The organism is Propylenella binzhouense (assembly GCF_009866965.1).
In the GTDB taxonomy this organism is placed as follows: domain Bacteria; phylum Pseudomonadota; class Alphaproteobacteria; order Rhizobiales; family Afifellaceae; genus Propylenella; species Propylenella binzhouense.
Window position 1 is genome coordinate 1 of record NZ_SPKJ01000018.1, and the last position, 53967, is coordinate 53967.

At 70.2% G+C, this 53967-nt stretch carries 47 protein-coding genes; 18 read left to right on the forward strand and 29 right to left on the reverse strand.

Annotated elements, in window-relative coordinates; translation table 11 throughout:
- From addB to dnaK, 9 genes are all read right to left on the reverse strand, one after another.
- Positions 1-1580: double-strand break repair protein AddB (gene addB, locus E4O86_RS07725; protein WP_161139954.1), on the reverse strand; the 1580-nt coding region annotated here is incomplete at its 3' end.
- A gap of 4 nt (positions 1581-1584) precedes the next feature.
- Entirely contained in the window at positions 1585-2304 is a 720-nt protein-coding gene (locus E4O86_RS07730) for a nucleotidyltransferase family protein (RefSeq protein WP_161139955.1), read from the reverse strand.
- A gap of 19 nt (positions 2305-2323) precedes the next feature.
- Complete coding sequence (gene tsaE, locus E4O86_RS07735) at positions 2324-3817, reverse strand: tRNA (adenosine(37)-N6)-threonylcarbamoyltransferase complex ATPase subunit type 1 TsaE (protein ID WP_161139956.1); 1494 nt, start codon at positions 3815-3817, stop codon at positions 2324-2326.
- Between the two features lie 4 nt (positions 3818-3821).
- Positions 3822-6311 carry a sensor histidine kinase gene (locus tag E4O86_RS07740; protein WP_161139957.1) on the reverse strand — a complete coding sequence of 830 codons (2490 nt, stop codon included), beginning with the start codon at positions 6309-6311 and terminating at the stop codon, positions 3822-3824.
- A gap of 202 nt (positions 6312-6513) precedes the next feature.
- Positions 6514-7917 (reverse strand): adenosylhomocysteinase, encoded by a 1404-nt coding sequence (gene ahcY / locus E4O86_RS07745; protein ID WP_161139995.1) that lies wholly within the window; start codon positions 7915-7917, stop codon positions 6514-6516.
- Between the two features lie 119 nt (positions 7918-8036).
- Positions 8037-8597, reverse strand: a complete 561-nt coding sequence (locus tag E4O86_RS07750; protein WP_161139958.1) for an NADPH-dependent FMN reductase — start codon at positions 8595-8597, stop codon at positions 8037-8039.
- A 1-nt stretch (position 8598) separates the two neighbouring features.
- Complete coding sequence (locus E4O86_RS07755) at positions 8599-9420, reverse strand: class I SAM-dependent methyltransferase (protein WP_161139959.1); 822 nt, start codon at positions 9418-9420, stop codon at positions 8599-8601.
- Between the two features lie 16 nt (positions 9421-9436).
- Positions 9437-10561, reverse strand: a complete 1125-nt coding sequence (gene dnaJ, locus E4O86_RS07760) for a molecular chaperone DnaJ (protein ID WP_161139960.1) — start codon at positions 10559-10561, stop codon at positions 9437-9439.
- Between the two features lie 71 nt (positions 10562-10632).
- Positions 10633-12555 (reverse strand): molecular chaperone DnaK, encoded by a 1923-nt coding sequence (gene dnaK, locus E4O86_RS07765; RefSeq protein WP_161139961.1) that lies wholly within the window; start codon positions 12553-12555, stop codon positions 10633-10635.
- Positions 12556-12819: 264 nt separating this feature from the next.
- On the opposite strand from dnaK, the gene E4O86_RS07770 reads away from it, so the two are divergent.
- The 5 genes from E4O86_RS07770 (at position 12820) to E4O86_RS07790 (ending at position 17446) form a co-directional block, all read left to right on the forward strand.
- Positions 12820-13434: an alpha-ketoglutarate-dependent dioxygenase AlkB family protein gene (locus E4O86_RS07770; RefSeq protein ID WP_161139962.1), complete on the forward strand. Its 615-nt coding sequence runs from the start codon at positions 12820-12822 to the stop codon at positions 13432-13434.
- A 311-nt stretch (positions 13435-13745) separates the two neighbouring features.
- On the forward strand, positions 13746-14474 hold the full coding sequence (gene minC / locus E4O86_RS07775; RefSeq protein ID WP_161139963.1) for a septum site-determining protein MinC: 729 nt from the start codon (positions 13746-13748) through the stop codon (positions 14472-14474).
- Positions 14475-14490: 16 nt separating this feature from the next.
- Entirely contained in the window at positions 14491-15306 is an 816-nt protein-coding gene (gene minD, locus E4O86_RS07780; RefSeq protein WP_161139964.1) for a septum site-determining protein MinD, read from the forward strand.
- On the forward strand, positions 15303-15584 hold the full coding sequence (minE, locus tag E4O86_RS07785; RefSeq protein ID WP_161139965.1) for a cell division topological specificity factor MinE: 282 nt from the start codon (positions 15303-15305) through the stop codon (positions 15582-15584). The genes minD and minE overlap by 4 nt, the downstream gene beginning before the upstream one ends.
- 197 nt (positions 15585-15781) lie before the next feature.
- Positions 15782-17446, forward strand: coding sequence for an ATP-binding protein (locus E4O86_RS07790; RefSeq protein WP_161139966.1), 1665 nt, complete (start codon positions 15782-15784; stop codon positions 17444-17446).
- Positions 17447-17481: 35 nt separating this feature from the next.
- Here the strand turns inward: E4O86_RS07790 and E4O86_RS07795 are convergent, their stop codons facing one another.
- Together E4O86_RS07795 and E4O86_RS07800 are read right to left on the reverse strand one after the other, a co-directional pair.
- Positions 17482-17958: a DUF2269 family protein gene (locus tag E4O86_RS07795; protein WP_161139967.1), complete on the reverse strand. Its 477-nt coding sequence runs from the start codon at positions 17956-17958 to the stop codon at positions 17482-17484.
- Complete coding sequence (locus E4O86_RS07800) at positions 17958-19238, reverse strand: SDR family oxidoreductase (RefSeq protein ID WP_161139968.1); 1281 nt, start codon at positions 19236-19238, stop codon at positions 17958-17960. Before E4O86_RS07800 ends, E4O86_RS07795 begins: the two co-directional genes overlap by 1 nt.
- Before the next feature lie 205 nt (positions 19239-19443).
- Here E4O86_RS07800 and E4O86_RS07805 point away from each other — a divergent pair, with 205 nt between their 5' ends.
- The gene (locus E4O86_RS07805) at positions 19444-21105 is read left to right on the forward strand and encodes a lysine--tRNA ligase (RefSeq protein WP_161139969.1); all 1662 of its coding nucleotides are present in this window, start codon (positions 19444-19446) and stop codon (positions 21103-21105) included.
- A gap of 365 nt (positions 21106-21470) precedes the next feature.
- Here the strand turns inward: E4O86_RS07805 and mutM are convergent, their stop codons facing one another.
- Complete coding sequence (gene mutM, locus E4O86_RS07810) at positions 21471-22361, reverse strand: bifunctional DNA-formamidopyrimidine glycosylase/DNA-(apurinic or apyrimidinic site) lyase (protein WP_161139970.1); 891 nt, start codon at positions 22359-22361, stop codon at positions 21471-21473.
- Positions 22362-22451: 90 nt separating this feature from the next.
- Here mutM and ubiE point away from each other — a divergent pair, with 90 nt between their 5' ends.
- The 5 genes from ubiE (at position 22452) to cysK (ending at position 27725) form a co-directional block, all read left to right on the forward strand.
- Positions 22452-23201, forward strand: a complete 750-nt coding sequence (gene ubiE, locus E4O86_RS07815; RefSeq protein ID WP_161139971.1) for a bifunctional demethylmenaquinone methyltransferase/2-methoxy-6-polyprenyl-1,4-benzoquinol methylase UbiE — start codon at positions 22452-22454, stop codon at positions 23199-23201.
- A gap of 9 nt (positions 23202-23210) precedes the next feature.
- Positions 23211-24788 (forward strand): 2-polyprenylphenol 6-hydroxylase, encoded by a 1578-nt coding sequence (gene ubiB, locus E4O86_RS07820; protein WP_161139972.1) that lies wholly within the window; start codon positions 23211-23213, stop codon positions 24786-24788.
- On the forward strand, positions 24778-26052 hold the full coding sequence (coaBC, locus tag E4O86_RS07825) for a bifunctional phosphopantothenoylcysteine decarboxylase/phosphopantothenate--cysteine ligase CoaBC (RefSeq protein ID WP_161139973.1): 1275 nt from the start codon (positions 24778-24780) through the stop codon (positions 26050-26052). The genes ubiB and coaBC overlap by 11 nt, the downstream gene beginning before the upstream one ends.
- Positions 26049-26504: a dUTP diphosphatase gene (gene dut / locus E4O86_RS07830; RefSeq protein ID WP_161139974.1), complete on the forward strand. Its 456-nt coding sequence runs from the start codon at positions 26049-26051 to the stop codon at positions 26502-26504. Before coaBC ends, dut begins: the two co-directional genes overlap by 4 nt.
- 225 nt (positions 26505-26729) lie before the next feature.
- A complete protein-coding gene (gene cysK / locus E4O86_RS07835) occupies positions 26730-27725 on the forward strand; it encodes a cysteine synthase A (RefSeq protein ID WP_161139975.1) in 996 nt (331 codons plus the stop codon).
- A 91-nt stretch (positions 27726-27816) separates the two neighbouring features.
- Here the strand turns inward: cysK and E4O86_RS07840 are convergent, their stop codons facing one another.
- The 10 genes from E4O86_RS07840 to E4O86_RS07885 all read right to left on the reverse strand — a co-directional run bounded on the left by E4O86_RS07840 (position 27817) and on the right by E4O86_RS07885 (position 39531).
- Positions 27817-28950, reverse strand: a complete 1134-nt coding sequence (locus E4O86_RS07840; RefSeq protein ID WP_161139976.1) for a type III PLP-dependent enzyme — start codon at positions 28948-28950, stop codon at positions 27817-27819.
- Between the two features lie 527 nt (positions 28951-29477).
- Positions 29478-29795, reverse strand: coding sequence for a HigA family addiction module antitoxin (locus tag E4O86_RS07845; protein ID WP_161139977.1), 318 nt, complete (start codon positions 29793-29795; stop codon positions 29478-29480).
- A gap of 17 nt (positions 29796-29812) precedes the next feature.
- Complete coding sequence (locus E4O86_RS07850; protein WP_161139978.1) at positions 29813-30091, reverse strand: type II toxin-antitoxin system RelE/ParE family toxin; 279 nt, start codon at positions 30089-30091, stop codon at positions 29813-29815.
- Between the two features lie 106 nt (positions 30092-30197).
- Positions 30198-32288, reverse strand: a complete 2091-nt coding sequence (glgX, locus tag E4O86_RS07855; protein WP_161139979.1) for a glycogen debranching protein GlgX — start codon at positions 32286-32288, stop codon at positions 30198-30200.
- Positions 32289-32327: 39 nt separating this feature from the next.
- Positions 32328-34739 carry a phosphoenolpyruvate synthase gene (ppsA, locus tag E4O86_RS07860; RefSeq protein WP_161139980.1) on the reverse strand — a complete coding sequence of 804 codons (2412 nt, stop codon included), beginning with the start codon at positions 34737-34739 and terminating at the stop codon, positions 32328-32330.
- 135 nt (positions 34740-34874) lie between these two features.
- Positions 34875-35744 (reverse strand): ABC transporter permease, encoded by an 870-nt coding sequence (locus E4O86_RS07865; protein WP_343039122.1) that lies wholly within the window; start codon positions 35742-35744, stop codon positions 34875-34877.
- The gene (locus tag E4O86_RS07870) at positions 35741-36553 is read right to left on the reverse strand and encodes an ABC transporter ATP-binding protein (protein WP_343039123.1); all 813 of its coding nucleotides are present in this window, start codon (positions 36551-36553) and stop codon (positions 35741-35743) included. Before E4O86_RS07870 ends, E4O86_RS07865 begins: the two co-directional genes overlap by 4 nt.
- 2 nt (positions 36554-36555) lie before the next feature.
- Entirely contained in the window at positions 36556-37578 is a 1023-nt protein-coding gene (locus E4O86_RS07875; RefSeq protein ID WP_161139981.1) for an ABC transporter substrate-binding protein, read from the reverse strand.
- A gap of 118 nt (positions 37579-37696) precedes the next feature.
- Entirely contained in the window at positions 37697-38581 is an 885-nt protein-coding gene (locus tag E4O86_RS07880) for an NAD(P)-dependent oxidoreductase (protein WP_161139982.1), read from the reverse strand.
- Positions 38582-38664: 83 nt separating this feature from the next.
- Complete coding sequence (locus tag E4O86_RS07885) at positions 38665-39531, reverse strand: formate/nitrite transporter family protein (protein ID WP_161139983.1); 867 nt, start codon at positions 39529-39531, stop codon at positions 38665-38667.
- Between the two features lie 237 nt (positions 39532-39768).
- On the opposite strand from E4O86_RS07885, the gene E4O86_RS07890 reads away from it, so the two are divergent.
- The 7 genes from E4O86_RS07890 (at position 39769) to ptsN (ending at position 45426) form a co-directional block, all read left to right on the forward strand.
- Entirely contained in the window at positions 39769-40383 is a 615-nt protein-coding gene (locus tag E4O86_RS07890; RefSeq protein ID WP_161139984.1) for a ribonuclease H-like domain-containing protein, read from the forward strand.
- Between the two features lie 71 nt (positions 40384-40454).
- Positions 40455-41189: an LPS export ABC transporter periplasmic protein LptC gene (lptC, locus tag E4O86_RS07895; protein WP_161139985.1), complete on the forward strand. Its 735-nt coding sequence runs from the start codon at positions 40455-40457 to the stop codon at positions 41187-41189.
- Positions 41186-41767, forward strand: a complete 582-nt coding sequence (locus tag E4O86_RS07900) for an LptA/OstA family protein (RefSeq protein WP_161139986.1) — start codon at positions 41186-41188, stop codon at positions 41765-41767. Before lptC ends, E4O86_RS07900 begins: the two co-directional genes overlap by 4 nt.
- Positions 41764-42666: an LPS export ABC transporter ATP-binding protein gene (lptB, locus tag E4O86_RS07905; protein WP_246206280.1), complete on the forward strand. Its 903-nt coding sequence runs from the start codon at positions 41764-41766 to the stop codon at positions 42664-42666. Before E4O86_RS07900 ends, lptB begins: the two co-directional genes overlap by 4 nt.
- 79 nt (positions 42667-42745) lie before the next feature.
- Complete coding sequence (rpoN, locus tag E4O86_RS07910; protein WP_161139999.1) at positions 42746-44191, forward strand: RNA polymerase factor sigma-54; 1446 nt, start codon at positions 42746-42748, stop codon at positions 44189-44191.
- A gap of 101 nt (positions 44192-44292) precedes the next feature.
- Positions 44293-44910, forward strand: a complete 618-nt coding sequence (hpf, locus tag E4O86_RS07915) for a ribosome hibernation-promoting factor, HPF/YfiA family (protein ID WP_246206281.1) — start codon at positions 44293-44295, stop codon at positions 44908-44910.
- Between the two features lie 48 nt (positions 44911-44958).
- Complete coding sequence (gene ptsN, locus E4O86_RS07920; protein ID WP_161139987.1) at positions 44959-45426, forward strand: PTS IIA-like nitrogen regulatory protein PtsN; 468 nt, start codon at positions 44959-44961, stop codon at positions 45424-45426.
- 129 nt (positions 45427-45555) lie between these two features.
- Here ptsN and E4O86_RS07925 read toward each other — a convergent pair whose 3' ends face one another.
- The 7 genes from E4O86_RS07925 to mutS all read right to left on the reverse strand — a co-directional run.
- A complete protein-coding gene (locus E4O86_RS07925; RefSeq protein ID WP_161139988.1) occupies positions 45556-45810 on the reverse strand; it encodes a BQ00720 family protein in 255 nt (84 codons plus the stop codon).
- 20 nt (positions 45811-45830) lie between these two features.
- Complete coding sequence (locus E4O86_RS07930) at positions 45831-46262, reverse strand: Hsp20 family protein (protein WP_161139989.1); 432 nt, start codon at positions 46260-46262, stop codon at positions 45831-45833.
- Between the two features lie 156 nt (positions 46263-46418).
- The gene (locus E4O86_RS07935) at positions 46419-46913 is read right to left on the reverse strand and encodes a universal stress protein (RefSeq protein ID WP_161139990.1); all 495 of its coding nucleotides are present in this window, start codon (positions 46911-46913) and stop codon (positions 46419-46421) included.
- A 23-nt stretch (positions 46914-46936) separates the two neighbouring features.
- Positions 46937-47995, reverse strand: coding sequence for a tryptophan--tRNA ligase (gene trpS / locus E4O86_RS07940; RefSeq protein WP_161139991.1), 1059 nt, complete (start codon positions 47993-47995; stop codon positions 46937-46939).
- Positions 47996-48057: 62 nt separating this feature from the next.
- Complete coding sequence (gene murJ, locus E4O86_RS07945; protein WP_161139992.1) at positions 48058-49614, reverse strand: murein biosynthesis integral membrane protein MurJ; 1557 nt, start codon at positions 49612-49614, stop codon at positions 48058-48060.
- The gene (locus E4O86_RS07950; protein WP_161139993.1) at positions 49611-52391 is read right to left on the reverse strand and encodes a [protein-PII] uridylyltransferase; all 2781 of its coding nucleotides are present in this window, start codon (positions 52389-52391) and stop codon (positions 49611-49613) included. The genes murJ and E4O86_RS07950 overlap by 4 nt, the downstream gene beginning before the upstream one ends.
- A 57-nt stretch (positions 52392-52448) precedes the next feature.
- A partial coding sequence (mutS, locus tag E4O86_RS07955) for a DNA mismatch repair protein MutS (protein WP_161139994.1) occupies positions 52449-53967 on the reverse strand: 1519 nt, incomplete at its 5' end.

Sequence of the window (53967 nt, forward strand, 5' to 3'; positions counted from 1 at the left end):
AGGCGGTCGGCGAGGTCGTGCGCCGCCGCCCAGTCCTCCGGCGCAAGGGTCCGCGCGGCGCGCGGCACGCGCGCGCCCTCCTCGCGCTCCTCCGGCGACAGCTTTCGCACCGCGTCGGCGATGCGCAGGGCATGGCGGAGCGCGCCGGAGCCCGGCGCCAGCCTCGGCCCCCTCAGCACCGCCCGCTCCAGGGCGCGCGCGGCCCGATGCGCCGCCGCGGCCGGGAGCCCGAAGCGCGCATTCGGGTGCTTGAGGAGCGCGAGCAGCGTGCCGGCCGGCATTCCGCCGAGTCCCGCTTCCGCCACCAGCCGGGCGAAGATCCCGGCCGGGGTCGTCCCGAGCGGCACGCCGCCCGAATCGTCGACCTGGATGTCCCAGCGCCGGAGCTCGACCGCGACGCGGCGCGCGAGCTTCCGGTCGGGCGTGACGAGCGCCGCGACCCGCTCGCCTTCCGCGATGCTCCTGCGGAGGATGACGGCAATGGCGAGCGCCTCCTCGCGCTCGTTGGCGGCCTCCACGAGCGCCACGCCTTCCAGCGCGGCGGCCTTGTCGGAAGCCGGGAGCGCCCCCGGCCCCGCCCAGCGCCCCGTCGTCGCCGCCGGTCGGAGCGCCTCCGACACGACCCGCTCGCGCAGACGGAGCGCCTGCGGCGGGGCCGCGAGGGAGCGGACATCCGCCCGTTCGACGCCGAGGGTCGAAAGCAGCCGCTTCAGGCCCGCCTGCGGATGGCCCGCCGCCGCGGGATCCTCCTTCGGCTCTGCGACGGCGCGCCAGCCGTCCTCGTCGAGACCGGCATCGAGGCCCGGCAGGACCACGGCGCCGTTCGGCAGCCGCGCGATGGCGGAGAGCAGCACGGCGGTCGCCGGCACGGAGCCCGTGGAGCCGGCCGCGACGACCGGTCCGGCCGATCCGGCGCGCTCCAGCCGCCCGGCCTCCGCCCGGACCAGCCGGTCCCGCCGGGTGCCGGGATCGACGAGCCCGCGCGCGGCGAGATGTTCGGGCCAGGCCGCCGTCACGATCTCGAGAAATGCGAGCGTGATCTGCCAGTAGCGGGTGAGCTCCGGCCCGAGCTCGCGCGGGAGCGCATCCCAGCCCGGCCCCTCGCTCCCGACCTGATCGATCAGCCGGCCGAGAACGGCCGCGAGCCGGGCCGCATCGGCGGCCGACGCCGGCACCAGCAGAGGCTCCTCGCCGAGGCCCGCCGCCGCACGGACGAGCGCGCCGGACCAGCCGCGTACGAGGCGCGCGAGCGCAAGCTGGCGCGCCACCGGCGGAATGGCGGGCGGCAGCCCGTCGAGCGCCTCCGCCGCGCCCGGATCGAAGAAGGCCTCGTCCTCGTCGACATCGCCGAGGGTCCGGATCCTCGGCAGCAGCACCGCCGGGCCGAGCCGGGCGAGAAAGACCTCCCGGATCGCGCGCGCCGCGCGCCGGGTGGGCAGGAACAGGGTGACGTCCGTGAGCGCGAGCGGGTCGGCCCCGAGCCGGAAGCCTTCGACCAGCCGGCCGTCCAGAAGCGCGTCGACGAGCGTTTCGAGAAACGGGACCCCGGGCGGGATCGTGGCGACGTTCGGCGCTCTCATCCGCTCAGGCGGCGCTCTCCGCAATGGCGAGTTCGGCGGCCTTCACCGCCCGCGGCGTCTCGACGTTGATCCAGAGCCCGTCGAGCCGGACGCCGAAGAGCCGCTCCTGCTCGATCGCCCGGTCGAAGAGCAGGTTGAGCGAGAACGGCCCCGCCGGCGCATCGCGGAAGAGGCGCGGATGGAGGATCGCCGCGCCGGCATAGACGAAGGGGGCGACGGTCCGCTCGTCGCGGCGGGCGAGAAGGCCCTCCTTGTTCAGGAAGAAATCGCCCCGCCCCTCGTAGCCGGCCGAGTTGACGGTCGAGGCGACGAGAAGGAGCGCGTCCATCCTGGCGTCGTCCCAGGCGTCGAGCAGCCATTCCATGTTGGCGCGCACGCCTTCGACCCAGAACGAATCGGAGTTGCGCAGCACAAAGGCGCCTTCGCCGAGAAGGGGCAGCGCCTTCAGGATGCCGCCGCCGGTATCGAGCAGCTTCTCCCGCTCGTCGGAGACGATGACGGCCGGCGCGGACCGCCTGGCGAGATGCGCTTCGACCAGGTCGGCAAGGTAGTGGACGTTCACCACGGCGGTCTCGATGCCGGCCTCGGCGAGACCGTCGAGGCAATGGTCGATCAGTGCCCGGCCGCGCACCTCTATCAGCGGCTTGGGCGTCGTGGCGGTGAGCGGCCGCATCCTCTTGCCGAAGCCCGCCGCGAGCACCATCGCCGTCTTCGGCCGCGCCATCCTCAACTCCGTCTCCGTGTCAGACGAGCCGCTCATACCATCGCCGGAGCCCGGACAGAACCGGATGTGCGAGGTTCCGGCGCAGAAGGGCTGCGACACGACGACTGTGCCGCTCATAGCCCGCCTTCCCCTCCGCCCGCGCGAGCCGGGCGAAGGCGCCGAGCACCTTGGTCGTGCGCTGCGCGCCGAGGACGGCATAGGCAGCGCGGAAGGCGTCCTCGTCGAAACCCGGATCGGCGCGGCGGCGGCCCGCCACGTAGCGCGCGACGAGCGCCTGCTCCCGGACGGCATCGATGTCGACGCGCGCATCCTGCGCGAGCGAGGCGACATCATAGGCCGGATGCCCGATCAGGGCGTCCTGGAAATCGATGAGGCCGATCCGGTCCAGCCCCTCGCCCGCGCACCAGAGGATGTTCGGGGAATGGAAGTCCCGGAGCACGAGGGTCTCCCCGGGAGGCAGGCGGCCGAGCACGGCGGCCCAGGCCGACAGGAAGGCGTCGCGCTCCGCCGCGTCCCAGCCTGCCTCGGCCGGCACGAACCAGTCCGCGAAGAGCGAGATTTCGACGAGGAGCGCGTCGCGGTCGTAGGCCGGCACGCGGTACCGTCCGCCGCCCGAAAGCCGGATCTCGGGCTCCCAGGTCCGCGCGTGGAGCGCAAGCAGGCAGTCGATCGCCGCCTCGTAGCGGGCGATCGCCGGCCGGCCGGCGGCATCCAGGATGCCGGACGCGCCGAGATCCTCGAGCAGGAGGAAGCCTTCCGCCACGTCCGACGCGAAGATCTCGGGCGCATGGAAGCCGGCCTGCCGCAGCGCGTGGTCGACCGCGAGGAAGGGCTCGACGTCGAGGGCGCGGTGGGCGATCGCGTCGTAGGACCGGCCGCCGGCGAGCGGCGGCCCCTCGGGACGGGCCGGCGCGTTCATCAGGATCGCCGTCCGTCCGCCGGCCGCCACGCGCTCGTAGGCGCGGCCCGAGGCGTCGCCCTTGATCGGAACGCGCGCCGCGCCCCGCCAGCCGGACCTTTCGAGGAAACGGCGTGCCGCAAGGCTCCGCTCGAGACGCGCCGCAAGCGCCGGATCGGCCGAAAGCACGGCCCGCCGGCCGCCCCCCTCGAAGGCGAGGACGACCGAGAGCCGGGCGCCGGACGCGAGATCGGGCGCGCGCTCCGGCCATTCCACGAGGAGCGCGCCCTGCTCGAGCGCCTCGGCGAGCCCGATCTCCTCCGCCTCGCCGGGATCGGCGAGCCGGTAGAGATCGGCATGCGTCACCGCCAGCCTTTCGAGGGCGTAGTCGAGCCTGATCGGGAAGGTCGGGCTCGGCACGTCGAGGCCGGCGTCGCCCGCAAGGGCGCGGATGAGCGCGCGCGCGAAGCTCGTCTTGCCGGCGCCAAGATCGCCTGCGAGCGCCACCAGGTCGCCCGGCGCCAGGATCGCCGCGACGTCCTCGGCGAGCCGGGCCGTCGCCGCCTCGTCGGGAAGCGGGCCGTCGAACACGATGCGCGCGGGGGGAGCGGCCACCGGCCTATTCGGCGGCGTCGGCCGCGACCTCGGTCACCTCCGGCAGGCGGACGACGACCGTCGTCCCCTTCCCTTCCTCCGACTTGACGTCGATCGAGCCGTGGTGAAGCTCGACCAGGCTCTTCACGACCGAGAGGCCGAGGCCGGCGCCGTGGCGGTGACCCGAGGTGCCGTGCGCCTCGAACGGGCGGAAGATGGTGGCGAGCAGGTCGGAGGGGATGCCGACGCCCTCGTCGCGGACCGTGTAGACGACCCAGCGCCCGCGTCGCTCCGCCTTCACCTCGACGCGGCCGCCGGCATTGGAGAAGCGGATCGCGTTCGAGACGAGGTTGAAGAGGATCTGGCGGACGCGCTGCTCGTCGGCGAGGAACTTGCCGATCCGCTCGGGTATCTCGATGTCGAGCGTGATCTTCTGCTCGGCGATGCGGTCGCGCAGGCCCTCCACGGCGGCTTCGGCGACGCCGCGTATGTCCACCTCGCCGAGATCGAGCGCCATGATGCCCGCATCGACGGTGGCGAGGTCGAGGATGTCGTTGATGATCGCGAGCAGCGCCGAGGAGGAGGACGAGATGTGGTCCATGTACTCGCGCTGGCGCTCGTTCAGGCTGCCGACCGCCTCGTTCGAGATCATCTCGGCGAAGCCGATGATGGAGGTGAGCGGCGAGCGCAGCTCGTAGGAGACGTGGTGGATGAACTCGGTCTTCAGCCGGTCCGCCGCCTCGAGCGCCTCGTTGCGCTCCTTGAGCGCGCGCTGCACCCGCGCCGTGTCGGTCACGTCGACGAAGGTGAGCATGGTCATGCCTTCCGGCAGTGCGACCGTGGCGAAGTCGATGACGCTGTCGTCGGGGCGCTGCATGCGGCCTGAGACCGGCTCGCCGTGCTCGAGATCGGTGACCGCGATGCGGATCGCCTCCCAGGTCGGCTCGTCGGAATAGATCGCCGAACAGTCGCGGATGATCTCGCCGATATGCGGTTCGGCGTCGAGCTGCGCGGGCGACAGGCGCCAGATCTCCGCGAAGACCGGGTTGAAGAGCCGGAGGCGGCCGTCAGTCCCGAACACCGCGACGCCTTCCGTGAGATGGTCGAGCGTCTCGCCCTGGAGCTGCGAGAGCGCATTGACGCGGCTTTCGAGCGAGAGCTGCTGCGTCACGTTCTCGAAGATGTAGGTGATGCCGCCCTCGGCGTTCGGGGTCGCGACCATGCGCAGCGTCCGGCCGTCCGGAAGGTGCCACCAGTCCTCGCGCGGCTCGATCGCCTGGTACGCGGCGAGGTGCTTCGTCCGCCACTCGCGGTAGTTCGCCTGCTCCGGCAGCTTACGCTCGGCGCGCAGATGGTCGAGGATTGCGCTCTCCTCGGGCTTGCTGTCGAGCCATTTGGCCGCGAAGCCCCAGAGCGCCCTGTAGGCCTCGTTGTAGAAGAGGAGCCGGCCCTGCGAATCGAAGCTGGCGATGCCGGCGGCCAGATGGTCGAGCGTGCGGGCGTTCGATTCGGTGACGCGCCTTAATTCGTCCTTGGCGACGTCGACCTCCGAGAGGTCGAGCGCGCAGCCGATCGAGCCGTCGTCGATCAGGATGTCGTAGACCTGCAGGCGCCGCCGCTCGCCGGCGACGATCGCGGTCACGCTGTCATTGTAGCTGCGGGCGGCGCGATGCGCCTCGCGCACGCCGTCGCGGGCGCGCGTCGGCAGCAGCTCGATGCCGGAGCCGACCACGGCCTCCGCGCCCGCCGCCTCGACCGCGCTTACATAGGCGGGATTGACCCAGACGAGACGCCCGACGCGGTTGCGCCGCCAGAGCGGGAAGGGGAGCGCATCCGCGAGCGTCCTGAGCGCGGTCACCTCCTTGATGATGATCGCGGCCTGCTCCTTCAGCTCGGCGAAGGTGCGCCGCTCGCCGGTCAGCTCCCGGAAGCGCAGGATCGAACGCTTTCCGCTCGTGCGCCCGGACACTTCGAGGACGGCGCCCGTATTCGACCGGGCGGCCATCTGGAAGCCTTCGCCGTAGCGGCGGAGCTTCTGGACGGCCTCCTCGAGCTGGCGCGCGCTTTCGGGCTCCAGCCAGCGCGAGATCGCGAGGAACTCGGCACGGTCGAACGGCGCGCCCACCCGCTCGGGCAGCGAGCCGAGCACCTCCGGCGACGCCGTGCTGGAATCCCAGACGACGGTCTTCTGGTCGTCGGCCGCCAAGAGGACTTCCGCGCGGTCGAGCCGCGCGCTCAACTGACGGATGCGCTCCTCGGCCCCGGCGAGCCGCTCCTGTCCGCGCGACCGCGAGAGGAGGGAGAAGGCCATGCCGGCGGCCGCGACCGAGCCGATTGTGACCGCAAGCCAGAGTACGTCCGCGAAGGCCGTGGTCTCGGGAGGAGTGGCTGCGAGCGCGAGAACCGGCTCAGAGGTTCCGAGAACCGCGGCGGCGGCGCCGAGACCGGCACCGGTTCCCGGTCGCCACAGCCGGCGTCTAGCGCCTGGTTTGCCGTCGGTCGTCCGCGCTGCCATTCGCCCCACCGGATCCGGAGCGAACGGCCCCGGACGAATCATGCTCCGACCTTACCCACTCGCCCATGCGTCGGGAAGGTAGCGGGACCATAGTTCCGGTATCGGAAACGAATGGTTAACCATGACGCCCGGGCGGCGCCCACGGGCGCGGATCCGCACAAGGCGGCCCGCGCTCCGTGCGCATGGAGCGCGGGCGCGCCGGTCAGTAGCGGTAATGGTCCGGCTTGAACGGGCCCTCGGGCGACACGCCGAGATAGGCCGCCTGATCGCCGCTCAGCCTGGTGAGGCTGATGCCGAGCTTCTCGAGATGGAGCGAGGCGACCTTCTCGTCGAGGTGCTTCGGCAGCACGTAGACCTTGTTCTCGTACTGGTCGCCCTTGGTCCAGAGCTCGATCTGCGCCAGCACCTGGTTGGTGAAGGAGGCGCTCATCACGAAGCTCGGATGGCCGGTCGCGTTGCCGAGATTCACCAGGCGGCCCTCGGAGAGCAGGATCATGCGCGTGCCGTCGGGCTTCTCGATCAGATCCACCTGCGGCTTCACGTTCCGCCACTTGAAGTTCTTCAGCCCGGCGACCTGGATCTCGTTGTCGAAGTGGCCGATGTTGCACACGATCGCCATGTCCTTCATGGCGCGCATGTGGTCGATCGTGATGACGTCCTTGTTGCCGGTCGCGGTGACGAAGATGTCGGAGGTCGGCGCGACCTCCTCGAGCGTCTTCACCTCGAAGCCGTCCATCGCCGCCTGCAGCGCGCAGATCGGGTCGATCTCGGTCACCACGACGCGGGCGCCGGCGCCGCGCAGCGACTGCGCCGAACCCTTGCCGACATCGCCGTAGCCGCACACGACCGCGACCTTGCCGGCCATCATGACGTCGGTGGCGCGGCGGATGCCGTCGACCAGGCTCTCGCGGCAGCCGTACTTGTTGTCGAACTTCGACTTGGTGACCGAGTCGTTCACATTGATCGCCGGGAAGGGAAGCATGCCCCTCTTCTGGAGATCGTAGAGACGCATCACGCCGGTCGTCGTCTCCTCCGAGACGCCGCGGATCGCGGCGCGGGTCCTGGAGAACCAGCCCGGGTTCCGCGCGAGGCGCCGGCGGATCGTGGCATAGAGGCACGCCTCCTCCTCGTTGCCCGGATTGTCGAGCAGCGAGGGGTCCGTCTCGGCCCGCGCGCCGAGCAGCACGAGCATGGTCGCGTCGCCGCCGTCGTCGAGGATCATGTTGGCGGTCTCGCCGTTCGGGAAGTCGAAGATCCGGTCGGCGAACTCCCAGTATTCCTCCAGCGTCTCGCCCTTGTGGGCGAATACGGGGACGCCCGCGGCGGCGATCGCCGCGGCGGCATGGTCCTGCGTGGAGAAGATGTTGCAGGAGGCCCAGCGGACCTCGGCGCCGAGCGCGACGAGCGTCTCGATCAGCACCGCGGTCTGGATGGTCATGTGCAGCGACCCGGCGATCCGCGCGCCCTTGAGCGGCTTGTCCGCGCCGAACTCCTCGCGGATTGCCATCAGGCCCGGCATCTCGGTCTCGGCGATCTCGATCTCGGTGCGGCCCCATTGGGCGAGCCCGATGTCCTTCACCGCGTAGTCGCCGCGGTCCTTCGTCATATCGTTCACAGCGCACTCCCTGGCGTTTGGGCCGCAGGTAGCACGACGGCCGCCGGGCGGCAACCAACACATAAAGGAATGTTTATGTCTGACTACGTCGAGGCGGCCGGGCCGCCCGCTCAGATACGCTTCTGGGCGGCCGCCCGCGCGAGGAGCGCGCGCAGCATCGACCGGAGCCGGTCGGCCATCTTGGGATCGACGAAGGCGCCGTCGGCATCGAAGGCGGCGCCGGCGCGCGGGACGAGCATCTGCTCGGGGACCACCAGCGCGCCGAGCTCGAGCTCGAGCGACTGGCGGAGGGAGATCAGCCCGCGCAATCCGCCGAAGCCGCCCGGCGACGCGGCCGCCAGCCCGAACACCGCCGCGCGGAAGGGCTCCATGCCGACCCGGCTCACCCAGTCGATGGTGTTCTTCACGAGCGCCGAGACGCCGGCATTGTATTCGGGGCTGACGATCAGGATCGCGTCATGGGCCAGGAAATGCCGTGCGAGCCGCCGCGCCGGCTCGGGCACGCCCTTCTCCGCCTCGAGATCCCCGTCATAGATGGGAAGCGGATAATCGGCGAGGGAGAGCCGGGTCACCGTCGCCCCGCTGAGCGCGAGCTCCTTCACCGCGAGGCTGGCGAGCCGGACGTTGTAGGACCCGCTCCTCAGCGAACCGGGGATGACGAGGACGTCCATCTCACCGGAGCCGGCGGTAGGTCCAGACGCGTGCCGGCGGAAAGTTCATCGCCACCCAGGGCGACCGGTAGACCGCATAGCGCTTCGAGGCTTCGGGAATCGGAGCCCCGAGCCCGTAGGAGAACTGGACGAGGCGGCCACCGTCGCAGACGCGCTGGAGCACGTCCTCGACGAAGCGCTCGCGGACCTTGGGCGGCCGCATCAGGAGCGGGAGCGAGGAAAGCGCGGCGCCGAACGGACCGGTGCCGGCGAGCGTGCGCTCGAGATCGTAGGCATCGCCCTGGATGACGTTGATGCCGGGGAAGCGCTCCCGCAGGAGCCTGCAGAAATCGGGGTCGTGCTCGACCACCACGAGCCGCTCGGCCGGGATCCCGGACTGCACCAGCGCAGCCGTCACCACGCCGGTACCGGCACCGAGCTCGAGCGTGAAGCCGTCCGGATCGGGCCGGGCGAGTTCCACCATCAGCTCGGCGAGCGCGCGGCTCGACGGCGTGACGGCGCCCGCGCGGATCGGATTGGCCGCCACCGACCGGATGAAGCGGAGCTCGTCGCCGAGCTTCTCGCTCACCCTGGCGACCGAGCTGATCACCGGGTGCTCGCCTTCGCGCTCCCGCTTGTTGACCACGAGCCGCACCGAGCGGAGCTCCTCGCCGAGCTTCTCGCCGACCCGCGCCACCGACGCGAGCACCGGCCGGTCCCCGTCGCGGCGGCCGGAGGGCAGCCGCACCGATCGCAGCTCCTCGCCAAGCTTCTCGCCGACGCGGGCGACCGAAGCGAGGACGGGGTGGTCGTACTGGCGGCGCTTGCGGGCGGGAGCGATCATGCGGCTCGACTGTCCTTCATTTCTCGGCGAGAGTTTCCAGGAAGTCCTTCACCCGTGCGAAGAAGCCCGTCGACTCCGGATTGTTCTCGCCGGACGACACGCGCTCGAACTCCTCCAGGAGCTCGCGCTGGCGCCGACTCAGATTCTGCGGTGTCTCGACCACGATCTGGACGTACATGTCGCCGAATTGCCGCGTCCGCAAGACCGGCATGCCTTTGCCCTTCAGGCGGTACTGCTTGCCGGTGGGCGTGCCCTCCGCGATCTTCACCCGGGTCCGCCCGCCGTCGACGGTCGGCACCTCGAACTGGCCGCCGAGCGCGGCCGTCGTCATCGAGACCGGCACGCGGCAGAAGATGTCCGCCCCGTCGCGCTGGAAGAAGGCGTGCGGCTTGATCGAGAGGAAGATGTAGAGGTCGCCCGGCGGGCCGCCGCGCAGCCCCGCCTCGCCTTCGCCGGCAAGGCGGATGCGCGTGCCGTCCTCGATGCCGGCGGGGATGTTCACCGAGAGCGTGCGCATCTGCATGACGCGCCCCGAGCCAGCGCAATCGAGGCAGGGATCGCGCACCACCTCGCCGCGCCCCTGGCAGGCGGGGCAGGTCCGCTCGATGTGGAAGAAGCCGCCCTGGCTCGCGCGGATGCGGCCGGCGCCCTGGCAGGTCGGGCAGGTCTGCGGCGTGGAGCCCGGCCGCGCCCCGCTGCCCGAGCAGACCTCGCAGGTCACGCTCGTGGGCACCTCGATCTCGACGGCCTTGCCGAGATAGGCCTCCTCGAGCGTGATCTCGAGATTGTAGCGCAGGTCCGAGCCGCGCTCGCGCCCCGAGGCGCGGCGCCCGCCGCCCATGAACTCGCCGAATATGTCGTCGAAGATGTCCGCGAAGGACGAGAAGCCCGCGCCCTGCGCGCCGAAGCCCCCGCCCTCGAAGGCCTGATGGCCGAAGCGGTCATAGGCCGCCCGCTTCTGCGGATCCTTCAGGACCTCGTAGGCCTCGTTCGCCTCCTTGAACCGATGTTCCGCGGTCGGATCCCCGGGATTGCGGTCGGGGTGGAGCTCCATCGCGAGCCGCCTGAACGCGCTCTTGAGGGCCTTCTCGTCGGCATCGCGGCCGACGCCCAGCACTTCGTAATAGTCGCGCTTCGCCATGTGTGTCGGTTCGGGAGATGGAGGAAGCCGCCCGGAGAGCCTCCGGGCGGCCGTTCACGTGTCGGAGCCGGTCACGCGGACCGCTTCTGGTCCTCGTCCGGGATCTCCTCGAAGTCGGCGTCGACCACGTCGTCGTCCTTCGCGCCGGAGGTCCGCTCTCCCGAGGCGGGCTCCTCGGAGCCCTGCTCCTGGCTCGCCTTGTACATGGCCTCGCCGAGCTTCATGGAAGCCTGGGCGAGCGCCTGGGTCTTGGCCTGGATGGCGTCGGCGTCCTCGCCCTCCGTCGCGCTCTTCAGATCGGCGATGGCGGCCTCGATCGCCGACTTCTCCGCCGCGCCGACCTTGTCGCCATATTCGGCGAGCGCCTTCTCGGTGGAGTGGACGAGCGCCTCGGCCTGGTTCTTCGCCTCCACCAGCGCGCGCCGCTTCTTGTCGTCCTCGGCATGCGCCTCGGCGTCCTGCACCATCTTCTCGATCTCGGCGTCGGAGAGGCCGCCCGAGGCCTGGATGCGGATCTGCTGCTCCTTGCCGGTGCCCTTGTCCTTCGCCTGAACGTTCACGATGCCGTTCGCGTCGATGTCGAAGGTGACCTCGATCTGCGGCACGCCGCGCGGCGCCGGCGGGATGCCGACGAGATCGAACTGGCCGAGGAGCTTGTTGTCCGCGGCCATCTCGCGCTCGCCCTGGAACACCCGGATCGTGACCGCGCCCTGATTGTCCTCGGCCGTCGAGAAGACCTGGCTCTTCTTGGTCGGGATCGTCGTGTTGCGGTCGATGAGGCGGGTGAACACGCCGCCGAGCGTCTCGATGCCGAGCGAGAGCGGGGTCACGTCGAGGAGCAGGACGTCCTTGACGTCGCCCTGCAGCACGCCCGCCTGGATCGCGGCGCCCATCGCCACGACCTCGTCCGGGTTGACGCCCTTGTGCGGCTCCTTCCCGAAGAGCTGCTTGACCACCTCCTGCACCTTCGGCATGCGCGTCATGCCGCCGACGAGGACCACCTCGTCGATATCGCCGGCGGTGACGCCCGCATCCTTGAGCGCGTTCTTGACCGGCTGCACCGTGCGCTGGACGAGGTCATCGACCAGGCTCTCGAACTTCGAGCGCGAGAGCTTCAGCGTCAGGTGCTTCGGCCCGGAGGCGTCGGCGGTGATGTAAGGCAGGTTGATCTCGGTCTGCTGCGAGGAGGAGAGCTCGATCTTCGCCTTCTCGGCGGCCTCCTTGAGGCGCTGCAGCGCGAGCGCATCCTTCCGGAGGTCGATGCCCTGCTCCTTCTTGAACTCGTCGGCGAGATAGTCGACGAGCCGCATGTCGAAATCCTCGCCGCCGAGGAAGGTGTCGCCGTTCGTCGACTTCACCTCGAACACGCCGTCGCCGATCTCGAGCACGGAGATGTCGAACGTGCCGCCGCCGAGGTCATAGACGGCGATCGTGCCGGCCTTCTTCTTGTCGAGGCCATAGGCGAGCGCGGCCGCGGTCGGCTCGTTGATGATGCGGAGCACCTCGAGCCCGGCGATCTTGCCGGCGTCCTTGGTGGCCTGCCGCTGCGCGTCGTTGAAGTAGGCCGGAACGGTGATGACCGCCTTCTCGACCTTCTCGCCGAGATAGCTCTCGGCGGTCTCCTTCATCTTCTGCAGGATGAAGGCGGAGATCTGGGAGGGCGAGTACTTCTTGTCGTCGATCTCGACCCAGGCGTCGCCATTGTCGGCGTTGACGATCCGGTAGGGAACGAGCGCCTGGTCCTTCTTCACGGTCGGGTCGTCGAAGCGGCGGCCGATCAGGCGCTTGACGGCGAAGATCGTGCGCTTCGGATTGGTGACCGCCTGGCGCTTGGCCGGCTGGCCGACGAGACGCTCGCCGTTGTCGGTGAAGGCGACCATCGACGGAGTGGTGCGCGCGCCTTCTGAATTCTCGATGACCTTCGCGTTCTTGCCGTCCATCACGGCGACGCAGGAATTGGTCGTGCCGAGATCGATGCCGATCACTTTTGCCATTTCGCTTCTCTCCTTTTCCGGCAGGCCGGCCAGACCCGAGCGGCGTCCTAGGACGAAAGGCGAACGCCTTCCCCGGCCCCCAACGAAGTGAAAAATGTGCTGCTTGGGAACCCCTGAACGAGCCTTCCCGCGCGTTGCGGCTCATATAAGAAGGGCCGATTTCGCTCGCAAGGATGTGATCGGACCGGATAATCCGCCGACCGCGCCGCCGGTCGGGCCGCCGGTCCGGGCGCCGCTCCGGGCGGGCCGGAAAGGAGTGCGGCGATGCTCTCGACACTCGCAAGCGGCGTGGCCTTCCACCCCGGATATCTCGGCCCGCGGGAGGCGGCGGCGCTGCTTTCGACGCTGCGGACGGCGGTCGCGGCCGCGCCGCTCTTCACCCCGCGCATGCCCCGCACCGGCAAGCCGTTCAGCGTGCGCATGACGAATTGCGGCCCGCTCGGCTGGGTCTCGGACGAGCGCGGCTACCGCTATCAGCCGAATCACCCCGAGACGGGCGCGCTTTGGCCGCCGATCCCGGAGATCGCGCTTCAGGCCTGGCTCGAGCTCGCCGGCTATCCGCACCCGCCGGAGGCCTGCCTCGTCAATTACTACGCGCCCGGGACGCGCATGAGCCTTCACCAGGATCGCGACGAGGCGGACTTCGCGGCGCCGGTCGTCTCGCTCTCGCTCGGCGACACCGCCGTCTTCCGGATCGGGGGCACCAGCCGGTCGGACCCGACCCGCTCGATCCGCCTCGCCTCGGGCGACGCGCTCGTCCTCGGCGGCTCGTCGCGGCTCGCCTTCCACGGCATCGACCGGATCCTCGCCGGATCGTCGCGGCTCCTCGCCGAGGGCGGCCGCTTCAACCTCACCCTGCGCCGGGTGACCCGCCCCTAGCCGCGGGCACCGCCCGGCACCGCAGCAGCCGCGGGCGAGGCGCGGGCCACGCGGAACGCGATTCGCGGCGCCGATTCGCGACGGCCCGGGCCGGGCCGCGGAGCGCGCTCTGCGGGCCGAGATGTCCCGGTTCGGGACCCCGGCCGCGGCTCGGGCGGCCGAACCTTAACGCGGGCCCGCCCCGGCGGCTCGGAGCAGGCCCCGCCGATCCGGCGAACACCCTGATCCGGCTGCGTTCTTCCGCCGTGCGGCGCATTAACCCGGTGTTAACGTTAAGCTTGGTTAATGGAACCGTAACAGAGATCATTGCCGTGACCGTCGCAGCTCCATCCCGCCAATCGCTCCGCTTCAGAGGCCGCTCCTTCCTCGCGCTCGTGCTCGCGCCGGAGCCGCCGCTCGCCGCCTGGATCGAAGAGATCGACGCGCTCGGAAAGCGCTCGCCGGGCTTCTTCCGGGGCCGCCCGGTCGTGCTCGACGTGTCCGCCCTCCCCCTCGACAAGGCCGGCCTCGCGCAGCTCGTGGCCGACCTCTTCGAGCGCGAGATCCGCATCATGGGAATCGAGGGCGCCAAGCCCTCCATGATCGGGCTCGGCATGCCGCCGCTCATCAGCGGCGGACGTCACGCGGACGACGTCGAGGTGCCGGACGCGGCGCCGAAGGGCACGCCCGCGGCCGCGGCGACCCCGATCGTGGCGCCGCGCCAGGCGCCGGTGCCGTCGCTCATGCTCGACGCGCCGGTCCGCTCGGGCCAGTCCGTGATCTTTCCGCAGGGCGACGTGACGATCGTCGGCTCCGTCGCCTCCGGCGCGGAGATCGTCGCCGGCGGCTCCATCCATGTCTACGGACCGCTCCGCGGGCGCGCCATCGCCGGGTCCACCGGCAATGCCGAAGCGCGCATCTTCTGCCACAAGCTCGAGGCGGAGCTCGTTGCCATCGACGGCCTCTACAAGACCGCCGAAGACATGGAATCCGACTATCGCGGCCGCTCGGTCCAGATCTGGCTCGACGGCGACACCATCATGATGACGGCGCTCAGCTGAGAGGAGGATGTTGAATATGGCCAAGGTCTTGGTCGTGACTTCCGGAAAGGGCGGCGTCGGCAAGACGACGTCGACCGCGGCCCTCGGGGCCGCCTTGGCGGCCATGGGCCAGAACGTGGTCGTGGTCGATTTCGACGTCGGCCTGCGCAACCTGGACCTAGTCATGGGCGCCGAGCGCCGGGTCGTCTACGACCTCATCAACGTGGTGCAGGGCGACGCCAAGCTGGCGCAGGCGCTGATCCGCGACAAGCGGCTCGACAGCCTGTCGCTGCTGCCGGCCTCCCAGACCCGCGACAAGGACGCGCTGAGCGAGGAGGGCGTCGACAAGGTGATGGCCGAGCTCCGCGAGAAGTTCGACTGGGTCATCTGCGACAGCCCGGCCGGGATCGAGCGCGGTCCGACGCTCGCGATGCGGCACGCCGATGTCGCGGTCGTCGTCACCAACCCGGAAGTCTCGTCGGTCCGCGACTCCGACCGCATCATCGGCCTGCTCGATTCCAAGACCCTGAAGGCGGAGCGCGGCGAGAGGATGGACAAGCATCTCCTCCTGACGCGCTACGACCCGGCCCGCGCCGAGCGCGGCGAGATGCTGAAGGTCGACGACGTCCTCGAGATCCTCTCGATCCCGCTTCTCGGCATCATCCCGGAAAGCCAGGAGGTGCTGCGCGCCTCCAACCTCGGCACGCCGGTGACGCTCTGCAACCCGGCGAGCGCACCGGCCAAGGCCTACAGCGACGCCGCGCGCCGGCTCTCGGGCGAGCCGATCGCGATGGCGGTTCCGAACGATCGCCGCGGCCTGTTCGGAAAGCTGTTCGGGCGGAGGGCCGCATGAACCTGCTCTCCCTCTTCCAGAAGCGCGCCACGGCGCCGGTCGCGCGGGAGCGATTGCAGATCCTGCTCGCCCACGAACGCTCGATCACCGGCCGGACCGACCTCGTCGCGGTGCTGCGCGAGGAGATCATCGCGGTGATCACGAAGCATGTGGCGGTCGAGCGGGACAAGGTTCAGGTGAAGATGGAGCGCGGCGACGCGGTCTCCACGCTCGAGGTCGAGATCGAGATCCCAACCGCGCTCGCGCCCGCGGAATCGGCGGCCTCGGCCGCCGCCTGATTTCCGGAGACGCCTCAAAAGGCCGCGGACGCGCCAGCCCGCGGCCTTTCGCGCGTCCGCTTTTGTTCATCCGGTTCACTCTTCCTCAAGCAGAACTGGTGTCTCCTCGCGGCGGCACACGCGGAGGGCTTGCCGTCCTCCATATGCGGCGAAGCCGGGTGGAGAGGGCCGACCAAAGCGTGCAGCTCAGAGAGACGATGCAACCGCACTTCCAGAGTCCGCAGGACGCGCCGGACGCCCGCCTGCGCGCCTTCCCCATCGGCCGCGTCGTCTCCGTCGACGGCGCCCATGCCGTCATCACGGCGCCGCGCAGCGATCCGGAGGCGCTGGCGGGCGAGGAGAGCCCGCTCTCGGTCGGCAAGCTGCTCTCCATCAATGCCGGCCCCGTGCGGGTGATCGGCGTCATCTACGCGACCGCGGCCGCCAACCAGGGCGGCCAGGAGGGCGAAATCGGCCCGACGCTCGTGAAGGTCGAACTCGTCGGCCAGATCCGGGACGGCGCGAAGCCGGTCTTCGAGCGCGGCATCCAGCACTACCCGCCGATCGGCGCGGGCGTGCTTCCGGTCGGCCCGACCGACCTCATCACGATCTACGATTACGGCAGCGACGAGACGATCGTCATCGGCAGGCTCGGACAGGACCCGAGCATCGAGGCGACGGTCCGCGTCCAGGACCTGCTGCAGAAGCATTTCGCCGTGCTCGGGACCACCGGCTGCGGCAAGTCCACCTCGGTCTCGCTCATCCTCCACGAGATCCTGAAGTCGAGCCAGGGCGCCCGCGTGCTCCTGATCGACCCGCACAACGAGTACAAGGGCTCGTTCGGCGAGCTCGCCCACCTCATCAGCCCGCGCAACCTCAACCTGCCGTACTGGCTGTTCAATTTCGAGGAGTTCACGGACGTCATCTACCGGCGGCGACCGGGCGTGCCGGAGGAGCTCGACGCGCTCGCCGACTTCATCCCCCTCGCCAAGGCCCGGTACGCGCAGAAGCAGGAGAAATCGAGCCTGCTCCTCCGCCGCGACGTCGACGATGCCGGCCACACCGTCGATTCGCCGGTGCCCTACCGGCTGTCGGACCTCCTCGCGCTGATCGACGACCAGCTCGGCAAGCTCGAGGGCAAGGAGGACCGCCCGCGGCTGCGGCGCCTGCGGGCGCGCATCCAGTCCGTCGCCCAGGACCCGCGCTACCAGTTCATGTTCTCGAGCAGGACCATCGAGGATTCGATGGCCGAGCTCCTGAAGACGCTCTTCCGCATCCCGACCGAGGGCAAGCCGATCACGATCGTGGAGCTCGCCGGCTTCCCGGCCGAAGTGGTGGATGCGGTCGTTTCGGTGCTCTGCCGGCTCGCCTTCGAGCTCGGCATGTGGGGAAACGGCCGGGTGCCGATCCTCGTCGTCGCCGAGGAGGCGCACCGCTACGTGCCGGCCGACAAGCGCCTGGGCTTCGGCCCGACGCGGCGGGCGATCTCGCGCATCGCCAAGGAGGGCCGGAAATACGGCGTCTATCTCGGCGTCGTGACCCAGCGCCCGTCCGAGCTCGACCCGACCATCCTCTCCCAGTGCAGCACGATCTTCGCGATGCGGCTCGCCAACGACGCCGACCACGCCATCATCCGCTCCGCCGTCTCGGACGCGGCGACCTCGACGCTGGAGGCGCTGCCCTCGATGGGCAACCGCGAGGCGCTCGCCTTCGGCGAGGCCGTGTCGATGCCGATGCGGGTCCGCTTCACCAACCTGCCGGAATCGATGCTCCCGAAGAGCAAGCTCCGCGGCCTTCAGGACGATTCGGCGGAGGCGCAGTCGGGCGGCTTCGTCGAGGAGGTCGTCCAGCGCTGGCGGAGCGTCGAGCATCGCGGGCGGTAGGCCTGCGATTTGGCCCACCGGCCGATCCGGCCGGCTCAGAGGATCGTGAAGTCCGGGCGGGCGATCATCAGCCAGAAGATGCCGAGGACGGCCGCGAAGGCCGGGAAGCCGAAGGCGAACCAGGTCCAGAACAGGCGATGATAGCTGCGCGGCAGCGGCGCGCCGCTCGCCACCGCGGATGCAGCGAGGTCGCGCATCCGCAACTGCATCCAGACGACCGGCAGCCAGAACGCACCGGTCACGAGATAGAGGATGATCGACAGCACGATCCAGCCGTCGCTCAGCGCGTAGCCGACGTTCCAGGCGAGGAGGACCCCCGTGACCGGCTGCGCGAAGACGGCCGTCGCGGTGAAGACGAAATCCGCGATCACCACGATCCGCGCCGTGCCCGCGATCACCGCCCTGTCGCGCGTGACATGCGCGACGACCATGAAGAAGGCGATGCCGGCGCCAGTGCCGAGCAGCACGGACGCGCCGATCACGTGCAGGTACTTGAGCGCGAAATAGAGCATCAGCGGTCCTCGCGGATCGCGAGCGCGGCGAGATGGAGCGCGACGATCGGGAAGATCTTCAGCATCGGCCCGAGCGGCTCGATCCAGAGGCCCGGCAGCATCGCCGTCCCGATCACCATATAGGCGAACGAGAGCGCGATCCCGCCATAGAGGCCGAGTCGCGCCGTGCTGCGGAAGGCGATCGCCGCGCCGATCGCGATATCCGCCAGCGCGCCGGCAACGATCCCGGGGATCTCGAAGATTCCGGCGCCGCCGGCCTGCATGATCGCGCGGCCGATCTCGAAGCCGGGCCCGAGCGAGACGATGCCGGTGCCGATCCAGAACAGGGCGAGCACGCCGTAGACGAGCGGCTTCGCGAAATAGAGCTGCGCGAACCAGCGCTCCTGGACCGAGGCCGGCTCGGCGGCGAGCGCGGCGGGGAGCGATTGCGGGACGATCCCGGTCGCGGCGATCCACGGCGCCGGGTCACCCACCGCGCCGCGCCGGATCTCGCGCATCGCCGTCGTGCGCATCGGCGGGCGCCAGCCGAGGAGCGCGACGAGATCGCCGGCCCGGTACATCGCCTTCATCAGCCAGCCGGGGACCGTCCAGCGCCGCGCCGGCGGCCAGCCGAGCCAGGACCGGTAGGCCGCGACGACCTCGCTCATGGCAAGCGGCTCCGGCCCGGCGAGATCGAGCGCGACCCGCGCCGGCGCGCCCGGAGCAAGGAAGAAGAGGACGGTGCGCACGACGTCCTCCCGCTGCACCACCTGGAGCGGCGCGGTGTCGGGCGCGACCGGCAGGACCGGCAGCGAGGCGAGCCCGCGGAAAAGCGCGCTGCCGCCATAGGCGCCGCGGCCGACGACGACGGCCGGCCGCAGGATCACCCAATCGAGGTCGCGCGCCATCAGCGCCCGGTCGCCGGCAAGCTTGGAGCGCGAGAAGGCGGTGGGCGTCGCGCGGTCGACGCCGATCGCGGAGAAATGGATGACGCGGCGGATGCCGGCCCGCTCGCAGGCGGCGAAGAGCGCGTCCGCCCCCTTCTCATGGACGCCAGCGGTCGAATCGCGGGGGCTGTCCTGAAGCACGCCGGCCGTGTTCACCACCGCGTCGACGCCCGCAAGATGCGGGAGCCAGTCTTCCGCGCCCGCGCGCGCGAGATCGAGCGCGACGATGCGGGCGACGCCCGGGAGCGCCGCCTCCGAATGCGTCGCCGCCACGATCTCGTGACCGGCCGCATGGAGCCCGGCGCGCACGGCCGAGCCGATGAAGCCGTTCGCCCCGGTCAGGAGTACCCGCATCCGCTCTCCTTCGGCGCGCCCGGCCGCGCCGCGGCATGCCCGGACACCTTTGCCCAGCGGAGGCGCGCGCGGGAAGGAAATGTTGCCGGCCCGGCGCCGTTCCCGTGCGCCGCCGCGCGTTGACGCTGCGCGGCGCTGCAACTAGGTTCCGCCCGCCTTCGCCGGCCGGGCCATCGCGCCGGCGCGACCCGCTGGACCGCGACCCATGACCGACCGATCGCCCTTTCCGCCCGAGCTCGTCGCGGCGGCGCGCGTCTCGAAAGCCTGGCCGTTCGAGGAGGCGCGGAAGCTGCTTGCGCGCGTGGAGAAGGCGGGCTTCGACGGCGAGATCCTGTTCGAGACCGGATACGGCCCGTCGGGCCTGCCGCATATCGGCACGTTCGGCGAGGTGGCGCGCACGACCATGGTGCGGCACGCCTTCCGCGTGCTCACCGGGGACCGCGTCCCGACCCGCCTCCTCTGCTTTTCCGACGACATGGACGCGCTCCGGAAGGTGCCCGACAACGTGCCGAACAGGGAAGCGCTCGCCGCCGATCTCGGCAAGCCGCTGACGCAGGTGCGCGATCCCTTCGGCGAATACGAGAGCTTCGGCGGCGGCAACAACCAGCGGCTCCGCGCCTTCCTCGACCGCTTCGGCTTCGACTACGAATTCGCGAGCGCGACCGACTATTACCGCTCGGGCCGCTTCGACGCGACGCTGCTCGCGATGCTCGCCGCCTATGACGCGGTGATGGCGATCATCCTGCCGACGCTCGGGCCCGAGCGCCGCGAGACCTATTCGCCCTTCCTGCCGGTCTCGGAGCGGACCGGCCGGGTGCTGCAGGTGCCGATGATCGCGCGCGACGTCGCGGCGGGCACCGTCACCTACCGCGATCCCGATACCGGCGAGGCGGTGACGACCCCGGTCACCGGCGGCCGCGTGAAATGCCAGTGGAAGGCGGACTGGGCGCTCCGCTGGACCGCGCTCGGCGTCGACTACGAGATGGCGGGCAAGGACCTCATCGATTCCGTCCTGCTCTCCTCGCGCATCTGCAAGGCGCTCGGCGGCACGCCGCCCGAGGGCTTCAATTACGAGCTCTTCCTCGACGAGCACGGCCAGAAGATCTCGAAGTCGAAGGGCAACGGCCTCACGATCGAGGAATGGCTCCGCTACGCCTCGCCGGAGAGCCTGTCGCTCTTCATGTTCCAGAAGCCGAAGGCGGCGAAGCGGCTCTATTTCGACGTCATTCCCCGCGCGGCCGACGAATATTACCAGTTCCTCGACGGCTACCGCCGGCAGGACCCCGGCAACCGGCTCTCGAACCCGGTCTGGCACATCCATGCCGGCGATCCGCCGCAGGAAGAGCTGCCGGTGCCGTTCTCGATGCTCCTCAACATCGCGAGCGCGGGCAACACGGAGGAGCCGGAGATCCTCTGGGGCTACGTCACGCGCCATCTGCCGGAGGTGACGCCGGAGCGCTATCCGGCGCTCGACCGGCTGATCGGCTACGCGGTCCGCTACTATCACGATTTCGTCAAGCCGAACAAACACTTCCGAGTTCCGGACGCGGTCGAGCGCGAGGCGCTGGAGGCGCTCGATTCCGCGCTTTCGGCACTGCCGGAGGACGCCGGCCCGGACGCCGTCCAGAACGCCGTCTACGATGTCGGCCGCGGCTTCGAGCGCTACCGCAATCCCGAGAAGCCGGGGCCGGACGGCCGCCCCGGCGTGGCGCTCACCTGGTTCTCGACGCTCTACGAGATCCTGCTCGGCCAGGAGCGCGGGCCGCGTTTCGGCTCCTTCGTGGCGATCTACGGCATCCCGGAGACGCGGGCGCTCATCCGGCGCGCGCTGAGGGGCGAGCTCCGGGCCGCCGCGGCCCGGAGCTAGGCGGCGCCGGCGCCTGTTCCGCTTCGCCCTGCCGCTTGCTCTGTCGTCATGCCCGGGCTCCGACCCGGGCATCCAGCGGCATCCGTTCCGCTTCGCCCTGCCGCTTGCTCTGTCGTCATGCCCGGGCTCCGACCCGGGCATCCAGCGGCATCCGTTCCGCTTCGGCCGCCGGTGGATCGCCGGATCAAGTCCGGCGATGACGACGGAGGAAAGTGGCAGCGCCGGATGGGTCGCCGGATCAAGTCCGGCGATGACGACGGAGGAAAGTGGCAGCGCCGCGTGGATCGCGGGGTCAGGTGTTCAGGCCGGAGAGATGACCGACGGCTGTTCGGGGATATAGCCGACGGGAAACGGGCCGCGCCGGCTCAGCGCTGGCAGACGGGGCAGTAGAAGGTCGACCGCCCGGTCTGGACCAGCCGGCGCACCACGCCGCGGCAGCCCGGCCGCAGGCAGGGACCGTCCTCGCGGTCGTAGACCCGGAAGGCGTGCTGGAACATGCCGAGGGAGCCGTCGGCCCGCACATAGTCCCGCAGCGAGGAGCCGCCGGCCGCAACCGCGTCGGCGATGACGGCCACGATGCATTCCGTCAGCCGGACCAGGCGCCCGGAGGCCCGGCCGTCCTTCCGGACGAGCGATCCGGCCGCGCGCCGCGGCGAAAGGCCGGCGCGCCAGAGCGCCTCCGAGACGTAGATGTTGCCGAGCCCCGCGATCAGGGTCTGGTCGAGCAGCGCGGCCTTGAGCGAGGTCGTGCGCCCGGCGAGGCGGGCGGCGAGCGCATCGGGATCGAGCGCGCCCGCCACCGGCTCCAGCCCGAGATGCGCGAAGAGCGGATGGCGCTCGAGCCCGCCCGGCTCGACGAGAATCATGAAGCCGAAGCGGCGCGGGTCGTTGTAGACCACCCGCGCGCCCCCCGGCAGGCGCGCGCCCGAAAGGGCGAAGACGACGTGATCGTGCCGCTCGTCCTTGCCGCGCGCATGGTGGAAGGCGTCCGCCGCCGCGACGGAATCGGCGACCCGAAACGAGCCCGACATGCCGAGATGCATGGCAAGCGTGGCGCCGTCGTCGAGCCCGGCCAGGAGGTACTTGGCCCGCCTCCCGAGCGCGGCCACCGTGCGGCCTTCGAGCCGTCCGGCGAAGCCCGGCGGGAACGGGAAGCGGAGATCGGGCCGGCGGAGCTCGACGCGGTCGAAGACGGCGCCCTCCAGGACGGGCGCGAGGCCGCGCCGCACCGTTTCGACTTCCGGCAGTTCGGGCATGGGCGGAATCGTCTCCGGTCGGCGGGTCGATAGATAAGGGGAGCGCGTTCCGATATGGTCCCGGCCGGCGGCTCAAGCAAACGAAACGAGATGATGCCCGAAGAGACGACTTTCGGCTTCCGGGACGTTCCCCTCCGGGAGAAGCAGGGGCTGGTCGACGAGGTCTTCCACACCGTCGCCCGGCGCTACGACCTGATGAACGATCTGATGTCGGGCGGCCTCCACCGGATCTGGAAGGACGCGACGGTCGCCTGGCTCTCGCCGCCGCGGCGCGGCGGCCCGTATCGGGTGCTCGATCTCGCCGGCGGCACCGGCGACGTCGCGACCCGCATCGTGGAGCGCTCCGACGGCCATGCCGAGGTGACCGTCGCCGACATCAACGGTTCGATGCTTGCGGTCGGGCGCGAGCGCGCCGAGAAGCGCGGGCTTCCGATCCGCTTTGTCGAGGCGAACGCGGAATCGCTGCCCTTTCCGGATGCGCGCTTCGACGCCTGCACGATCGCCTTCGGAATCCGCAACGTGCCGCGCATCGACGTCGCGCTCAAGGAAATCCACCGCGTGCTGAGGCATGGCGGCCGGTTCCTCTGCCTGGAATTCTCCGCCGCGAGCGTGCCCGTCCTCGACCGCCTCTACGACAATTATTCGTTCAGGGTGATCCCGCTTATCGGCCAGATCGTCGCCGGCGACCGCGAATCCTACCAGTACCTGGTCGAATCGATCCGGATGTTCCCGAACCAGGAGCAGTTCGCGGCGCGCATCCGCGACGCCGGCTTCGAGCGCGTCAGCTACCGCAACCTGTCCGGGGGGATCGCGGCGATCCATTCCGGCTGGAAGCTCTGAGGCGCCGGCGTGCTCAACGCGTTCCGGCTGGCGCGCGCCGGCCTCGTGCTCGCCCGTGCCGGCGCCTTCTCCTTCGTGGCGAAAGAGGACCTGCCGCCCGGCGCCGTGCGCGCGGTCGCGCTCGCCCGGCTGATCGAGAAGCCGGCGCTCGACGACGCGACGCGCGGACGCCGCCTCTCCGACGCGCTCAACCGGCTCGGCCCGTCCTACATCAAGCTCGGGCAGTTCCTGGCGACGCGCCCGGACATCGTCGGGCCCGACATGGCCGAGGCGCTCTCGGGGCTGAAGGACGAGATCCCGCCCTTCCCGACGGAAACCGCCAAGGCCATCATCGAGGCCAATCTCGGCCGCCCCGTCCCGGCGATCTTCCGCAGCTTCTCCGAGCCCCTTGCCGCCGCCTCGATCGCGCAGGTCCACAAGGCCGTGCTCGCCCGGCCCGACGGGGAGGCGACGGTCGCCGTGAAGGTGCTCCGGCCGGACGTGCGGCGGCGCTTCACGCGCGACCTCGCCTCGTTCTATTCCGCCGCCCGCTGGATGGAGCAGTTCGCTCCGGAGGCCCGCAGGCTGAAGCCGGTCGCAGTCGTGGAGACGCTCCACCGCAGCGTCATCCTCGAGATGGACCTGAGGCTGGAAGCGGCCGCCATCTCGGAGATGGCCGAGAACGTCGCCGAGGAATCCGACTTCCGCCTGCCGGCCCTCGCCTGGGAGGTGACCGGCCGGGACGTGCTCGTCACCGAATGGATCGACGGCATCAAGCTCCGCGACGTCGCGCGCATCGCGGCGGCCGGCCACGATCCGAAGCGGCTCGCGGTCACGGTCATCCAGTCCTTCCTGCGGCATGCGCTGCGCGACGGCTTCTTCCATGCCGACATGCACGAGGGGAACCTCTTCATCGACGCCGAGGGCCGGCTCGTCGCGGTCGATCTCGGCATCATGGGGCGGATCGGCTACAAGGAACGCAAGTTCCTCGCCGAGATCCTCTACGGCTTCATCCGCCGCGACTACCGGCGCATCGCCGAGGTGCATTTCGAGGCGGGCTACGTGCCGCGCATCCATTCCGTGGAGGATTTCGCGCAGGCGCTGCGGGCGATCGGCGAGCCGATCCACGGCCACCGCGCGAGCGACATCTCGATGGCGAAGCTCCTCGCCCTGCTCTTCGAGATCACCGAGATCTTCGACATGCAGACGCGCCCGGAGCTGATCCTCCTCCAGAAGACGATGGTGGTGGTGGAGGGGGTGGCGCGCCGGCTCGACCCGGATTTCGACATGTGGTCGGCGGCCGAGCCGGTGGTCTCGGAATGGGTCGCGCGCTTCGTCGGCCCGCACGGCAGGCTGACGGAGATCGGCGAGGGCGTCGCCGCGCTCTCGCACCTGGTGCGCTCGCTCCCGGACCTCGCCCGCCGGATCGAGCAGATCACGGTCAATGCCGAGGCGGCGACGGGCGACGGCCTGAAGCTCGACCCGGAGACGATCCGGGGGATCGGCAGGGAGGTCGCCCGCAACACGCGCTGGGGCCGCGTTGCGATCTGGGTGATCGCGCTCGTCTCGGCGGCGGCGGGCCTGTCCGTCCTCTTCGATGGCCTGTAAGGGTCGGGCGCAGGCCGGCTCCGCGGGAGGTCCTCTCTTGAGCACGCTTCGGGACAGACGCATTCTCCTCGTGATCGCCGGCGGCATCGCCGCCTACAAGGCGCTCGATCTCATCCGCCGGCTCAAGGAACGCGGCGCCGCCGTCCGGGTCGTGATGACCGAGGCGGCGACACGCTTCGTCACCCCGCTCGCCGCGCAGGCGCTCAGCCACGACCGCGTCTTTACCGATCTCTGGGAGCGCGACGCCGAGCACGATGTCGGCCACATCCGGCTCGCGCGCGAGGCCGACCTGATCGTGGTGGCGCCCGCCACCGCCGACCTGATGGCGAAGGCGGCGCACGGCCTCGCCGACGACCTCGCCTCCGCGGTGCTGCTTGCGACCGACAGGCCGGTCCTCCTGGCGCCCGCCATGAATCCGGCGATGTGGGCGAGCCCCGCGACGGCACGCAACCGCCGCCTGCTCGAGGCGGACGGCCTCCGCTTCGTCGGTCCGGATGCCGGCGAGATGGCGGAGCGCGGCGAGGCCGGCATCGGCCGCATGGCGGAGCCGCTCGCGATCGCCGCAGCCGTCGAGGCGATCCTCTCGCCCGCCGCCGGCCCGCTCGCCGGCCGCCGCGCGATCGTCACCGCCGGCCCGACCCACGAGCCGATCGACCCGGTGCGCTACATCGCCAACCGCTCCTCGGGCCGGCAGGGCCACGCGATCGCCGCAGCGCTCGCGCAGGCCGGTGCCGAAGTGGTGCTCGTCACCGGTCCGGTCGCGATTCCGCCGCCCGCCGGCGTGCGCGTGGTGCCCGTCGAGACCGCGCGCGAGATGCTCGCCGCCGTGGAGGCGGCGCTGCCGGCCGACATTGCGGTGATGGCCGCGGCGGTCGCCGACTGGCGTGCGGCCGCGGCGAGCGGCGAGAAGATCAAGAAGGACGCCGGCGGCCCGCCGAGCCTGGCGCTCGCCGAGAATCCCGACATTCTGCAGACGGTGTCGCGCCATCCGCGCCGGCCGGCTTTCGTGGCCGGCTTCGCCGCCGAGACGGAGAACCTCCTCGCCAATGCCGGGGCGAAGCTTGCGCGCAAGGGCTGCGACCTCATCGTCGCGAACGACGTCTCGCCCGCGAGCGGCGTCATGGGCGGGGCGCGCAACCGCGTGCATCTCGTGACCCGCGACGGCGTGGAGGACTGGCCGGAAATGACGAAGGAGGCGGTGGCCCAGGCGCTGGTGGAGCGGATCGCCGCCGCGCTCGCCGGGAAGACGGGGGCGCTCGCGTGACGGTGCCGGTCGCGGTGAAGGTGCTGCCCCACGGCGAGGGGCTGCCGCTCCCCGCCTACCAGACGGCGGGCGCGGCGGGGCTCGACCTCCTCGCCGCGCTTCCCGGCGATGCGCCGCTCGTGCTCGCCCCCGGCGCGCGCCGGCTGGTGCCGACCGGGCTCGCCCTGGCGCTCCCCGACGGCTACGAGGGCCAGGTGCGGCCGCGCTCCGGCCTCGCCACCCGCAACGGCGTGACGGTGATCAACGCGCCCGGCACGATCGACAGCGACTATCGCGGCGAGGTGATGGTCGGCCTCGTCAATCTCGGCGCGGAGCCGGTCGAGATCGCGCGCGGAATGCGGATCGCGCAGATGGTGGTCGCGCCCGTCGTCCGGGCGGAGCTGGTACGGGTCGCCACGCTCGAGGATTCGCCACGCGGTTCGGGCGGATTCGGCTCGACGGGGCTCGGCTAGGATCCCGCAGGAACGGCCTGGATCGCCGGGTCGGGTCCGGCGATGGCGACGGAGGAGATGGCGAGGCGCGGACCGAGGCCCGCCGGCCTCCGGTGGAACGCCGTTCCACATTCTCCGCCCGACGCGCAAAACCATGCCTTCCGGCGGCGATGCTCGGGGAATCGGACCCTCGCCGGACCGGGTCCGCCGACCTAATCTCTGGCGAACCGATCCATGGAGGCTCCCATGAGCGAACCAGCCCGCCGCATCGACCCGCAGCCCGAGCACCGCCCGGGACGCGGCCGCGTCTTCGATTCCATCACCGACACGATCGGCGACACGCCCATCGTGCGCCTCGACAAGATCGCCCGCGAGAAGGGCGTGAAGGCCAACCTTCTCGCGAAGCTCGAGTTCTTCAACCCGATCGCGAGCGTCAAGGACCGCATCGGCGTCGCCATGATCGAGGCGATGGAGCGCGACGGCCGCATCCGGCCCGGCGAGACCACGCTGATCGAGCCGACCTCCGGCAATACCGGGATCGCCCTCGCCTTCGCGGCCGCGGCCAAGGGCTATAAGCTGATCCTCGTGATGCCCGAGACCATGTCGGTGGAGCGCCGCAAGATGCTGCGGCTGCTCGGCGCCGACCTCGTGCTCACGGAAGGCGCCAAGGGCATGAAGGGCGCGATCGCCAAGGCGGAGGAACTGAAGGCGGAGATCCCCGACGCCGTGATCCCGCAGCAGTTCGAGAACCCGGCCAATCCCGAGATCCATCGCCGGACCACGGCCGAGGAGATCTGGAACGACACCGACGGCGCCGTCGACGTCCTCGTCTCCGGCATCGGCACCGGCGGCACGATCACCGGCGTCGGCCAGGTGCTGAAGGCGCGCAAGCCGGGCGTCCACATCGTCGCCGTCGAGCCGACCGACAGCCCCGTCCTCTCCGGCGGCAGCCCCGGACCGCACAAGATCCAGGGCATCGGGGCCGGCTTCGCGCCCAAGGTGCTCGACACTTCGGTCTATGACGAGATCGTCACGGTCACGAACGACGAGGCGTTCGACTATGCGCGGCTTGCCGCCCGGCTCGAGGGCGTGCCGGTCGGCATCTCCTCGGGCGCGGCGATCTGCGCGGCGGTGAAGGTCGGCAGCCGCGCGGAATTCGCCGGCAGGAACATCGTGATCATCATCCCGTCCTTCGCCGAGCGCTATCTCTCGACCGCGCTCTTCGAAGGGCTCGAAAGCTGATCGCCGGGGGCGCCGCGGCGCCCCCTCCGGCGCGTTCCCGGGAGCCCGGCTTGACGGCGGGCGCCCGGGAAGCAGGGCTCAGATCACGGCCTCAGATCACGTAGGACCGGAGCGGCTCGAAGCCGTTGAAGGCGACCGAGGCATAGGTGGTCGTGTAGGCGCCCGTGCACTCGATCAGCACCTCGTCACCGATCGTCAGCGAAAGCGGCAGCTCGTACGGGTTCTTCTCGTAGAGCACGTCGGCGGAATCGCAGGTCGGGCCGGCCACGACGCAGGGCGCGGTCGGCGCGCCGTCGCGCGGCGTGCGGATCGGATAGCGGATCGCCTCGTCCATCGTCTCGGCGAGCCCGCCGAACTTGCCGACATCGAGATAGACCCAGCGCAGCCGGTCCTCAGGCGACTTCCTGGACACGAGCACGACCTCGGCCTTCAGCACGCCGGCATCGCCGACCATGCCGCGGCCCGGCTCGATGATCGTCTCCGGGATGCGGTTGCCGAAATGGCGGCGCACCGATTCGAAGATCGCCTGGCCGTAGGCTTCCGCGCCCGGCACGTCCTTCAGGTAGCGGGTCGGGAAGCCGCCGCCGAGATTGACCATCGCGAGATTGATGCCGCGCTCGGCGCAGGCGTGGAAGATCGCCGAGGCGTCGCAGAGCGCGCGGTCCCAGGCCTCCGTGTCGGTCTGCTGCGAGCCGACATGGAAGGAGATGCCGCAGGCGCGGAGCCCGAGCGCACGCGCGCGCTCGAGCACGTCGACCGCATGGTCCGGCACGCAGCCGAACTTCCGGCTGAGCGGCCATTCCGCGCCGGCGCCGTCGGTCAGGATGCGGCAGAAGACACGGGCGCCCGGCGCGGCGCGCGCAACCTTCTCGACCTCCTCCATGCAGTCGACCGCGAAGAGCGAAACCCCGAGCGCATGCGCCCGCGCGATGTCCCGCTCCTTCTTGATCGTGTTGCCGTAGGAGATCCGGTCCGGCGTCGCGCCGGCGGCGAGCGCCATCTCGATCTCGGCGACGGAGGCGGTGTCGAACGAGGAGCCGAGCTCGGCGAGGAGCGACAGGATCTCGGGCGCGGGATTGGCCTTCACGGCATAGAAGACGCGGCTGTCGGGCAGCGCGCGGGTGAAGGTCTCGTAGTTCCGGCGCACGATCTCGAGATCCACGACGAGGCAGGGCCCCTCGGGTCGTCGCGCGTCGAGAAAGGAGCGGATGCGGTCCGTCATCATCGGGAATTCTCCCGTCCAGCAAGGCGTTTCGGGCCCGGGGAGTCCTGCACCGACGAGACGCCCGCGATGGAGACGGACGGCGCCCCTGGATCCCCCCTGTCCGGCCGCGAGGGCCGGCGGTTCGCGCCGAAAGGCTCACGCCCGGCCGGAACCGGATGAGAGCCATCGCTTGGAACGGGAACACCGCTCCGCACGTCCGGCAATGAGAGTGTGTGCCTCTTCAGTGTCGCCGACCTTTGGAGGGCCGGCAGAGACCAAAAAAGCCCGCCACCGTCGTTGCTTTAAGCCGCCTGCCACTTTCGAATGGCGACCACAGGCACGTGCGAATTTGGGCAAGCGGGGACTTATGCGCTTCGCCTGTCGCAATCAATAGGCTGCGGCGGGAAGCGGCCGAATTTTTGGCGGCGGACGATCCGCGCGGGGATCACGCGACGGTTGCCGTAGGGTCCTCCGGCGGGAGGGCCCGATGCCGCTTCTCCGGACGATGCCGAGCGTCGGATCGGGAGCGAGCGGCGCGGCGGCCGATGTCAGGCCGCATCCCTGATCGTCGGGATGCTCGCAACCTCGTCCCTCATGGCCCGTTCGGCATGCCAGAGGTCATAGGCCTGCTGCATCCGAAGCCAGACCGCCGGACCATTGCCGCAGAACTTGCCGATCCGGACCGCCATCTCCGGGGAGACCGCAGCCTTCTCCGCGAGGATCCTGTGGAGCGACTGACGGGAGATTCTGAGATTCGCCGCCGCCTCGGTAACGCTCATCCCGGCGGCCGGAAGGACATCCTCCCGCAGCACCGCGCCCGGATGCGTCGGTGCCCGCTCGATCCGGGTGCCGATGGTCTCGACCATGACGTCCCTCGCTTCCTTCAATGATATTGTTCGAGATCGACCCTCTGCGCATGCCCGTCCTCGAACTCGAACGTGATGCACCATGGTCCATTGACGTGCACCGTGTAGCGCGCAGGCACAAACCCGCTCAGCCGGTGGAAATCAAATCCGGAGATGTTCATCTCGTCCGCCGATTCGGCCTGCTCGAGGAGGTCGAGACGCCTGAGGATCCGCGCATGCAGGCGTGCATCGATCCTGGTGCTCCTTCCGGTCACCCAGAGAGCCTTCAAAGCCTTGCTCTTGAAGCTCTTGATCATCTCCTTGTGTAATGCGCCGCTTTACACTTGTAAAGCCAAGCGCGACAGCTCCGCCGGAGCCGGCCCAATGCGGGCGCGGCAGCGGGCGGGTCCAGGCCGCGCGCTGCTACCGCCCGGAGACGAGCACGATGATGGTCCGGCCTTCGAGCGTCAGCCCCCCGCCCGGATCGAGCGGCGGCTCGCAGCCGGCCGGGACGCAGGGCTCGTCCCGCCCCGTGTCGATCGCGATCCGCCACGGCCCTGCCGGCGGCGCCGGGATCGCGAAGCGGCAGGGCCGCCTGGCGGCGTTGAAGAGGACGACGAGAGCGCCCTCCCCTTCCCCGATCACGCAGCCGAGCCGGTTCTCGGCGCCGCTCCAATCCGGCGCCCGCCCGTCCTCGCCGAGCCATTGGATCTCGTCGTCCGTATAGAAGTGCTCCGCCGAGAGCGCCGGATGGGCGCGCCGGAAACCGATGAGATTGCGGACGAAATCGACCTGGCCCGCATTCGCCTCGGCGAGCCGCCAGTCCACCCAGGACGTCGGGTTGTCCTGGCAATAGGCGTTGTTGTTGCCGCCCTGCGTGCGCCGGAACTCGTCGCCGGCGAGCAGCATGGGCACGCCGCGCGACAGGAAGAGGGTCGCCAGCATGTTGCGGATCTGGCGGCGGCGCATCGATTCGATCGCCGGGTCCGCGGTCGGCCCCTCGACGCCGTTGTTCTCGCTCCAGTTCGCCGGCGTGCCGTCGCGGTTCTCCTCCCCGTTCGCGTCGTTGTGGCGCGTCTCGTAGGAGACGAGGTCGTTGAGGGTGAAGCCGTCGTGGCAGGTGATGAAGTTGACGCTGTTCTGGGGCGATTCCCTGGCGGCGCGAAAGAGGTCGGAACTGCCGGCGAACCGGGTTGCGAACGCGCCGGCGAGGCCGGGATCGCCGCGCCAGAAGCGGCGCACGTCGTCGCGGAACCTCGCGTTCCATTCCGCCCAGCGCCAGCCCGGGAAGCTCCCCACCTGATAGGCGCCGCCCATGTCCCAGGCCTCCGCGATGAGCTTCACGTCGCGCAGGATCGGATCCTCGGCGATCTGTTCGAGCAGCGGCGGGTTGGAGAGCAGCTCGCCGTTGACGTCGCGGCCGAGCACCGAGGCGAGATCGAACCGGAAGCCGTCGACGCGGTATTCCGTCGCCCAGTGGCGCAGGCAGTCCACGATCATGCCGCGCACGACCGGGTGGTTGCAGCCGAGCGTGTTGCCGCATCCCGTGAAGTCGACGAAGCCGCCCTCGGCGTCGAGCATGTAGTAGATCCGGTTGTCGAGGCCGCGGAAGCTGTAGGACGGCCCGGCCGTGCCGTCCTCGGCCGTGTGGTTGAAGACGACGTCGAGGATCACCTCGATGCCGGCGCGGTGGAGCGCGAGCACCGTCTCCTTGAGCTCGGTCACCTCGCAGCCGGCGGGGCCCTCCGCATAGGCCGGCATCGGCGCGAAGAGCGAGACGGGATTATAGCCCCAATAATCGGTCGGCGGCTCGCCGGCCGGCCGCGGATGGCCGCTGCGCGTCGGATCGAAGGCCTGGACCGGCATCAGCTCGACCGCCGTCACGCCGAGGGACTGGAGGTAGGGGATCTTCTCGACGATCCCGCGATACCGGCCCGGACTCGCCACCTGCGCGGAAGGATCGACGGTCAGCCCGCGCACATGCGCCTCGTAGATGACGGTCTCGCTCCAGGGCCGCCGCGGAGGCCGGTCGTCGTCCCAGTCGAAGCTTGTGTCGACGATCAGCCCCCGCGGCGAGGCCGGCCCGGAAAGCGGAGCATCCCCGAAGCGCGGCAGGCCGACCAAGGCCGGCGCATAGGGATCGAGCAGCCGCCGATCCGGCAGGAAGCGGTGGCCGGCGGCGGGATCGAACGGTCCCTCCGCCTCGAGCGCGTAGCAGGCGCCCCGGCAGCCGCGCCCGAGAAGCACGTGCCAGATGTCGCCGGTCCGGTGGTGCAGCCGGTCGAGCGGGATCCGCGCCATCGGCTCGACCGCTTCGGGATCCGCGAAGAGGACGAGCGTCATCCCCGTCGCGTGGCGGCTGAAGACGGCGACGTTCAGGGCCTCGACCAGCTGCAGCGTCCCGATCGGCAGCGGCCGCCCGCGGCCGATCGAGATCGTCGAGCCGTCGGCGGCCTCCACGCTCTCGTGCGGACGCCCCGCCGGGAGGCGCGCCTCGGCGTTCCCGAGCACCATGGGTCCCGCGCGCCTCCGATCCGCCGAACGGCTTCCGGCCTAGCGCATGCCGGCCTGGCGCGGCACGGCCGTGCGGCGCGCCTCCACCTCGGCGACGGTCCTGACGGTCGCGACGAAGCTGTCCGGGTTGAGCGAGATGGAATCGATCCCCTCGCCGACCAGGAAGGCCGCGAAATCGGCATGGTCGCTCGGCGCCTGGCCGCAGATCCCGATCTTGGTGCCCGTGGCCCGCGCGCGGCGGATCACGTCCGCGATCATGCGCTTCACCGTCTCGTCGCGCTCGTCGAAGAGCGGCGCGAGCTCGGCGGAATCGCGGTCGACCCCGAGCAGGAGCTGGGTGAGGTCGTTCGAGCCGATCGAAAACCCGTCGAACCGGGCGGCGAACTCCTCGGCGAGCACCACGTTCGACGGGATCTCGCACATCACGTAGACCTGCAGCCCGTTCTCGCCGCGTTTCAGGCCGTTCTCCGCCATGACGGCGAGCACCTGGTCGGCCTCCTTCGGCGTGCGGCAGAACGGCACCATGACGATGACGTTGTCGAGGCCGATCTCCTCGCGCGCCTTCCGGATCGCCCGGCACTCGAGCGCGAAGCCCTCGCGGTAGCGCGGGCTGTAATAGCGCGAGGCGCCGCGCAGCCCGAGCATCGGGTTCTCCTCCTGCGGCTCGAAGCCCGCGCCGCCGACGAGATGGGCGTATTCGTTGCTCTTGAAATCGCTCATGCGCACGATCACCGGATCGGGATGCGAGGGCGCCGCGATCTTGGCGACCCCGCGGGCAAGCGTGTCGACGAAATAGTCGGTCTTGTCGGAATAGCCGCGGGTGAGCTCCGTGATCGTCCGCCGCGCCGCCTCGTCCTCGACCTTCTCGAAATGGACGAGCGCCATCGGATGGATCTTGATCACGTTGTTGATGATGAACTCCATCCGGGCGAGCCCGATGCCTGCGGCGGGGAGCCGCCACCAGCGGAAGGCGGCGGCGGGGCTCGCGATGTTCACCATCATCTGCGTCTGCGTGTGCGGCAGGTCCCTGAGGTCGATCTCGACCTCCTCGAAGGCGAGCCTGCCTTCATAGACATGCCCCTCGTCGCCCTCCGCGCAGGAAAGCGTGACCGCCTGGCCGTCCTGAAGCGTGGCGGTGCCGGTGCGCGTCCCCACGATCGCCGGCACGCCGAGCTCGCGCGAGACGATCGCGGCATGGCTCGTCGTCCCGCCATGGTCGGTGATGATGCCGGCGGCCGACTTCATGATCGGCACCCAGTCCGGGTCGGTCGCCTCGGTGACGAGGATCGAGCCGGGGCGGAAGCGATCGATCTCCTCGACGTCGCGGATCACGCAGACCTCGCCGGCGGCGATCGCCTCGCCGATGGCGGCGCCGGAGACGAGCAGCGTGCCCTTCTCCTTCAGGCGGCAGGCCTTGATGGCGTCCCCATGCTTCAATGCCTGCACCGTTTCCGGGCGCGCCTGCACGATGGCGAGCTCGCCCGTCTCGCCGTCCTTCGCCCATTCCATGTCCATCGGGCGGCCGTAATGCTGCTCGATCTCGACCGCCCAGCGGGCGAGCTGAAGGATCTCCGCATCGGAAAGCACGAAGCTGCGCCGCTCGGCGACCCGCGTGCGCACCTGCTTCGTCCGGCCGCTGCCGCCTTCCGCGTAGATCAGCTTGATCGCCTTTTCCCCGAGCGTCTTCTCGATGATCGGCGTGAGCTCCGGCCGGTCGAGAAGCGGCTTGAAGACGACATACTTGTCCGGGTTGACGGTGCCCTGCACGACGGTCTCGCCGAGCCCCCAGGCGCCGCTGATGACGACGGCGCGCGGGAAGCCGGTCTCCGTATCGAGCGAGAACATCACGCCGGAGCCGGCGATGTCGGAGCGCACCATCAGCTGCACGCCGACGGAAAGCGCCACCTGCATGTGGTCGAAGCCCTTCGTCTCGCGATAGCTGATCGCCCGGTCCGTGAAGAGCGAGGCGTAGCAGCGGCGGCAGGCGTCGAGCACGTCGCCCTCGCCCCGCACGTTGAGGAAGGTCTCCTGCTGGCCGGCGAAGCTCGCCTCCGGCAGGTCCTCGGCCGTGGCGCTCGACCGCACGGCGACGGCGACCGCATCGCGCTTCGCCTCGCGGCAGAGATCCGCATAGGCGCCGCGGATCGCGGCCGCGATCGGATCGGGAAAGGCGCCGTCGAGGAACATGCGCCGGACCGCCTGGCCGGTCTCGTGGAGCGTCTGCCGGCCGGCCTTGTAGGCGTCGAGCTCGCCGCGGATGCCGGCCTCGATCCCGTTCTCCGCGACATAGGCGCGGTAGGCCGCCGCGGTCGTGGCGAAGCCGCCGGGCACGCGCACGCCGCGCCGGGCGAGCGACCTGATCATCTCGCCGAGCGAGGCGTTCTTGCCGCCGACCTTCGCGACGTCCGAAGAGCTCGCCTCCTGCAGCGGCAGCACGAATTCGTTTGTCATGGATCTGCACCTCGCATCGGCGTTCCCGCGCTCTCTCGCAGGATAGGCGCCATGCCTCCTTGAGGCAGGTCAAAGCCGCTGCCGACCGGACCGGGAAACGCCCCTGGTTAATCCTCCGTTGCCGCCGCGCCTGGCCTATTCGCCCGGCTGGCCGCGGCGCGTGCCGTCCTTGTGCCAGAACACGAAGCGGTGCTGGATCCAGACCACGGACCAGAAGGTCGCGAGGCCGAGCAGCGACAGGTAGATGATGAGCGCGAAGACGCGCGGCGTGCTGAGCTGGGACGAGGCGGTGCGGATGAGATGGCCGAAGCCCTGGCCGCCGCCCACGAACTCCGCCGTGATCGCCCCCGCCACGACGCCGATCGCGGCGATCTTCAGCCCGGTGAAGAGATGGGGCATCCCGGTCGGGATCTTGAGCTTGAAGAGGGTCTGCCAGCGGCTCGCGCCCATCGTCTTGAAGAGCATGCGGGCGTTCTCGTCGGCCGCGTGCAGGCCGGCGGCCGTGCCGACCACGATCGGAAAGGTCGCGATGAAGGCCGCGAGCGCGACCTTGGACGAGATGCCGAAGCCGAGCCAGGAGATGAAGATCGGCGCGAAGGCGACCTTCGGCATCGTGTCGATCGCGACGAGATAGGGAAGCACCGCCCGTTCGCCGAGCTTCGTCTCGCCGACGAGGACGCCAAGGCCGAAGCCGAGCGCGACCGCGATCAGGAAGCCGATCAGCACCTCCTTGGCGGTGACCCGGAACGAGGCGAGCAGGTAGCCGCCGGAAAGCATGTTGGCGCCGATCGCGACGATCTCCTCCGCCGTCTCGAGCGGCGAGGGCAGGATGATCCGGGACACGAGCCCGAAGGAATAGACGAGCTGCCAGACCGCCACGAAGGCGACGAAGATCGCCAGCATCGCGACGGCGCGGGGGATCCGGTCGATCCAGGATTCCTCCTCGACCCAGACCGTGTCCTCGCCGACGGCTTCGTCCTCATGCGCGACGGCGGCGTCGGTCACGGTGATCCTCCCTGCCCGAGCTGGTCGCGGATCCGGTCCACCAACCGCCCGAAGCGCGGCTCCGTCATCATGTGGAGCGTGCGCGGACGCGGCAGATCGACCTCCACGGCGTCGACGAACCGCCCCGGCCGCGGCGACATGACGTAGACGATGTCGGACAGGATCACCGCTTCGGGTATGGAATGGGTCACCAGGAACGCCGTCGAGTTCTGCTCGCGGCAGATCCGCTGCAGCTCCATGTTCATGAAGTCGCGCGAGAGCTCGTCGAGCGCGCTGAACGGCTCGTCGAGGAGGAGCACGGCCGGCTCCGTGATGAGCATCCGGCAGATCGCCGCGCGCTGGGCCATGCCGCCGGAAAGCTCGTTCGGATAGACGTGCTCGAAGCCGGAGAGGCCGACGAGCTCCAGCAGCCCGCGGGCGGCGCCGTGCTTGCCGCGCGCCGCCGCCTTGCCGTCGCGGATCTCGATCGGCAGCACCACGTTCTCGAGCGTGGTCCGCCAGGGGAAGAGCGTCGCCTGCTGGAACATCATCCCGATCTCGCGGCGCGGGCCGGTGACCGGCCTGCCTTCGAGGACGACGCTCCCGGTGGACGGCGGCAGCACCCCGGCCATGATCTTGAGGAGGGTGGACTTGCCGCAGCCGCTCGGGCCGATGATTGAGGAGAAGCTGCCCTCCCTCAGCGTCAGCGTCACGGTGTCGAGCGCCTGCACGTTCCGCCGCGGGAACGCCTTGCTGACCCCCTTGAGCTGGTAGACCGGCCGGCCCTCAGGGCCGGCCGAAGGCGCCGCAGAGCGGACCGCAGCCGTCACGCTCAGCCGTCCTTGTTCCAGACCTCGACGAACTCGTTGGTGAACGCCTTGCTGAGATCCTGCTTCTCCTTGAGACCGTCGGAGGCGATGAGCGTCTCCTGCCAGGTCTCCCAGTTCGCCGGCGGCTGGTAGCCGTAGCCCTCGGCCTGGTCGCCGATATCCATCTTCACGAGCAGCTGGTCGAGGAGGGCATTGGCGAGCGCGGTGTCCTCGCCCTCCTGGGGATTGCCCGTCTTGGCATGCGCCAGCACCTTCTCGCGGTTCGCCGGGTCCATGCCGAACTTCGTGCCGCGCACGAGCGCGCGCCCGAAGCCCTCGATCACCTGCGGGTTCTCGGTCATGTAGGAGCGGAGCACGGCGAAGCCGTTTCCGAAGAAGGCCTTGAACGGCTCGGGCGTGATCTCCCGCAGCTTCAGGCCGCGCGTCGTCATGATGGCCGCGTCGCTGGTCGCCGCCGCATAGCCTTCGATGTCGCCGCGCTCGAAGGCGGCCGCCGCCGTGCCGCCGTCGCCGACGGGGAGGAAGGTGTAGTCCTTGCCCTCCTCCATGCCGGCATCGGCGAGGATGGCGCGCGCGAACCCGACCTCCGCGCCGTCGGCCGTGCCGACGCCGATCACCTTGCCCTTCAGGTCCGCCGGCTTCTGGTAGTCCGACTCGTCGCGGACCACGATGCCGAAGATGCTCTTCGGGTTGAGATTGTAGATGAAGACGACGTCTTCGCCCCGCTCGCGCGCGGCGAGCACCGGCGCCGGCCCCGGCAGGCCGATCTGAGCCTGGCCGGCGGCCATCGCCTGGAGCACCTGAGACGAGCCGTCGACGGCCTGCACCGTGACGTTGAGGCCCTCCTCCCTCATGTAGCCTTCGCCGATCGCGACATGCATCGGCCAGACGTTGAGCGCCGACGGATTCGGCAGGACGACCGTGATTTCCTTCGTCTGCGCCGACGCCTCCCCGCCGGGCAGCGGCGCCAGCCAGAGGGCTGCGAGGGCTCCGAGTAGAGCGCCGAAGCGCCTTCCGCTATTCATGTCTTTCCTCCCGCTGAACCTGTGTTCTTCCAGCAACTAGACGTGCCGGTTCACCGATTGTGCATCGGAACCGCAGGCTGTCAAAACGATCGCGTGACCGCCGCTCACGATTTCGGGATCAACTCCGGGTGATGGACGGCCAATAGGCGGCGAGCGTGCCCGCATCGCGCCCCGCCCAGCCGCTGCGAGCCGCGTCCTCGTAGACGGCGAGCGCGCTCTCGGCGAGCGGAAGCCCGTAGCCGAGACGGTCCGCCTCGCCGATCATGGTTCTCAGGTCCTTGAGCAGCGTCTCGACCGTGAAGGAGGGAGGCGGCTCCTCGCCCGCCAGCGCCGTCGCGATGGCCGGGCCGCGCGCCTTCAGAAGGTTGGGCCCGCCGGTCGTATCGGCGAGGAGATCGATGAGCCAGGCCGTGTCGACGCCGAGATGGCGCGAGAGCGCGTAGGCCTCCCCGAGCGCCTGGAAATAGAGCATCAGCGGAAGGTTCACGGTGAGCTTCACGCTCGCGCCGGAACCCGCCGGCCCGATATGCTCGACGCGCCGGCACAGGCAGTCGAGGATCGGCCGCGCCCGGGCGACGGCCTCCGCGCTGCCGCCGGCAAGGCCGATCAGGCGGCCCTGGCGGGCCGGGCCGACCGACCCGCTGACGGCGCATTCCACGAAGGCGGCGCCCTTCGCCCCGACTGCTTCCGACAGCCGCATCTGCGTCGCGGGCGGCACCGTGCTCATCTCGATGAAGAGCTGGCCCGCCACGTCGCCCGACAGGAGCCCCTCCGGTCCGCGATAGACCGCCTCCACCGCCTCGCTGTCCGTGACGATCGAGATCACCGCTTCGACCGCGCCTGCGAGCGCGGCGGGCGTTTCGGCCACCTCCGCCCCGGAGCCGGCGAGCGCCTCCGCCTTCGCCCGTGTCCGGTTCCAGACCACGAGTTCGTGGCCGCATTCCGCGAGCCGGTCGGCGAAGGCCTTGCCCATCGCGCCGAGCCCGACGATTCCGATCCGCATCGCGCTCCCCTCCCCTTTTCAGGCGGAGGCTAGCACGGTCGGCCGGGACCGCCGATCGGCCGTCCGATCACAGGATTGTCAGGTCAGATCTCGTCCTTCACCTGGGCATGCGAGAGCATGGTGAAGAGCGCGGTCCCGCCGAAGATGTTGCCGATCAGCACCGGGACCGTGAAGTTGGCGAGCATCGCCCCGAACCCGAGCTCTCCCGACAGGACGAGCAGGAACGCCTCGACGCTCCCGGCGACGATGTGGGTGAACCCGGCCGCGGCGATGAGCCAGGTGATCATCGTGATGACGAGGAACCGGCTCGATTCGGCGCTCGGCAGGAGCCAGACCATGGTGGCGATCAGGAAACCCGAGCTGACGCCCATGAAGAGCATCTCCCACCAGCCCTTCTCCATCATGTGGCGCGAGATTTCGAGCATGGCCTGGCGGATATCGTCGTCGAGGACGGGCCCGAAGCTGCAGAAGAGCGCGGCCACGAAGGTGCCGACCATGTTCGCCGCGAAGACGACGGACCACAGCCGGGCGAGGCGGAGAAGGTTGCCGGCCGTCAGCTTGCGGGCGACCGGAAGGACGACGGTGATGGTGTTCTCGGTGAAGAGCTGCTGGTGCGCGAGCACCACGATCAGGAAGCCCACGCTGTAGCCGAGGCTGTCGACGAGGGGCCGCCATTCGGCCGCGGGCAGGTGGATCCGGAGAACGGCCTGCGCGAGAACCGAAAAGCTGATCGAGAGGCCGGCCGCCATGCCCGACCACCAGAGCGAGCTGAGCGGCCGGTCGAGCTCCTCCTCGCCCTGCTGGCGGACGATCTCGTAGATCACCGGCGTCCGCAGCCGGAGCCGCTCCTCCACCTCCTTCGCCTCGTCGGCGCTGATCGCCTTGTTCTCGGCCTGGATCTCGGCGGCCTTTTCGCGGCGGCTCTTCGCCCGTTCCGGCTCGTGCGTCATGAAGGGGCGTGCACCTCGCGATTGCGGCGACTGCAGCGCCGGACGTGGGAAGGTTAGGCGGCACGGCGGGAAAGGCGAGAGGCGCGGGCGCAATTTCGCCTTTCCGACCAGGAGTCGCCCCCGCTCCGAGCGGCGCGGCCTTCCCTTGTTGATGCCCGGTTGCCGGTGTTAGAGCGGAGCCGTGAGGCCGGGCGCCTCGCCGGCCCTGTCCAATCCTCGCACCGGAGCTCCCCAGCCGTGACGATCCGCTTCCATGTCGGCGATCTGCCGGACCTTTCCCGCTATACCGGAGCGGTCGCGATCGACACCGAGACGATGGGACTGCGCCCGGGACGCGACCGCCTCTGCCTCGTCCAGCTCTCGCCCGGCGACGGCACGGTGGATGTCGTGCAGATCCTGCAGGGCCAGCGCGAGGCGCCGAACCTGGTCGCGCTGCTTTCCGACCCCGAACGGCCCAAGATCTTCCACTATGCGCGGTTCGACGTCGCCGTGCTGCGCCACACGTTCGGAATCGTGACGGCCCCCGTCTTCTGCACCAAGATCGCCTCCCGCCTCGTGCGCACCTATACCGACCGGCACGGCCTCAAGGACCTCGCGCGCGAGCTGCTCGGCATCGAGCTCAGCAAGCAGCAGCAATCCTCCGACTGGGGCGCTCCGGTGCTCTCCGAGGCGCAGCTCGACTATGCCGCCTCCGACGTGCTCTATCTCCATGCCATGAAGGAGGTGCTCGAGACGCGGCTCGCGCGCGAGGGCCGGCGCCACATCGCGGATGCCTGCTTCGCGTTCCTTGCGACCCGCGCCGAGCTCGATCTCCTCGGCTGGGAGGACACGGACATCTTCGCGCATAGCTGAGCCCGCCGGCCGCACCGACGGCGGGACGCCATCAAAACACCATACCGGCCGCGATAAGGCCCGGGCGACACATGGACTGGCAAGCTGACGGCACGATGGCAGCTCCGTCGATCGGGGCGCCCTGGCAGACGACGAAGGAGACGCGCCGCCGGCTCCAGCGCTTCCGCGCGGCACGCCGGCATTCGCGTCTCGTCCGGATCCTCCGGCGCCTGCTGCCGGTCTCGGGCGTCCTCGTCATCGTGGCGATCGGCCTCGCGGTACGGCTCGCCGCCCCCGGGGACTTCGACGTCTCGGTCGCGCGCACGACCGTGACGCGCAACTCCGTCATCATGGAGAACCCGAGGCTTTCCGGCTTCGACCGCTTCAACCGCGAATATACGGTCACCGCCGACACCGCGACGCAGCTCCTCTCGGCGCCCGACGAGGTGGTGCTCGACGGCATCAACGCCCATCTCATCCTGCCGGGCCGGGGCACGGCCGACGTCATCGCGGCGGCGGGCACGTTCAACAACGCACAGAGCAAGCTCGACCTTCGAAACGGCGTGGAAGTCCGCTCCAGCGAAGGTTACGCCTTGCATATGCAGGATGCCGACATCGATATGAAGGGCGGAACGCTCGCGACATCGAAGCCGGTCCGGATCGAGTATCAGGACAGCGTGACGGTGGCCGAGGGCTTGCATGTCTCGGAGGGCGGCGAGGTGATCGTGCTCGACGGGAACGTCCGGACCAATCTGATGCCCCCGAAGCGCGCTGCGGCGACGGGCACGGGCGAAACCGAAGAGCCGCAACCGGGGGATCGGGAATGACCAGACTGCCGCAGGCGATCCTTGTCGCCGCCTTCGCCGCCGCCGTCGCGGCCGGCCCCGCTTCGACCGCGTCCGCGCAGGGCTTCGGCGAGGCCTTCACCGGCCTTTCGACCGACTCCGACCAGCCGATCCAGATCGAGGCGGACCAGCTCGAGGTGCAGGATGCCAAGAAGCTCGCCATCTACCGCGGCAATGTCCGCGTCCTCCAGGGCAACACCGTCCTGAAGACGGCCGAGCTCCGCGTCTACTACACCGGGCGGCCGGGCGGCGGCGCGGCGCAGAGCGCGAGTACATCCACCCCGCAGGGCGGCCCCGCCGGGTCGAGCGTGGAGAGGATCGAGGCCTATGGCGGCGTGGTGGTGCAGTCCGACACCCAGACCGCGACCGGCAACCGCGCCGTCTTCGAGATGGCGAAGGATACGGTGACGCTGATCGGCAATGTCGTGCTGACGGAGGCGGACAACGTCGTGCGCGGCGAGCGGCTCGTCGTCAACCTGAAGACGAAGGAAGCGAAGGTCGAGGGCGGCCGCGTCCAGACCATCCTCGCGCCGTCGCGGACGGAAGGCCAGGCGCGTTGAACGATGCCGCGCCTCCCCGGCCGGCGGCCGCATACGGAGCGGCTCTGCGCCAAGAGGCGGCCACCCGGCCGTCCGGGCTCGGACCGATCGGCCGCATCCTGGGCTTCGGCCGAGGCCGCGGGACGCCCGCGCGGCCGGACGACGAACCGCTCGACGGTCCACCCATCCAGGGCGCCCAGGGCTGGCTCGTCGCGCGCGGCCTCAGGCGGAGCTTCAAGAAGCGGGTCGTGGTCGAGAACGTCTCGCTCGCCGTCCGGCAGGGCGAGGCGGTCGGCCTGCTCGGTCCGAACGGGGCGGGCAAGACCACCGTCTTCTACATGATCACCGGCCTGATCCGCGCCGAGGCAGGGCGGATCGAGCTCGACGGCTACGACATCACGCCGTTCCCGATGTACCAGCGGGCGCGGCTCGGCATCGGCTACCTCCCGCAGGAAGCCTCGATCTTCCGCGGGCTCAGCGTGGAGGACAACATCCGCGCGGTGCTCGAGATCGTCGAGCCGGACCGCCGGCGGCGCGAGGCGGAGCTCGACGGCCTGCTCGCCGAGTTCCACATCGAGCATCTGAGAAAGTCCCCCTCGATCGCGCTTTCGGGCGGCGAGCGCAGGCGGTGCGAGATCGCCCGCGCGCTCGCAAGCCGGCCGGCCTTCATCCTGCTCGACGAGCCCTTCGCGGGCATCGATCCGATCGCCGTCGGCGACATCCAGACGCTGGTCCGCCACCTCACCAACCGCGGCATCGGCGTGCTCATCACCGACCACAATGTCCGCGAGACGCTCGGCCTCATCGACCGCGCCTACATCATCCATTCCGGCCGGGTGCTGACGGAGGGCCGTCCGGCCGCGATCATCGCAAACCCCGAAGTCCGGCGCGTCTATCTCGGCGAACAGTTCAGGCTTTGACTCGCAATTTGCCCCGGCTATGGTGGCCTCGTGGCCGGCGGGGGCACTGATCGAGCCGGCGAACCGGGGCGTCTGCATCATGGGTCTCTCCGTCAATCTGCAGCTGAGGCAGAGCCAGTCGCTCGTCATCACGCCGCAGCTCATGCAGGCGATCAGGCTCCTTCAGATGACGAGCCTGGAGCTCGACCGATTCATCGAGGCGGAGCTGGAGCAGAACCCGCTGCTGGAGCGCGCGGAGGCGGAGGAGAGCGCCCGCGGCGAGGCCGAGCCGCAGGCGTCCGCCCCGGAGGAGGGCGGGCTCGACCTCGATGCCGGCGCCGAGCGCGAGCCGGCCGAGCCCGATGTCGACCTGCCGCCCTATGCGCCCGAATCCGCCCGCCTCGCGACCGCGGCGGCCGCACCGGAATGGTCGGCCATCGAGGAGCGGGTGGCGGCCACGGAGAGTCTCGAGGCGTTCATCGAGCGCCAGATCGACAACCGTCTCGCGGACGAGCGCGACCGCTTCATCGCGCGCGTCCTGCTCGGCCATCTCGACCAGGCCGGCTATCTCGTCGCCGATCTCGGCGCGATCGCCGAAGAGCTCGGCGCGCCGCCCTGCCGGATCGAGCGGGTCCTCGCGGCGTGCCAGACGTTCGAGCCGACGGGCGTCTTCGCGCGCTCGCTGCGGGAATGCCTCGCGCTGCAGCTCGCCGAGCGGAACCGGCTCGACCCCGCCATGCAGGCGCTCCTCGACAATCTCGCTTTGCTCGCCGCCCGCAACACGGCCGCCCTCCGGCTCGCCTGCGGGGTGGACGCCGAGGACCTCGCGCAGATGGTGGCCGAGATCAGGGCGCTCGACCCGAAGCCCGGCGCGGCCTTCGCGTCGGAGCCCGTCGAGCCGCTCGTGCCCGACGTGCTGGTGCGTCCGGCCTCCGACGGCGGCTGGCTCGTCGAGCTCAACGAGGCCAATCTTCCGCGCGTGCTCATCGACCGGGCGAGCTACGCCCAGTTCGTCGGGCGCGGCGACGGCGAAACCCGCCGCTTCGTCGCCGACTGCCTGCAGAAGGCGAACTGGCTCGTCCGCAGCCTCGACCAGCGCTCCCGCACCATCCTCAAGGTCTCGGCCGAGATCGTGCGCCAGCAGGAGGGCTTCCTCGCCCATGGCGTCTGCGCGCTGAAGCCGCTCAACCTCCGCATGATCGCGGATGCGGTGGGTGTCCATGAATCGACGGTGAGCCGCGCGACCGCCGGCAAGACGATGGCGACGCCCCGCGGCATCTTCGAGCTGAAGTTCTTCTTCTCGACGGCGCTTCCGGCGAGCGGCGGCGGCGAGGCGCATTCCGCCGAATCCGTGAAGCACCGCATCCGCACCCTGATCGCCGGCGAACGTCCGGAGGCCGTCCTTTCCGACGATTCCATCGTCGAGATGCTCAATTCCGACGGGATCGAGATCGCCCGCCGGACCGTGGCGAAATACCGGGAGATGATGGGCATCGCGTCCTCGGTTCAGCGCAGGCGGGAGAAGCGGGCGGAGCTCGCGTCCTGAGCGGCGGGCCGCCGGGCGGCGCATTGACTTGGTGCGGATGCGCGATTACACGTCCGGCCCTCATCGGGGACCCGTCAGCGCTCGGATCCGGTTCCGATAGAATGTCGCAACGGATGCAGGACATCATGGCGCTGAAGATTTCCGGCAAGAACTTCGATATCGGGCAAGCGTTGCGCAGCCGTATAGAGACCGAAGTTCGCGACGCCGTGGGAAAGTACTTCGACGGCAGCTTCTCCGGACACGTCACGATCGGCAAGAACAGCCGCATCTTCGAGACCGAGTGCGCGCTCCACCTCGACACCGGGATCGTGTTCGAGGCGCGGGCGGAGGCGCCCGACGCCACGCTGAGCTTCGACCAGGCGGCGACCCGCCTCGAGAAGCGGCTGCGGCGCTACAAGCGGCGGCTGAAGGGCCACAAGCGGGCCCCGCAGGAGGCCGAGCTTTCCGAGGCGGCCACCTTCCTGCTCACGCCGCCGGCGGAAGAAGACGAGGTGGCGGACGATTACGCCCCGGCCATCGTGGCCGAGACGCGCACGGTGCTCCGCACGCTGTCGGTCAGCGCCGCCGTCCTGGAGCTCGACAGGGTCGAAACGCCCGTCGTGGTCTTCCGCAATCAGAGCCACGGCGGCATCAACGTCGTCTACCGACGCCCGGACGGCCATTTCGGCTGGATCGACCCGGTGCTCGTGGACGGCGTCGCCGCGGCCGGATCGGGTTGACGACGTGCGCGCCCGCGCGAACGCCAGGGCCCCTCAAGAGGAACCCTCATGGATCTGAGCGATCTACTGACGCCTGATTCGGTGCTCCCGGCGCTCAAGGCGCAGAGCAAGAAGCAGGTGATCCAGGACCTGAGCGAGAAGGCCTCGCGGCTGACCGGCATTCCGGAGCGCGAAATCTTCGACACCATCCTGCAGCGCGAGCGGCTCGGCTCGACCGGCGTCGGTCACGGCGTCGCCATTCCGCACGGAAAGCTCGCCGCCGTGACGAAGCTGACGGGCGTCTTCGCCCGCCTCGCCCGACCGGTCGAATTCGATTCCCTCGACGAGCAGCCGGTCGATCTCGTCTTCCTGCTGCTCGCACCGGAGAGCGCCGGCGCGGACCACCTGAAGGCGCTGGCGCGCATCGCCCGGGTGCTGCGCGATCCGAACTTCGCCCAGAAGCTGCGGTCGACCGCGGACGCCAAGGCGCTCTATGCGCTGCTGATCAAGCCGACGCCGGAAACCAACGCCGCCTGAGCGGCGGGACCTCTTCCTCTTCCAGAATGCATTCCGGCCAGACCGGTGCAGGGGCGCAGCGGCGCCGGCCCGGCGCTGCCGGAAGGCCCGCCGGGCGCTTCGCAAGGTCGCGCCCGGCAGGACGATTCGTCAGTGGACGCTCACCGTCTCGAGGTCGTGCTCGCTCGCATTGGCGAGCGCGGCCGCCCGGTTGTCGGTCAGCATGATGGGCTTGCCCTCGGCGCTGATCAGCGCCCAGAGGTCCATCCCGGGCTCGAGCTGGGGCGCCTGCGGGAAGATGGCGCGCACCTCCTCGGACCGGATCTGCCTCAGATAGGCGATCTCCCCGCCCCCGAGCCGTTCGAACACCTCGGCCGGCATCGCCTTCGACTGCGTTTCTGCCATTGTGGTCTCCTTGATGGGTCTCAGTCGCGCGAGGTGATCTTCACTTTGCGGACGGTCCGTTCGGGATCGGGCCGCACGAGCTCGACGGAGAGCAGTCCGTCCTTGAGGTCCGCGCCGAGGACCTCCATGCCGTCGGCCAGGACGAACGTCTTCTGGAACTGCCGGGCCGCGATGCCGCGATGAAGGAAATCCCGCTGGGCCGCGTCGTCCGGCTGCCTGCCGCGGATCACGAGCTCGTTGTCCTCCACCGTGATGTCGATGTCGTCCGGACGGAACCCGGCGACCGCGACGGTGATCCGAAGCCGGGCGGGGGAGCCCTCGCCGCCGCGCATCCGCTCGATATTGTAGGGCGGGTACCCGTCGGAGCCGCTCTTCGACACCCTGTCCAGGAGCCTCTCGATCTCGTCGAAACCGACCAGGAGCGGGCTCGAAAACGGCGTCATGCGCGTCATTGCAAAGTCCTCGATGAAGCGACTTCGCTGTCCGGACCCCGAAGGCATCCGGCCTGCCTACGGAATATGGGGGGACCCGGTGCGGCCTTCAAGCAAGCGGCGGACGCCGGCGCAGGCCACCGGCGACGGGCGGCGCACGCCCACCCGGGCCGGCGATCAGGCGATCGCGTCCATCGCGTCGTCGGTGAGGCCCGCCGGCACGATCGTGATCGGGATCGGGAAGCTGCCGGACCCCTTGGCCGCGATCGAAGTGACGAGCGGCCCCGGCCCCTCGCTGCTCTCGCCGGCGGCGAGCACGAGGATCGCGATGTCCTCGTCGTCCTCGATGAGCTTGCGGATCTCCTCGGCCCGCTTGCCCTCCCGGATGACGAGCTCCGGCTCGACGTTCGACACGTCGCGCCCCCTGGCGGCGTGGCGCGCGAGCATGGTCTGCGCCTTCTCGAGCGCCTCCGCGCGCATGATGTCCTCGACGCCCAGCCAGTGCTGCGGGCCTTCCGGCTCGATCACGTAGAGGAGAACGAGCGCGCCGCCGGTCCGCTGCGCGCGCTTGGCCGCGTAGACGAGCGCGCGCACGCATTCGGGCGTGTCGTCCACGATCACGAGAAACTTGCGCTTGTGGCCCTCTTCGAGGGCGCGCCGCGGCTTCATCATCGGATCATGCTGCCATTCGCCGGCTAGCCCGGCAAGCCGCCGCGCCGCGTCCGCAGGAACCCGACGACGTCCTTGACCCCGTTCATGACGGGCTCGGCGAGCGCGGCCGCCCGCTCCGCGCCATCGGCGAGAACCGCATCGATATGGGCCGGATCGGCGGTCAGGCGGCGCATCTCGGCGGCGACCGGAGCGAGCTTCTCGACCGCGAGATCGGAGAGCGCGGGCTTGAAGCTCGAGAACTGGGCGCCTCCGAACGTGCGCAGCACCTCCTCCTTGCTGGTGCCGGCGAGCGCCGCGTAGATCCCGACCAGATTGTCGGCCTCGGGCCGGGCGGCAAGCCCGGCGATCTCGGAGGGCAGCGGCTCGGGGTCGGTGCGCGCCTTGCGGAACTTCTGCGCGATCGCATCGGCATCGTCCGTCAGGTTGATGCGCGAATAATCCGAAGGGTCCGACTTCGACATCTTCTTGGAACCGTCGCGCAGGCTCATGACCCGGGTCGCCGGGCCGGCGATGAGCGGCTCGGGCAGCGGAAAGAACGCATCGCCGAAGCCGAGTTCGGCGATGCGGTCCGCATAGTCGTTGTTGAACTTCTGCGCGATGTCGCGGGCGAGCTCCAGGTGCTGCTTCTGGTCCTCCCCGACCGGCACGTGCGTCGCCCTGTAGGCGAGGATGTCCGCCGCCATCAGGTTCGGATAGACGAAGAGGCCCGTCGAGGCGTTCTCGCGGTCCTTGCCGGCCTTCTCCTTGAACTGCGTCATGCGGTTGAGCCAGCCCATGCGGGCGACGCAGTTGAACACCCATGCGAGCTCGGCATGCGCCGACACCTGGCTCTGGTTGAAGACGATGTGCCGGACCGGATCGATGCCGGCGGCGAGGAACGCCGCCGTCACCTCGCGCGTGCTCTGGCGGAGGTCGTTCGGGTCCTGCCAGACCGTGATCGCATGCATGTCGACGACGCAATAGATGCAGTCGTGGCTCTCCTGCATGGCGACGAAGCGCGTGATCGCGCCGAGATAGTTGCCGAGATGGAGGTTGCCGGTCGGCTGCACGCCGGAGAAGACGCGCTCGGGGAAACTGGTCATGTCGGATCTGGTATGGCTGGCCCGGCCGGCCTTATGGCCAATGGGCGGGGCGCGCGCAAGGCTCAGCGCCGTCGCAGATTGCGCGCGATGCTGCGAAAGTCCGCCGCGCCGGTGAGTTGCGCCGCCCCGAAATAGAAGAACGCCCCGCCGAGGACGAGCACGGCGAGCGCGAAGGCCTGCGTCGCGAGGCCCGCTTCCGGCCGGAACGGCGCGGAGAAGACGCGCGCGCCGAGGAAGAGCACCGCCGCCATCAGGGCAAGCGTCGCGGCGAGGCGCGGCAGCCGCCTGAGCAGCATGCCGTCGAGCGCGAACTGCGAGCGGCGCCGCAGCGTGAGGAGGAGCAGGGCGCAATTGATCCAGCTTGCGACGGCCTCCGCCGTCGCGATCCCCGCCTCGGCGAGGCGCGGGAAGAGAATGAGCGCCAGCGTGACGTTCACGGCGGCGGAGATCCCGGCGAAGACCATCGGCGTGCGCGTATCCTCGCGCGCGAAATAGCCGGGCGTGAACACCTTGATCATGACGAAGGCCGGCAGGCCGAGCCCGAAGATCCGGAGCGCCCGGGCGGTCGCTTCGGTCGTCTCCGGCGTGAACGCCCCGCGCTCGAAGAGCACCCGGATGATCTCCTCCGGCACGACCACCAGCGCGGTCGCCGCCGGCAGGGTCAGGAACAGCGCGAATTCGAGGGCGCGGTTCTGCGTATGCGTCGCCTCGCGCAGATGGCCGGCCTTCAGCGTGCGCGAGAGCTCCGGCAGGAGCACGACGCCGATCGCGATCCCGATCACGCCGAGCGGCAGCTGGTAGATGCGGTCGGCGAACTGCAGGACGGCGATCGCGCCTTCCCTGGTGGAGGCGATGATCTGGCCGATGAAGAGGTTGATCTGGATGATGCCGCCCGAAAGCGCGGCCGGCGCCATCAGCACGAGAAGCCGCCTCACGGCGGGCGTGAGGCGCGGCACGCGCGGCCGCACGCTGAAGCCGATCCGGTGCGCGGCGAACGCGACCATGACGAGCTGGGCGACGCCGGCGACGAGCACCGACCAGCTCAGGATCCGGCCGACCGCAGCGCCGTCGAGCCCGCGCCAGATGCCGTAGCCGATGCCGGCGATGGTCACCACGTTGAGCAGCGTCGGCGCGAGCGCGGCCACGAAGAAGCGGCGATGGGCGTTCAGCACCCCGCTCAGCATCGCCGTCAGCGACATGCAGACGAGATAGGGGAACATCACCCGGAACAGCTCGACCGTGAGCGCGAACTTGCCGGCATCGCTCCGGAAGCCGGGGGCGATGAGCGCCACGATGAGCGGCGTCGCGACCATGACGACGGCCGTGAGGGCCGCGAGCACGAGGGCGAGCGCCGCCAGCACCTCCTCCGCGAAGCGGCGCGCCGCCGCCTCCCCCTCGCCTTCGAGCGTGCGCGAGAAGAGGGGGATGAAGGCGGAGTTGAACGCGCCCTCCGCCAGCAGCCGGCGGAAGAGATTGGGAAACCGGAAGGCGGCGTAGAACGCGTCGGCGACCGGTCCGGCGCCGAGCGCGGCGGCGACCATCATCTCCCGCACGAAGCCGAGCAGCCGGCTTGCCAGCGTCGCGCCCCCGACGCTGACGAACTTCGCGACGAGGCTCACGAGACCTTGCTCTCCGCCGCCTGCGTCTCGGCCGTTCCGATCGCGTCGAGGAGCCGCCGCCGGATGCGCGTCTGGCGGGCCTTCGCCGTGACCTGGTGGCCGACGAGGTCGGTGACGTAGAAGGTGTCGACGACGCGCTCGCCGAAGGTCGCGATATGCGCCGAAGCGATGTCGAGGCTGAGCTCCGCGATCGCATGCGTCAGTTCGAACAGGAGGCCGGTGCGGTCGAGGCACTCCACCTCGATCACGGTGAAGCGGTCGGACAGGTTGTTGGTGAGCCGGACCTGCGGCTCGATGGTGAAGGCGTCGCCGCGCCGGCTCTTGCGGCGCTTGCGCGCGAGCGTGTCGGGGATGCGCACGCGCCCCTCGAGCGCCTGCTCCATCATGGCGACGATCCGCTCGCCGCGCCGCTCTTCGTCCGCGTCCTGCTCGAAGGCGCGCGAGACCACGATCGTGTCGAGCGCACGGCCGTCCATGGTGGTGTAGATCTGGGCATAGACGATGTTCGCGTCCGCCGCCGCGCAGGCGCCCGCCATCAGCGACAGGATGCGCGGATGGTCCGGCGTCAGGATGGTGATCTCCGTCGCGCCCTCGAAGGCCATCGGCCTGATGTCGGCGGCGAAGGGGCGGTCGGCCGCCTCGGCGCTGCGGATGAGCTCCGCCTGGCGGACCTGGTGCTCCTCGTCGACCCGCATCCAGTATGCGGGATAATGCAGCGCCAGCAGCCGCTCGCGCTCCGCCGGCGTCCAGTCGGAGAGCCGCGCCTCGAGCTGCCGCTGCGCCTCCGCCACCTTGGCCGAGCGCGTCTCGCGCCCCAGGCCGCCGGTGAGGACGGCCTCCGTCTCGTAGTAGAGCGTGCGCAGGAGCTGTCCCTTCCAGCCGTTCCAGACGCCCGGGCCCACCGCCCTGATGTCGCAGACGGTCAGGATCAGGAGCAGGTTCAGCCGCTCCATCGACTGCACGATATGGGCGAAGTCGCGGATCGTCCGGCGGTCGGCGAGATCGCGCGACTGGGCGAAGCGCGACATGGTGAGGTGCTGCTCGATGAGCCAGGCCACCAGCTCCGTCTGGCCCTGGGACATCCCGAAGCGCGGGCAGAGCCTGCGCGCCACGCGGGCGCCGGCGACGGAATGGTCCTCCGGCCGCCCCTTCGCGATGTCGTGGAGGAGCAGCGTCACGTAGAGGAGCGTCGGGTCCTTCAGCTTCGGCAGCAGCTCGGCGGATAGCGGGTGGTCGTTGGCGATCCGGCCGAGCTGGAGGTCCGCGAGCGCGCCGACGGCGCGGATCAGGTGCTCGTCGACCGTGTAGTGGTGATACATGTTGAACTGCATCATCGCCACGATCCGCCCGAAATCGGGAATGAACCGGCCGAGCACGCCGGCCTCGTTCATCTGGCGCAGGACGAGCTCCGAGCGCTCGGGATTGCGCAGGATGTCGAGGAAGAGCCGGTTGGCCTCGGGATCCTGCTGGAGCGCCCGGTCGATGCGCCGCAGCGAGAGCGTGATGAGCCGCGTCGCCTCGGGATGGAGCGCGATGTCGTGGGTGCCCGCCAGGCTGAAGATCCGGATCATGTTCACCGGATCCCGCTCGAACACGTTCGGGTCCGCCACGTTGATGCGTTCGTTGTCGACGACGAAATCCGGGATCGTCGGAAGCGCCCTGCGGCGGCCGGTGAGCCCCCGCAGGAACCGGTTGAGCCGCGGGGCGGGCTTTTCCTGCCGCGCCTCGAGCGCCGCGCAGACGATCCGCGTCAGGCCGCCGACATCCTTGGCCACCAGGAAATAGTGCTTCATGAAGCGCTCGACGGCGTGGAGCCCGGGATGGCGCTGGTAGCCGAGCCGGCGCGCGAGCTCGGCCTGGATGTCGAAGGAAAGCCGCTCCTCGGCGCGGTTGGCGACGAAGTGCAGGTGGCACCGCACCGCCCACAGGAAGTCGTTGCACTTCCGGAAGAGGCGGAGCTCCGCCCGGCTGAGCAGTCCGGCATCGACGAGCGCCTGCTCCGAGGAGACGCGGTAGGTGTAGCGCGCGATCCAGAACAGCGTCTGCAGGTCCCGGAGACCGCCCTTCCCTTCCTTGACGTTGGGCTCCACGAGATAGCGCGAGGCGCCGACGCGGCTGTGTCGCTGGTCGCGTTCCGCAAGCTTGGCGCTGATGAATTCCGGCGCCGTGCCTGCGACGAGCTCGGCGTCGAAGCGGGTCATGAGATCGGCGAAGACATCGGTGTCGCCGCAGACGTGGCGCGCCTCGAGCACCGCCGTGCGGATCGTCATGTCCTCGCGGGCCGCCTTCAGGGTCTCCGCGACCGTGCGCGTCGCATGGCCGACCTTCAGCCCGACATCCCAGAGCATGTAGAGGATGTATTCGGTGACGCTCTCGGACCAGGCCGTCTGCTTGTAGGGGAAGAGGAAGAGGAGATCGATGTCGGAGAACGGCGCGAGCGTCGCGCGGCCATAGCCGCCGACGGCCACGAGCGACAGCCGCTCGGCCGAGGAGGGATTGCTGACCGGAAAGACGCGCTCGCTCGCAAAGGCGAACAGGCGCTCGACCACGGTGTCGGTGAGCGCGCTGAGGCGCTCGGCGCAGTGCAGGCCGCGATTCGTCGCTTCGAGCTCGCGCCGGACCGCCTGGCGCCCCTCCAGGAAGGTCGCCTTCAGAAGGTCCATCACGGCCTTGCGGGCGGCCGTCGAGGCGGGGCCATGCTGGTCGCCGATGGAGTCGAGCGCAGCGCGGAGCGCGTCCGCCGCGATGGGACTCTCGACAGGGCGGGTTCGACTCACTCTCGTCGTCCGTGTTCTCGTTCGCGACGGTCGATACCACGCCGCGTTCGGCGCTGCCTATGCCCCCCGCTCGCGCCTCAGCCGCTTCAGGTCGTAGAGCCGGTCGAGCGCCTCGCGCGGGCTGAGCGCGTCCGGATCGAGGGCGTCGAGGGCCTGAAGCGCCGGATCGGGCGCTTCAGGCTCCTCCGGCGGGCGCGCCGCGAAGAGCGGCAGCTCCTCGGAGAGCGCGGCCGGCATCCGCCGTCCCCCGCTCCGCTCGAGGTTCCTCAGCACCTCGCGGGCGCGGACGATCACCGCCGGGGGCAGGCCGGCGAGCTTCGCCACCTGAATCCCGTAGGAGCGGTCGGCCGCCCCCGGCACGATCTCGTGCAGGAACACGACGTCGCCCTTCCATTCCCGGACCTTCATGGTGGCGTTCCGCAGCCGCGGCAGACGCGAGGAGAGCTGCGTCAGCTCGTGGTAATGCGTCGCGAAGAGCGTCCGGCAGCAATTGACGTCGTGGAGGTGCTCGATCGCCGCCCACGCGATCGAGAGCCCGTCATAGGTGGCCGTGCCGCGCCCGATTTCGTCGAGTATGACGAGGGAGCGCGCGCCGGCCTGGTTCAGGATCGCCGCGGTCTCCACCATCTCGACCATGAAGGTGGAGCGCCCGCGGGCGAGGTCGTCGGCAGCGCCGACGCGCGAGAAGACCTGGTCGACGACGCCGATATGGGCCTCGGCCGCCGGAACGAAGGATCCGGTCTGGGCGAGGATGGCGATCAGCGCGTTCTGGCGGAGATAGGTCGACTTGCCCGCCATGTTCGGTCCGGTGAGGAGCCAGATGCGGCCTTCCGCCTCGCCCTCCCCGCCGAGCGCGCAATCGTTGCCGACGAAGGTGTCCCCGCTCCGCCGCAGCACCTGCTCCACGACCGGGTGCCGGCCGCCGCGGATCGCGAAGGCGAGGCCGTCATCCACCCTGGGACGCACATAGCCCTCCCGCTCGGCAAGCTCCGCGAAGCCCGCGGCGACGTCGAGCTCGGCGAGCGCCTGCGCAACGGAACGGATCGCCGCTTCCGCCGCGAGAACGCGGCCGCAGAGCTCGTCGAAGCAGGCGAGCTCCAGCGCGAGCGCCCGCTCCGCCGCGCTCGCGATGCGGCTCTCGAGCTCGCCGAGCTCCACGGTCGAGAAGCGCATCGCGCTCGCAAGCGTCTGGCGGTGGATGAAGGCGACCGCCTGGCAGGCGGTGAGGGCGGCCGCCTGGCCCGCGCTCACCTCGACGAAATAGCCGAGCACGTTGTTGTGGCGGATGCGGAGCGACCGCAGCCCCGTCGCCTCGACGTAGCGCGCCTGCAGCGCCGCGATCACGCGCCGGCTTTCGTCGCGGAGGCTGCGCGCCTCGTCGAGCTCGGCCCGCCAGCCCGGACGCACGAACCCGCCGTCCCGCTTCAGGAGCGGGAGATCGTCGGCAAGCGCGGCGCGCAGGGCGGCGCAGAGGTCGCGCGGGGCGCGCGCGAGCTGCGCCCGGACCCCGCCGAGGAGCTCCGCGAGCGGAAGGCCGCTGCCGTCGAGACGGGCCCCGAGGACGGCCGCGGCCTCG

Bases quoted from the DNA above. Each gene is read 5' to 3' on its own strand.
- E4O86_RS07730 (WP_161139955.1), bottom strand. From the start codon at position 2,304: ATGGCGCGGCCGAAGACGGCGATGGTGCTCGCGGCGGGCTTCGGCAAG.
- E4O86_RS07740 (WP_161139957.1), bottom strand. From the start codon at position 6,311: ATGGCAGCGCGGACGACCGACGGCAAACCAGGCGCTAGACGCCGGCTG.
- ahcY (WP_161139995.1), bottom strand. From the start codon at position 7,917: ATGACGAAGGACCGCGGCGACTACGCGGTGAAGGACATCGGGCTCGCC.
- E4O86_RS07750 (WP_161139958.1), bottom strand. From the start codon at position 8,597: ATGGACGTCCTCGTCATCCCCGGTTCGCTGAGGAGCGGGTCCTACAAC.
- E4O86_RS07755 (WP_161139959.1), bottom strand. From the start codon at position 9,420: ATGATCGCTCCCGCCCGCAAGCGCCGCCAGTACGACCACCCCGTCCTC.
- dnaJ (WP_161139960.1), bottom strand. From the start codon at position 10,561: ATGGCGAAGCGCGACTATTACGAAGTGCTGGGCGTCGGCCGCGATGCC.
- dnaK (WP_161139961.1), bottom strand. From the start codon at position 12,555: ATGGCAAAAGTGATCGGCATCGATCTCGGCACGACCAATTCCTGCGTC.
- E4O86_RS07770 (WP_161139962.1), top strand. From the start codon at position 12,820: ATGCTCTCGACACTCGCAAGCGGCGTGGCCTTCCACCCCGGATATCTC.
- minD (WP_161139964.1), top strand. From the start codon at position 14,491: ATGGCCAAGGTCTTGGTCGTGACTTCCGGAAAGGGCGGCGTCGGCAAG.
- minE (WP_161139965.1), top strand. From the start codon at position 15,303: ATGAACCTGCTCTCCCTCTTCCAGAAGCGCGCCACGGCGCCGGTCGCG.
- E4O86_RS07790 (WP_161139966.1), top strand. From the start codon at position 15,782: ATGCAACCGCACTTCCAGAGTCCGCAGGACGCGCCGGACGCCCGCCTG.
- E4O86_RS07795 (WP_161139967.1), bottom strand. From the start codon at position 17,958: ATGCTCTATTTCGCGCTCAAGTACCTGCACGTGATCGGCGCGTCCGTG.
- E4O86_RS07800 (WP_161139968.1), bottom strand. From the start codon at position 19,238: ATGCGGGTACTCCTGACCGGGGCGAACGGCTTCATCGGCTCGGCCGTG.
- E4O86_RS07805 (WP_161139969.1), top strand. From the start codon at position 19,444: ATGACCGACCGATCGCCCTTTCCGCCCGAGCTCGTCGCGGCGGCGCGC.
- mutM (WP_161139970.1), bottom strand. From the start codon at position 22,361: ATGCCCGAACTGCCGGAAGTCGAAACGGTGCGGCGCGGCCTCGCGCCC.
- ubiE (WP_161139971.1), top strand. From the start codon at position 22,452: ATGATGCCCGAAGAGACGACTTTCGGCTTCCGGGACGTTCCCCTCCGG.
- coaBC (WP_161139973.1), top strand. From the start codon at position 24,778: ATGGCCTGTAAGGGTCGGGCGCAGGCCGGCTCCGCGGGAGGTCCTCTC.
- cysK (WP_161139975.1), top strand. From the start codon at position 26,730: ATGAGCGAACCAGCCCGCCGCATCGACCCGCAGCCCGAGCACCGCCCG.
- E4O86_RS07840 (WP_161139976.1), bottom strand. From the start codon at position 28,950: ATGATGACGGACCGCATCCGCTCCTTTCTCGACGCGCGACGACCCGAG.
- E4O86_RS07845 (WP_161139977.1), bottom strand. From the start codon at position 29,795: ATGGTCGAGACCATCGGCACCCGGATCGAGCGGGCACCGACGCATCCG.
- E4O86_RS07850 (WP_161139978.1), bottom strand. From the start codon at position 30,091: ATGATCAAGAGCTTCAAGAGCAAGGCTTTGAAGGCTCTCTGGGTGACC.
- glgX (WP_161139979.1), bottom strand. From the start codon at position 32,288: ATGGTGCTCGGGAACGCCGAGGCGCGCCTCCCGGCGGGGCGTCCGCAC.
- ppsA (WP_161139980.1), bottom strand. From the start codon at position 34,739: ATGACAAACGAATTCGTGCTGCCGCTGCAGGAGGCGAGCTCTTCGGAC.
- E4O86_RS07875 (WP_161139981.1), bottom strand. From the start codon at position 37,578: ATGAATAGCGGAAGGCGCTTCGGCGCTCTACTCGGAGCCCTCGCAGCC.
- E4O86_RS07880 (WP_161139982.1), bottom strand. From the start codon at position 38,581: ATGCGGATCGGAATCGTCGGGCTCGGCGCGATGGGCAAGGCCTTCGCC.
- E4O86_RS07885 (WP_161139983.1), bottom strand. From the start codon at position 39,531: ATGACGCACGAGCCGGAACGGGCGAAGAGCCGCCGCGAAAAGGCCGCC.
- lptC (WP_161139985.1), top strand. From the start codon at position 40,455: ATGGACTGGCAAGCTGACGGCACGATGGCAGCTCCGTCGATCGGGGCG.
- E4O86_RS07900 (WP_161139986.1), top strand. From the start codon at position 41,186: ATGACCAGACTGCCGCAGGCGATCCTTGTCGCCGCCTTCGCCGCCGCC.
- rpoN (WP_161139999.1), top strand. From the start codon at position 42,746: ATGGGTCTCTCCGTCAATCTGCAGCTGAGGCAGAGCCAGTCGCTCGTC.
- hpf (WP_246206281.1), top strand. From the start codon at position 44,293: ATGTCGCAACGGATGCAGGACATCATGGCGCTGAAGATTTCCGGCAAG.
- ptsN (WP_161139987.1), top strand. From the start codon at position 44,959: ATGGATCTGAGCGATCTACTGACGCCTGATTCGGTGCTCCCGGCGCTC.
- E4O86_RS07925 (WP_161139988.1), bottom strand. From the start codon at position 45,810: ATGGCAGAAACGCAGTCGAAGGCGATGCCGGCCGAGGTGTTCGAACGG.
- E4O86_RS07930 (WP_161139989.1), bottom strand. From the start codon at position 46,262: ATGACGCGCATGACGCCGTTTTCGAGCCCGCTCCTGGTCGGTTTCGAC.
- E4O86_RS07935 (WP_161139990.1), bottom strand. From the start codon at position 46,913: ATGATGAAGCCGCGGCGCGCCCTCGAAGAGGGCCACAAGCGCAAGTTT.
- trpS (WP_161139991.1), bottom strand. From the start codon at position 47,995: ATGACCAGTTTCCCCGAGCGCGTCTTCTCCGGCGTGCAGCCGACCGGC.